The sequence below is a fragment of the bacterium genome, from assembly GCA_035505375.1.
In the GTDB taxonomy this organism is placed as follows: Bacteria; Hydrothermota; Tepidihabitantia; order Tepidihabitantales; family Tepidihabitantaceae; genus UBA2258.
Window position 1 is genome coordinate 1 of the sequence record DATJQV010000033.1, and the last position, 48,133, is coordinate 48,133.

Consider the following 48,133-nt stretch of genomic DNA (forward strand, 5'->3'; position numbering starts at 1 on the left):
GAGCGATGAGCATGCTGTTTTCCACCCGTAGCTGAAGGACTCGCGGCGAACTCAGACTTCCCCGCATCCGAGCCCGGCTGACGCAAGGCGCGTGCTGGCCCGCAAGTTCGCCGACTTGGCCCTCTACGGCCCCGACCGCCAGCTCGGACACCCTTGGCCGGTTTCGGTTCGGCAATTCTGCATTCTGGTTTCTGGACTCTGAATTCTGAATTCTCCGAAGTCCCCCACCCGCCCTCGACGGACTGGCCGCCAACCCCGGCGCAAGTATCCCGCTTGACGCGCGGTCGCCTGGGCTTGAGCTTGCAGCTTGATGCTCGCGGCTGTGACGAAGTCACGCGGGGGGTGATTTCAGGGACCAGACGGGCAGTCTGCTAGACCAACCGCCGTCGCGAGTCGGGACCCTGCTTCTACTCGTCGAGAATGCGCTGGACCTGCTCGGTGAGAACCGGCAGCTTGTTCTGGACAACATCCCAGACGATGTCCATGTCGATGCCGAAGTAGTCGTGGACCAGGATGTCCCGCAGTCCGGCTATCTTCTTCCACTCGACCTCGGGGTGGTCGCTCTTTGTCTCCGGCGGCAGCTTCTTCACTGCCTCCCCGATTATCTCGAGGTTCCGGACGACGGCGTCGCGTGTGCGCCTGTCTTTACCCAAGTCGTCCTTGCTCATGCCCGCGACGAACTCGCGTGCCGCTCCTGCGGCCTCGAGAGTATCATCGAGATAGACCCTAGAGTCCCGGCGCATGGACAGCCTCGGCCAGAATCGGCTCGCGGAGCCGCGGCTTCACGGCATCCCTGGGCACAAGGTCAACCGGCCGGCCGAGCAAGCCCTCGAGAAAGAACTTCAGGTCCATGTAGTTGTCAAACGTCTTGCGGTCGAACTCGACAAGGAAGTCCAAATCGCTCCCCGGCGTGGCCTCATTGCGCACGGCCGACCCGAACAGCGCCAGACTCCGCACACCAAACGACCGAATCCGGTCCCGGTTTCTGGCCAGAAGTTCCAACACTTCGCTGCTCATTCGTGTCACGAAGTCATTATAGCGCCATCCAGCCGGTTGTCACCCCGTTCAGGCCGACGGAATCGACCCGTACCTCACGTCCGACGCGGTTCATGATGCTCTGCCGCAGGCAGGTGCCATCCGATGGCTCAACCGCGGATGGTGTCATCGGTCACGAGGCAGGCGAAAGCATCGGAAGTGAACCACAAGACTTGGTAAGAAACCCGCAGCGGCTATGCGCCGAGGTCGGCGAGTGGACTAGCCGGACGCTGGCTCACATCGCTGGTCAGCGCGGCCTGCGACACGCTGTCCGGGACGCCGGAGCGCGAGAAGGTTCTCGAATAGGCGCTCAAAGAACGCGGAGACAAAGACCTCGCCCGCAGGTTCGCCACACCGGCCCTGGACGGCTTGGACCGACAGCTCAGACACCCTTAGGCGGTTTCGGTTTGGCAATTCTGCATTCTGGTTTCTGGACTCTGACTTCTGAATTCTCCGAAGTCCGCCACCCGCCCTCGACGGCTTGGACCGACAGCTCCGCCGCGAGCAGCTCATTTGCGGATTGCGCTGGCGCGTGCTGCCGCTTTTCGGGATCTGGGGAGGAGAAGAGCGGGAGCTTCGCTTACGCACTCCAAGGCTGTCGCCTGAACATTGACAAGGCGCGGGGGAGGCAGATAATCAGACGTCCCGGAGGTGTCATGAAGTACTGTTTCGCGCTGCTCACCGCGAGCTGTCTGCTGTCCGCCGTCCATGCCCAGTGGCTGGAGAAGACTGTCTATCTGCCGGATTCGTTCGGCGGCTTGGGAATGCCGAACTGCCTGGCCTATGATGTCACCGACAACCGGGTCTTCGTGGCCGGGGCGCTCACGCGGACGATTCTCGTCCTCGACGGGACGGATAGTCGTCGCTTAGGTCGGGTTCCGTTCCAGGCCGATATCCGCGCTCTCTGCTATAACCCTCTCAGCGACAAGATATACGCGGCCGCTGCGGACCGGAACGTGGTTGCGGTGGTTGACGCGGCCACAATGCACGTGGCCGAGACCATACCGACCGGGACCGAACCCTGTGCGTTCGCGTACAGCCCGACGTCGAACAGAGTCTTTTGCGTGAACACACTCAGTCATGACGTGACTGTGATTGACGGCGCGGGAGACAGCGTGGTCGCGACCGTGCCGGTCGGCGAGAACCCGTCCGCGATATGCTGGAACCCGGCCCGCAATGTGGTCTACGTCGCCAACTCGAACAGCAACGACGTGAGCGTGATTGACGCGGCAGTCGATAGCGTGATCACGACAATTGCCACCGGCTACGTGCCGTCCGGCCTGGTGTACAACCCGGACCTGAACCGGCTGTACGAGGCTGATTTCGCCTCCGGTGCGGTGACCGTGATCGACGGCCTGGCGGATAGGGTACTTACGACCATCCCCGGCGGGACGTCGCCGAAGCGGCTATGCTACAACTCAACGAACCGCAAGGTGTACGTGACGGACCAGGACAATGACATGATGGTCATCGACTGCACGGCCGACACGCTGCTGAGAGATGTCAACTGCTACGCGGGCGACGTCACCTACAACGCATCCGACAACCGCATCTACGCGGCCGACGGACACGGGATAGCAATGATTGATGGGGCGACGGATGCAGTGCTGGCCGAGACAGGCATCGGCTACAACACGGTGGCTCTGTGTCTGGCCGATTCGGGCAGGCGGGCATTTGCAACCGCAGACGGGGACGGCGTCGTCGGCATCCTTGACTGCGCGACCGACTCCCTGATAGCCGCGATCAGCACCGAGGTGCGACTCTCGGCGTTCTGTCTCAATCTGGTCGGGAACAAGGTCTACTGCGCCGACTCCAGCGGCAAGGCGGTCACGGTGATTGACGGCGGGACCGACACTATCAGCGCGGTTATTCCGGTCGGGCCTCGCCCGGTTGCGCTCCTTCACGACCCGGTCGGGAACAAGGTTTATTGCTCTAACTCCGGGGACGACCACACGCCGGCAACCGTCACCGTTATTGACGGAGCGGGTGACAGCGTGCTGCGGACGATAGAGATCGGGTCGGGCTACGTCATAGGAGGGCAGGCGCTCTGCCTGGGTCCTGCCGACAATCGGGTGTACGCCGGCGTCTATTCGGACAATGCCGTAGCCGTCGTGGACCCGGCCGCCGATACGGTCATCGCGAAGATGCAGGCGGGCGGCAACCCGGTAGCGCTCTGTTATGGCCCGGCCCACAACTACGTGTATGCCGGCATCCGCGGTTCAGCGGTTGGCGTCTTCGACTGCGGCCAGAACGTCATGATTGCCAAGCTGACGACCACCGGGACCCCGGTCGCCCTGGTTTACGATTCGGCGGGCGCCAAGGTCTACACCGCGAACGGCAGCTCCGGTGTGGTCAGCGTCATTGCCGGCGAAAGGCCGGCAGTCATTACCGAGATAAAGGCCTGTAGTTGGGCATCCGCCATCTGTCTGAGCACCAAAGAGAACCGGGTCTACTGCGCAGACCAGGAGGCCAGCGAGGTAGCAGTGATTGACGCCTCCGCCAACTCGGTCATAGCACACGTGCCGGTCGGCAACCAGCCGAGCGCCCTCTCCTACGACTCCTCCAACGATTACGTCTACTGCGCGTGCCGGGGCAGCAACGATGTGTACGTGATTGACTCTCATCGGGACACCGTGGTTAAGCATATCGGCGTCGGCGCTGAGCCTTTCGCGCTCGTCTGGAATCCGACTGCGCTGCGGACGTACGTCTTGAACTACGCCGGTGCAAGCGTGTCGGTTCTCCGGGATAGCCTGCATCCGGGAGTGGAGGAAATGGCGAATGCCGAACGCCGAATGTCGAATGGCGGCGCGACGGTCATACGGGGAGTGCTGAAATTGGCGAATGGCGACTGGCGAATGGCGACTGGCGAACTGCTGGACATCAGCGGGCGGAAGGTTCTGCAACTGCATGACGGTGCCAACGACGTCAGCCGCCTCAGTCCGGGGGTCTATTTCGTGCATTCGACAATCGACAATCGGCAATTGAAAATGACCAAGGTCGTAGTTGCGAGGTAGGGAAGAACGATGAGAACAACTGAGAGCAGAGGACGGATTCAAGGACTCCAGGGTTCAAGGGGGCCAGCGCCGGATTCCAATCGGTGTTCATCAGTGTTCATCTGTGGTTTCCCGTTTCGTGTCCTTCGTGTTTTCGTGGCTTCGATGCATGTTCTGGGAGTTGTCTGCGCGGCGGTGGTCGTGTGCATCGGGACCGCTTCGGCGGATTGGGTCACGGCCACGGTGCCCGCAGGACATCAGCCCGGGGCCGTGGCGGTAAACCCGGTCACCAACAAGGTCTACATCGTGAACTCCACATACGATAGCAGCACGGTTACGGTAATCGACGGCGCGACCAATGACACAGCCACGGTGGCCGTCGGCTACTATCCGTTTGCCGCAGCCGTGAACCCGGTTACGAACAAGGTCTACGTCACAAACTCCGCCGACGCCACCGTGACGGTGATTGACGGCGCGACCAACAGCGCTACCTCAGTGGCAGCCGGCTACTACGCCGGGGCCGTGGCGGTGAACCCGGTCACCGACAAGATATACGTCGCCAATGCCGCCGGCAGCGATGTGACGGTAATCGACGGCGCAACCAACGACACGGCCACTGTAGCCGTCGGCTCATATCCCCGTGCCGTGGCGGTGAACCCGGTTACTAACAAGATATACGTCGTGAATCTGGACAGCAACAGCGTTACCGTAATCGACGGTGCGACCAACGCCACGACCACGGTGTCGGTGGACTCGAGCCCAATTGCCGTGGCGGTAAACTCGGTCACCAACAAGATCTATGTCGTGAACTACGACGGCGGCAGTGTCACGGTAATAGATGGTGCGACCAACGCCACCGCCACGGTCCCCGTTGGCTCGCTGCCCAATGCCGTGGCGGTGAACCCGGTCACCAACAGAATCTACGTCGCGAACAGCAACAGCCACAATGTGACGGTCATCAACGGTGCGACGAATGATACGACAACAGTGCCCGTCGGTTCACACCCTGGTGCCGTGTCAGTGAACCCGGTTACCAACAAGGTCTACGTCGCGAACGGCGATGGCAGCGATGTTACAGTGATCGACGGCGCGACCGATGATACGTCCACAGTGCCGGCAGGCTCGAATCCCTGTGCGGTGGCGGTGAACCCGGTTACCAACAAGGTCTACGTCGCGAACAACGGCAGGAATAATGTGACGGTCATTGACGGTGCGACCAATGCCACTGCCGCGATATACGTCGGCTCATACCCGAGGGCAACGGCCGTGAACCCGGTCACCAACAATCTCTACGTCGTGAACTACGATAGCAGCAGGGTCACAGTGGTCAACGGCACGACCAGTGACACCGCCACGATAGCCGTGGGCTTGCATCCGGCGGCCGTGGCGGTGAACCCCGTTACCAACAAGATCTATGTGGCGAACAGTGGCAGCAACAACGTGACGGTGATAGACGGCGCGACGAACGGCACAGCCGTCTTCCCCACTGGCGCGAACCCCGACGCCGTGGCGGTGAACCCGGTCACCAATGAGGTCTACGTCGCGAACAGCAGCAGCGACAATGTTACGGTAATCGATGGTGCGACCAACGCCACAGACACCGTGTCAGTCGGCTTACATCCCGGCGCCGTGGCGGTGAACCCGGTGACTAACAAGGTCTACGTCGTCAACAACAACAGCAGCAACGTGACGGTCATCGACGGCGCGACCAACGACACAGCCACCGTGTCGGTCGGAGCGCATCCCAGTGCCGTGGCAGTGAACTCGGTTACCAACAAGGTCTACGTCGCGAACAACAACAGCAACAACGTGACGGTCATCGACGGCATGACCAACGCCACGGCTACGGTGACCGCTGGCACGATTCCATATGAAGTGGCGGTGAATCCTGCTACCAACAACATCTACGTCGTCAACCGCTACAGCAACAACGTGACGGTGATCCACGGAGCCACCAACGCCAAGACCACAGTGGCCGCGGGCGCAGAGCCGCTTGCCGTGACGGTGAATCCGGTCACCAACAAGATTTATGTCGCGAACTCCGGCAGCAACAACGTAACGGTCATCGACGGCGCGACGAACGCCACAACCAGCATTGCTGCGGGGACGACACCCTCGGGGATCGCAGTGAACCCGGTTACCGACAAGATATATGTCACGAACAGCGGCAGCGATAGCGTGACGGAGGTGACGGAGGTGCCGACCAACGATACCAAGGTGCGTGCCCTCTGGAACCCGCTGCCTGGGGATACGACCTCGCACGGGCGTGTGGTTCTGGATGGCCGAAGCGTGAACCGCTTGTCGCCGGGCCGTGCCGCTATGATGGGTGTGCTGAACTGCATCGGGACAGCGCAACTGCCCTGGAACTGGGCGTATGTGACCGGCGGGGGCGGCACTGATTCGCTTTCCTGGTCGTACAACTGGGGAACCGATTCGCTGATTGCGGGCGAGAACTTCGTCTGCTGTGTGCCGCTCGATGCTCAGGCCGCGACCACGAACAACCTTGGGCTCGGCTCACCATTCACGGGCAACCTTGAGGTGCACCCGGTGTATCGGGTTGGATTTGCCAGCGGGGTCGAGGAGAGCCGCGGGCCACAAGCCGTAAGCTGCAAGCCACAAGCCACGATCGTGCGCGGCGTCCTGTTCCTGCCGCGGGACATGACCGAAATCCGCCCGGGGATTTCGGATCGTGTCCCAAGGCCAGTGCTGCTCGACGCCAGCGGGCGCAAGGCGCTCGGCTTGCACGCCGGCGCGAACGACGTGCGGTCGCTGGCTCCCGGCGTATACTTTGTGCGGAAGGCACAAGTGCAAGCCCAAGCACAAGCTGTCCGGAAGGTGGTGGTCACAAGGTAGAGAGGAACCATGAACGCAATGAAGGGACATCCACTCGGAATGTTGATGGTCTGCGCGGCGGTGGTCGTTTGCGTCGGAACCGCTTCAGCGGATTGGGTCACGACCACAGTGGCCTTAGGAAACTCCCCCAATACCGTGGCGGTGAACCCGGTCACCAACAAGATCTATGTCGCGAGCTACGACTTCACCTACGCTAGAAGCAGTCTCATGGTCATCGACGGCACGACTAACGATACGACCACGGTGCTCGTGGGCTCATATCCTGTTGGCGTGTCAGTGAACCCAGTCACCGACAAGATCTATGTCGCGGACCTCTTCGGTAACGATGTCACGGTGATCGACGGCGCGACTAATGACACAACCGCCGTGGCCACCGACTCATATCCCACTGCTGTCGCAGTGAACCCTGTCACCAACAAGGTTTACGTCGCGAACCAGCGCAGCAATAGTGTCACGGTGATCGACGGCGCGACCAATGCCACAACCACCGTGGCTGCCGACTCATATCCCGGTCATGTGTCAGTGAACCCGGCCACCGACAGAATCTACGTCGCGAACTACGGCAGCAGGAGCGTCACGGTGATCGACGGCGCGACCAACGATACGGCCACCGTGGCGGTGGGCTCACATCCCGCGGCCATGGCGGTGAACCCGGTGACCAACAAGGTCTACGTCGCGAACTCCGGAAGCAAGAGCGTCACGGTCATCGACGGTGCGACCAACGCCACAACCACGGTAACCGTGGATTCGAGTCCGTTTGACGTGGCGGTGAACCCGGTCACCAACAAGATCTACGTCGCGAACGTCTACGGCAACAATGTGACGGTCATCGATGGCGCGACCGGCAGCACGACCACCGTGGCCGTCGGCAAGTGGCCTACCGCGGTCGCGGTGAACCCGTTGACCAACAAGATTTACGTCACGAACGAAGGCAGCAGCAACATGACCGTTATCGACGGCGCGACAAACGAAACAACGACGGTGCCTGCAGATTCAATCCCCACTGCAGTGGTGGTGAACCCCGTTACCAATAAGGTGTACGTGGCGAACTACAGCGGCGACGATGTGACCGTGATTGATGGTGCATCGAATACCACGACCGCAGTGCCGGCAGACTCAAGTCCTTCTGCCGTGGCAGCGAACCTGATAACCAACAGGATCTACGTCGCGAACAGCAGCAGTAACACTGTCACAGTCATCGATGGAGCGTCCAATGACACGGTCACCGTGGCAGTCGGCTTGCATCCCAATGCCGTGGCAGTGAACCCGGTCATGAACAAGGTCTACGTCGCGAACAGCAACAGCAGTAACGTGACGGTCATAGACGGAGTGACCAACATGACGACGACGGTGTCGGCAGACTCAAGTCCCTCAGCCGTCGCGGTGAACCCGGTTACCAGCAAGGTTTACGTCGCGAACCTCAACAGCAATAATGTGACGGTCATAGACGGGGCGACCAATGATACTACCATGGTGACCGCGGGTTCGCATCCCAGCGCCGTGGCGGTGAACCCAGTTACCAACAAGGTCTACGTCGCGAACCTCAGCAGTAACAATGTGACGGTCATAGACGGGGCGACCAATGATACTACCACGGTGACCGCGGGCTCACATCCCAGCGCCGTGGCGGTTAACCCGGTCACCAACAGAGTCTACGTCGCGAACAACAACAGCAACAACGTGACGGTCATCGACGGCGTGACCAACGCCACGGCAACGGTACCCGCTGGCTCGATTCCGTATGCGGTGGCGGTGAACCCGGCCACCAACAGGATTTATGTCGCCAACCGCTACAGTAACAACGTGACGGTGATCCACGGAGCCACCAACGCCAAGACCACGGTGGCCGCGGGCGCAGAGCCGTTTGCCGTGACGGTGAATCCGGTCACCAACAAGATTTACGTCGCGAATTCCGGCAGCAACAACGTGACGGTCATCGACGGCGCGACGAACGCCACAACCAGCATTGCTGCGGGGACGACACCCTCGGGGATCGCAGTGAACCCGATCACCGACAGGATCTATGTCGCGAACAGCGGCAGCGATAGCGTGACGGAGGTGACGGAGGTGCCGACCAACGATACCAAAGTGCGTGCCGTCTGGAACCCGCTGCCTGGGGACACGACCTCGCACGGGCGTGTGGTCCTGGATGGCCGAGGCGTGAACCGCTGGGCGCCGGGCCGCACGACGATGATGGCTGTACTGAACCGAGTCGGGACGGTGCAGTTGCCCTGGAACTGGGCGTATGTGATTGGCGGGGGCGGCACTGACTCGATGTCATGGTCGTACAACTGGCGTAGCGACTCGCTGATTGCTGGCGAGAACTTCGTCTGCTGCGTGCCGCTTGAAGCTCAGGCCGCGACCGCCAACAACCTCGGTCGGGGGACGCCGTTAGCGGGCAACCTTGAAGTGTACCCGGTGTATCGGATTGGATTTGCCAGCGGAGTCGAGGAAACGATGAACGAGGAACGAGGAACGATGAACGTGGCGGCGACCATCGTGCGCGGCGTCCTGTTCCTGCCGCGGGACATGACCGAAATCCGCCCGGGGATTTCGGATCGTGTCCCAAGGCCAGTGCTGCTCGACGCCAGCGGGCGCAAGGCGCTCGACCTCCGGCCCGGCTCGAACGACGTGCGGTCGCTGGTCCCCGGCGTCTACTTCGTGCATTCGGCAGTCGACAATCGGCAATCGAAAATGACCAAGGTCGTGGTAACGAGGTAAGGGGGAGATGTGAGACTCATCGCTTCTCTGCTGTTCCTGAGCTGCATCGTGTCGCTCGCGCTCGGCCAGTGGATTGAGACAACCATACGATTGCCGGACTCCACGTCCAAGCTGGATAGTATCCGTATCATGCAGTATCACTCTCCGAACCGGACCGTCTACGTCGGCGGCAAGCACAAGCTGGTCGCCGTCGATGCCTTGACGCATAGGTTCCTGGCATGGATTACGCTGCCCGATTCGCCCCCGCCCATGGACATAGTGTGCAGCAGCACGGCCAGCAACCGGCTGTACTGCGCGCCACTCTCCAGGGAGTCGGTCTGGGTGGTGGACTGCGCTACCAACGGTCCTCTCAAACCCGTCCCGTTGCGCGCCCGCGTGCAGGCGATGTGCTACGCCGCTGGGCCGAACAAGGTCTACGCGGCCTGCCCGCCGGACAGCGTGGTCGATGTGATTGACTGCGCGACCGACAGCGTGGTGGCAATAAAGGTCCTATCCTGGCCCTCGGCGCTCTGCTACAACCCGGAGCTGAACCGCATCTACGTTACCAAGTCAACCTCCGACGAGGTTGCCGTCATCGACTGTGGCGCAGACACGGTAATCAGCACCATCTGGGTACGTGGTGTCGAGCCTACCGCCATCGGCTATGACTCGGCGACCAATTGCGTGTACACGCTTAACTACACGAGCGCCACTTCGTCGATCATTGACTGCGCGAGTGACACCGTGATTCGCGTCGTCCCGGTAGACGCCAAGCCCGACAGGGTGGTGGTCGGGCCTGATGGCAAGGTCTACTGCGGCGGGTATGACGACTCGGTCGTGACCGTGGTCGAGCCACATGGGACAAGGACAGTCCCGGTTGGGCTGCATCTGTCGAGCATGAGCTTTGACCCCATCAGCCGGAAGGTCTCTTGCGCCTTGTCGGATTCGGACGTCGTGGTCATCGACGCCGTCGGCGACACCGTCGTGGCCCGTGTCCGGGCGGGTGAAGACCTGCGGCTGGTCTGCTACGACCCGGTGGATACGAGCACGTGGGCGACCAGCGCGGACGGAGCCATGGTCGGCATCATTGACGATGGGACAGACTTGCTCATCGACGCGCTCCTGTTCGGTTCCTTTGCTCCCAGGAATCTGTGCTACAATCCTGCCAACGACCGTCTCTACTGCCTGGGTCGGGGTCTGGCGGTTATTGCCTGTGATTCCAACCAGGTAGTGGGGATATTGCCGGTCGGCGGAACGGCGGACTCGATGATCCGGAACCCGGTCAACAACAGGCTCTACTTCAGCAGCCCGGCGGAGAACACAGTGTCCATTCTCGACTGCGCGAGCGATACCATCATGGCGACTGTGGAAGCCGGCCAGTCGCCAGACGCAATGTGCTGTAGCGCTGATGGGAAGGTTTACGTGACAATCGGCGGGGGCGTCGCGGTCATCGACCCCGACGGTGACTCAGTCCGGAAGGTCGTGCCGACGCCTTACGACCCAAAGACGCTCTGCTACGACCGCACCGACAACCGGGTCTACGCCGGCCTGGATAGCGGCAGGCTGGTGAGCGTTATTGATGTGGTCCGTGATTCAGTTCTGAAGAACGTGCCGGTCTCGGTGTCCTGCGACAAGGTCTGCTGGAACCAGAACCACGATAAAGTCTACGTGTCCGGGTCCTCAGACACGTCCGTGGTGGTCATCGATTGCGCCGGTGACACCGTTCGCAGTAGCCTGAGCGTGCAGACCTTCGCACCGCTGACCACGTACAGCGATTCGGCCAGTGACAGGGTGTTCGTTTCCGACGGTGACCTGCTATATGCCATCAACCCGGCGGCCGATACTCTGAACGGGGGGGTAGGCGTGGGGCACGTGGCGGGCATTGTCGACAACGGACAATCGGGCGGTGCCAACCGGCTTTACTGCGCCGAAACTGGGAACCGGGAGTTGTGCGTGACTAACGGTACAGGCGATGCCATAATACGCAGGGTCCCAATGGGGGTGAACTCAACTGTCTTGGCTTGGAACCCGGCTCACTGGTGGGTCTACGCGCTGGACCCTTATAGTCCCAGCATTGTCGTGGTGAGTGATACGATGCTCGGCATAGAGGAGACTGAGCCGCGAGTCCAAAGCCACAAACTTGAGGCGACAATAGTGCGGGGAGTGCTGGTGCTTGACGCAGTGTACAGTAGACAGAAGACAGGATACAGCGCCGAGCTGCTGAATATCACGGGGCGGAAGGTGATGGACCTGAGCACGGGGGCCAATGTTGTTCGGGCGCTGGCACCGGGCGTGTACTTTGTGAGGGAAGCCCAAGCGCAAGCTCAAGCCCAAGCGGTTCGCAAGGTCGTGGTCATGAGGTAAGGAGGCAACATGAGATTCTCGCCAATGCTCTTCATCCTCGGCTGCCTGCTGCTGGCGGGAGGAGTCCAGTTTTGTGTAGCCGCCGGCCAGGCGCAAGCTACCCCGAGTCCGGCGCGAGCGGCGCTCGGACAAATGAGCCGGGCAGAGCGGAAGAACTCGAGCATATCCGTGGAGTTTGAGACGTCTGACAGCGAGGTTGTTCTACTCGGTCGCGAGGTCGAACATCTGTGGAATGCTGGCCAGTATGACGAGGCGTTGGCGCGGCTCGACAGCCTTGAGGCCACGGTCGGCCATGTGGCCATCGGCAACTCCTGGCGCAAGCCCGTGCCTACGCTTGAGACAACCCTCTGGGGAAGGGACGTCCGCATCGGTAACCGCGATTCGCTGGTGCAACTGGCCTTCGACGGCCAAGCTGCAAGCGGCAACCTCTTTGTGGCCCTTCGCCCCGGCAGCGGCTATCCACACTTCTCGGTGTGCGTGTCAACCGACAGCGGTGCTACTTGGGAGGAGACATTCACGTGGAACGGGAGCCCTCCGACGTCGATTGCCGGCCACGTCGTCACGGACCATTTCTATGTTGCTTACAACTCGCCGGGAGAAGACCCGCAGCACATCCGGTTGCGACGGTTCCGGTGCAGCGACGGCTCGGCCGACACTTTCCACAACGGCGACGTCTGGGTAATCCCCTGCACACTGGCGGTAGCCGATACGATGAAAGAGGTGTCGCTGAGCTCAAGCGGGTGGCTCAATATGGGCTGGCTGTACATGGCCGCAATCGCATCTGACGGCAGCGTTTGGTACGGCTATTGCAATGTCGGCAACGGGACGTGGTCCCGGTACCCGACGGGGATCACCTCGGGGGCATCGCAGGGCATCGATCTTGACTTTATCTGGTACTCTGACTCATCCCACCTTTTTCTTTCTTACTATGATACGAGTGATACGCTGCGGATATGCACCTGGATAGGCGGGGGCTTCACTCAGCGTTTCTCGCTGCTCACGGGCACGGGCAACTCGACCAGTCTCTCAGGTTGCCACGATACTGTCGTCTGCGTCTACGAGGACGGTATTTCCTCACCGCACCAGATCCGATACGCCATCAGTTACGACAATGGGTACACGTGGACGACCGGCACGTTGAGCAGCGTCGACACCGCCGCGGAAGCGCCTGCGGTCGCGCCCTGCACGCTCGGCGTGCTCGCGGCCGTGTACCGGCACGAGGGTACGACACGCGAGTTGCGGTTCCGCCGGCGTATCGGCAGCGGGCCTTGGAGCGACCCGGTTTCGATCGCGGACAACGAACCGTACTGGAGCCGGCCGGGGATCGAGTGCCTGGACGCGAGCGGCGTGTGCGGGGTCGCGTACCTCTCCAATACCATCCCGGTTGTGCGAGGAGCCTACTACAATCGTAGCGATTGGGTGTATGGCATTGCCGAGCAGCGCCGGCTCGCTGTCGACGAGAACATCCTGAGCGTCTTCCCGAATCCGCTCTCGGGCCTTGGTCAACTGACCTACACGCTGAACCGAGCCTCTGACCTGCGGATGCGAGTTTATGACCGCGCCGGGCGCGCTGTGCTGACGCTCTTCGACGGCCGGAGCCCGGGCGGCAGGCAGTCGCTCGGGCTCAACGCTGCGGGCGTCGCGCCCGGGGTCTACTTCATCCGGGCAGAGGCCGATGGCAGGGCATTGACAGTACCGGTGACGGTCGTAAAATAGCGAGGTAACAGAAGTGTCGCTGCTCAATCCGATGTGTTCGGTGCAGGAGGCAGCATGAGCAGGATAGCGGTAGTCACAGTCCTAGCGATGGTGGCATGTGCGTTCGCCTCGGAGGCACAAACGGCCCCGACCCCGGCGAGGGCCTTCTTTGTGCAGATGACCCAGGCTGAACGGAAGAACTCGTGCATCTCCGTGGAGTTTGAGAGTCCTGACAGCGAGGCGATCCTGCTGGGCCACGAGGTCGAACGTCTGTGGAACGGCGGTCAGTATGACGAGGCATTGCTGCAACTCGGCAACCTGGAGGCTCGCGTCGGGCACGTGGCCATCGGCAATTCTTGGCGCAAGCCGGTGCCGACGCACCAGACTATTCTCTGGGGAAGGGACGTCCGTGTCGGCAACCGAGATTCACTTCTGGAGCTTTCCTTCCCCGCCAGTGACATTAGCGGAAGCCTATTTGTGGCCCTCCGCCACGGTCACGGGCCCGCCTACTACTCGGTCTGCATGTCGGCCGATAGTGGCGCTACGTGGGAGGAGACGTTCACTTGGGTCGGGAGCCCAGTTACATGCTTTGATGCGGGGCTACTCCAAACCCACTTCTATGTTGCGTACTACTCCCCCGGGGAGAACGCCCAGCAGGTTCGGCTGCGGCGGTTCCTGTGCAGTGACGGTTCGCTCGACGAACTCAGCAACGGTGACATGTGGGTTGCCGCCTGCACGCTTGATATTGGGGATACGGCAAGGGAAGTGTCGCTCATCTCCAGCGGGAGCGGCTTCCTGTTCATCACCACCCTCGTTTCTGACGGCAGCGTGTTGTTGAGCATGTCCACTGCGGACGCGGTGTCGTGGGTCAAGTGGTCGACGGGAATCACCTCGGGCGCTAGCAACGGTCTCGATGGTACCTACAATCTGGGAGACGTCCGCACTTCGGTCTTGTTATCCTATGTGGACGCGACCGACACCCTGCGCATCTATGGCGGGACAAACACAAGCTTCACTCAGCGCCTTGCGCTCTTCTGCGGGACGGGCGAACTAACCAGCATCTCAGGAAACTACAAAGACGTCATCTGCGCGTACGAAGATGCGTCGACCTCACCCCAGAGGGTCCGCTACGCGGTCAGCACCGACGGCGGTGATACATGGACGACGGGCACACTTAGTGACACAAGCATCGCTGCGGACGCGCCCGCAGTCACGGCGCCCTATCTTACCGGCGGGTTCACGGCTGTGTACCGTTGTCGCACTCCGACCTGCGAGCTGCTATGCCGTTCGGGTCAATACAACGGGACATGGTACTCGCCACATTCGGTTGCTGATTACGAGCCAAACTGGAGCCGCCCGGGAGTCAGGGAGGTAGTGAGGAACGTACTCGGGGTCGTATGCCTGTCAGACACAATCCCAGTCGTCCGCGGGGCCTACTTCGACCGGAGCGACTGGGTGTATGGCATTGCCGAGCAGCGGCTGCCCCAGACCTCAAGCCGCCCGTCGCTGGCCACCATCGTCCGCGGAGTGCTGGTGCTCGGCGCAGTAGACGGTAGACAGCAGACAGCAGGCAGGGGAGCACCGTCCGACGGGGGCCGTTGCGGCCAACTTCTGAATGCAGCAGGTCGGAGCGTGATGGAACTGCATGCTGGCGCGAATGACGTGCGAGGACTAGCGCCCGGGGTGTACTTTGTGAGAGAAGCACAAGCTCAAGCGCAAGCGGTCCGGAAGATAGTCCTCACTAGATAGGGAGGCATGATGATTTTCCCGGCCGTGCTCTTGGTCTATTGCTGCCTGGTATCGATGGCAGGTGCGCGCGCAAGCGTAGAAGCCAGCCGGCAGCAGACAGCCCCGAGTCCGGTGCGGGCCTTCTTTGTGCAGATGAGCCAGGCAGAGCGGAAGAACTCAAGCATATCCGTAGAGTTCGAGAGTTCTGACAGTGAGGCGATCCTGATGGGCCGCGAGGTCGAGCGACTCTGGAACGGCGGCCAGTATGACGAGGCCCTGGTGCAACTCGGCAACCTGGAGACGCGTGTCGGGCACGTGGCCATCGGCAATTCCTGGCGCAAGCCGGTGCCGACCATCGAGAATGCGCTATGGGGGAGCGATGTCCGTATCGGGAACAGAGATTCGCTCTTGGATCTCGCCTTCGATCATGGTGGTAATGGTGATCCTATCCCCGTCCTCTTCGTGGCCCTCCGCCACGGCCACGGGCCCGAGTACTACTCGGTCTGCATGTCGACCGATGGTGGCGCCACTTGGGTAGAGACGTTCACGTGGGCCGGGAGTCAGGTTACGTCACTTGACGCGGGGTCACTCTACACGCACTTCTATGTCGCTTACTACGCTCCCGGGGAGAACGCCCAGCAGGTCCGGCTGCGGCAGTTCCTGTGCAGTGATGGTCTGGCCGACGAATTCAGCAACGGTTCCATGTGGGTTGCGCCCTGCACGTTGGATGTGGGGGATACGGCAAAGGAAGTGGCGTACGCCTCCGGCATCGCCGGCTGGCAGTTCATCGCAACCACCGTATCTGACGGTAGCGTGTTGCTCCGTCGGGGTGGCACGGACGGGGTGTCGTGGTACAAGTCGTCGACGGGAATCACCTCGGGCGCCAGCAGGGGCCTCAGTTGCACCTACGATCTGGGAGGATCATACGGCGTGTGGATGTCCTATCTCGACGCGACCGACACCCTGCGTATTACCCGCGCCGGCTACGGTCCACTTGCGTTTGCACCTTTCTGCGGGCCGAGCGGACGGACCTGCATCTCAGGACTCTTCGGCCACATCATCTGCGCGTACGAGGATGCGTCGACCTCTCCCCAAAGGGTCCGCTACGCGGTCAGCAACGACCGCGGTGATACATGGACGACGGGCACCCTCAGTGACACTGGAATCGCCGCGGAGGCGCCCGCAGTCACGGCAATTAGCTCCGCGTTCGCGGTCGTGTTCCGGCAGGAGAGTTCAACTCCCGATCTGTGGTACTGCTGGCGCGCGGACACCGGGTCCTGGTATCTCTCAGATTCATTTGTCGACCACGAGCCATATTGGAGTCGCCCGGGGATCAAGTACGTGGGCCCGGGCTACGGGATCGTCTACCTGTCCGATACCAGCCCGGTCGTGCGCGGGGCCTACTTTGAGCGTACTTATTGGCCGGCGATTGCCGAACAGCGGCGGACCCAGGCGAACAGCCGGACGTCGCTGGCCACGGTCGTTCGGGGCAGGCTGGTTCTACCGCAAGCTGCAAGCCACAAGCCACAAGCCGCAAGCCTCCTGGATATCTCGGGCAGAAGCGTGCTCTGCTTGAAGCCGGGCGCGAATGATGTGGCCAGGCTTGCTCCCGGCGTGTACTTTGTGAGAGAGGTCCAAGCACAAGCCCATGCAGTCCGGAAGGTCATTGTTGCGAGGTAAGGAGCAGACGTGAGATTAGCATCAACACTCTTGGCTCTTGGTTTCCTATTCTCGATAGCAACCGCTCAGTCGCACGACAAGACCATCCAGGCACAGGCGGCTCCGACATCGGCTCGGGTTGCACTGGAGCAGATGAGCCTGGCAGAGCGGAAGAATTCGAGCATATCCGTGGAGTTCGAGACGTCTGACAGCGCGGCGATCCTGCTGGGCCACGAGGTCGAGCGACTTTGGAACGGCGGCCACTGTGACCTGGCTCTGTCGCAACTCGACAGCCTAGAGGCTCGCGTTGGGCACGTTGCCATCGGCAACTCCTGGCGCAAGCCTGTGCCGACCATCGACAAGGCGCTATGGGGTGGCGACGTCCGCATAGGCAACCGGGATTCTCTTCTGGGTCTTGCCATCGACTACGACTTTCGAGGCTGCCTCCTTGCGGCCCTTCGCCACGGACACGGGCCCGAGGGGTTCTCGGTGTGCAGGTCGTCCGATCAGGGCGCCACCTGGGCAGAGACGTTCGCCTGGTTCGGGAGCCAAGTCACGTCTCTTGATGCCGTCGTCCTCTTTCCCTCTTTCTTCTATGTCGCGTACCACTCACCGGGAGAGGATGCTCAGCAGGTGCGACTGCGGCGGTTCCTCGTTAGTGATGGTTCGGCCAATGAGTTCGACGTGGGATCCTGGTGGGTTGCGGCCTGTACGCTGGATTTGGGGGACACGGCAAGGGAAGTGTCGCTCGTCACCGGCGTCGTGAACCTGTACATCACCACCATCCTGTCTGACGGTAGCCTGGGGCTCAGTTGGGACAGCGGAGGTGACGCATCGTGGCACAAGCTGCCGACAGGTGTCGACTCGGGCGCGAGCAGGGGCCTCGACTGCAACTGGAGATGGGGAGGGCCCATCGGAGGATACCTGCTGCTCTCATATCTGGACGCAACCGACACCCTGCGCATCCTTCGCTGGGTTTCGAGTGGCTTCGCTCAGCGTTTCGCGCACTACTGCGGGCCGAGTGAGTTGACCAGCTTGGACGGATACGGGGACAGAGTCGTTTGTGCCTACGAAGACGGGACTTTCTCACCTCGGCGGGTCTGCTGCGCGCTCAGCTATGACAGTGCAGCTACGTGGACCACTGCTACACTTAGCGACACTGAGGTCGCCGCTGAGGCACCCGCGATTGCCATGTACGGGCCTGGGTTCGGGGCCGTGTTTCGCCATGACTCGCCAACTCCTGAGTTGCGGTTCCGCCTGTGCCCCGACAGTTGGCCTTGGAGCGACCCAGTTTCGATCTCGGATAATACGTCGTTCTCGGGCCGTCCGGTCATCAAGCATCTGTCCTATAGCCAACTCTATCACTCCGATTTATTCGCTGTCGCGCACATGTCAGATACCAGCCCGGTCGTGCGCGGGGCCTACTTTGTTCGCGACTGGGTGTATGGAATTGCGGAGCAGCGCCGGGCTCAGGCCGCAAGCCGCGCATCCCTGGCCACCCTCGTCCGCGGCGTGCTGTTCCTGCCGAAAATGGGGACTGTACCTTCAGGGACTGTCCCCACTTTCGGCCCCTCGCTGGTGGATATGAGCGGCCGCAAGGTGCTCGACCTTCACCCCGGCGCGAATGACGTGCGAAGACTAGCGCCCGGAGTGTACTTCGTGAGAGAAGCACAAGCTCAAGCACAAGCAATCCGGAAGGTCATTGTTACGAGGTAAGGAGCAGACGTGAAACTGGCATCAACACTCTTGGCTCTTGGTTTCCTATTCTCGATAGCAGCCGCTCAGTCGCACGACAAGACCATCCAGGCACAGGCGGCTCCGACATCGGCTCGGGTCGCACTGGAGCAGATGAGCCAGGCGGAGCGGAAGAACTCGTGCATATCCGTGGAGTTTGAGACGGCTGACCGGGATGCCATCCTGCTTGGCCATGAGGTCGAACGTCTGTGGAACGGCGGCCAATTCGACGAGGCCCTGACGCAACTCGGCAACCTTGAGGCGCGGGTCGGGCACGTGGCCATCGGCAACTCCTGGCGCAAGCCGGTGCCGACCATCGACAAGGCGCTATGGGGTGGCGACGTCCGCATCGGCAACCGCGACTCGCTCCTGTCCCTTGCTTTCGACATCGACCGTTTGACCGGCCACGTCTTTGCAGTTCTCCGCCACGGCAGCGGATATCCGCACTTCACGGTCTGCATGTCAACCGACAGCGGCGCTACCTGGGCCGAGACATTCAGCTGGAGTGGGAGTCCGCCCACGTCGCTCGACGCGGCGGTGCTGGCCAACCGCCTCTATGTTGTGTATAACTCGCCGGGAGAAGACCCTGAGCACATCCGGTTACGGCGGTTCCTGTGCAGCAATGGTCAGGCCGACAGCTTCCAGGGCGGTGGAACCAACGTCGTTCCCTGCACGCTGAGTGTCGGCGACACGATGAAGGAAGTTGCGCTTGCCACCAACCCGAACGACAACCGTCTGCATATCATCGCCATTGTGTCGGACGGCAGCGTGCTGGCGAGCGTCGCTGATGCGAATGCGGTCTCGTGGACTACGCAGTTGACTGGAATCACCTCGGGCGCTCGCAGCGGCCTGGATGCAACTGATGACCAGTGGTCGGACGATGAACACGTGGTCTTCTCCTACTGCGATGCGAGCGACACCATGCGGGTCTACGACGGAAACGGGCCACTGCTGGCACAACCGGCCGGTTCCGGCGCTCTGACCAGTATCTCGGCCTATTTGGACACTATCATCTGCGTGTACGAAGATGAAACGTCTTCACCTTACAGAGTTGGCTGCGCCACTAGCGTCGATGGCGGGGACACCTGGACGGTGAGCACACTCAGCGACACAGGCATGGCTGCGAACGCGCCCGCAGTCACGGTACGCGGCGGCGTCGCGGCGTTGTTCCGGCAGGACTCGACGACTGCGGGTATCTCCCCGACTCCCGGCCTGCGATTCCGCCAGCACACGGACAGCGGGCCTTGGAGCGACCCGGTTTCGGTTGCGGACCACGAACCGTACTCAAACCGTCCCGGAATCGCGTACTTGGGCGCGGGCATGTTCGGTGTCGCGTACCTGTCCGATACCAGTCCGGTCGTGCGCGGGGCCTACTTTGACCGGAGCGATTGGGTCTACGGAATCGAGGAATTGCCGAGTGTCGATTGGCGAATGACGAATAGCGCAGCGACTATCTTCCGCGGCGTGCTCGTGCTCGGAGCAGTAGGTAGTAGACAGCAGACAGTAGACAGGGCGGAGTTACTGGACGCGGCGGGGCGGAGAGTGATGAACCTGAGAGCCGGCGCGAATGACGTAAGTCGGCTGGCTCCGGGCGTCTACTTCGTGCGGGCTGCAAGCCGTGAGCCGTCAGCCGTAAGCTGTTACAAGGTCGTGGTGACGAGGTGAGCGGCAGAGGGCAGTAGACAGTAGGCAGTAGACAGCAGACAGGGCGCGGGCGGGCGGTTGACTTCAGGTGAAGCGCAACCTATACTGGCAGCGTGAGTATGGACAGCAGGCAGCCCGAGACCGCATTCAGCGCCCTGACGCCGCTGGACTTCTCGGTCAGCGTCTCACGCGACCGCTGGAATCTCATCACCTCACTTAAGCATCCGGCAATGAGCGGTCGAGAGGCGGAAGTCCAGGCGGTCCTGCAAGGCCCGGACGAAGTGAGGCGCAGCCGACGGGATGAGAGTGTGCTGCTTTTCTACAAGCTTGAACGGCCGGGACGCTGGCTCTGCGCCGTGGTCAGGCGCGCCGTGCAGAACGGTTTCCTGATTACGGCCTACCCCACTGATGCAGTGAAGGAAGGTGAACGCATATGGGTCAAGTGAAGGTATTCTACGATCGTGCCGGGAACACCCTTACGGTCTGGTTCGGTGACAGGCAGGACGAGTTCGTCAGCGAGGAAACGGGTGAAGAGGTCGTGCTGATGAAGGACCGGGCCGGCCGGGTCATTGGCTTCGAGAAGCTGAATTTCGTCGTGCCGGCGCCCGAACGGCTCCAGGTTGCCTTTGAGGCTGTCGGCGCCTAGTCCCTGGATAAGTCATTCATCCAGCAACAAGCCTGAACGACCCTTCGGGAACGTCTGACATCTCCTGCCTCCGACGCGCCCGCCGGGATTCCGGGACGTGAAGAAGGCGGTTGTAACGAGGTGAGCCGCAAGTAGGCAGTAGACAGTAGGTAGTAGACAGTAGACGATAGACAGCTGACAGGGCAGGGGCGGGCGAAAGCCCGCCCTTGGTTCTGCGGAGTGGAGGATCGGGGGCAGATGCGGCGAATCCCATAACTCTGAGGGGTAGCGCAGGAAGCGGGTCTCCGGGCTATGTGCCTGTGGCTTGTGGCTCACGGCAGACAGCCCTCGGCGGGCGGGAAGTAGTCACGGCGGGAATGAGACGAGTTTGTCTCATTCGTCCAAGTCGGCGTCTCGGTGTATCTGCTTGTGGCTTGTGGCGTTAGGCTTCAGGGCGCGAAACTGACATCCCCACCCGGGGGATTACCCCGCGGATAGTAGACAGGATTCAGTATACAGTTGACAGGGAGGTTACCTCCACCGCAATTCCCGGATGAACCTCCACCGGAATTCGCCGGGTTGCTCTACCGGTTCCTCTCCGGGTTGGTCGGAGCGTTACGGCCCGAGTAAGTCCGCGGGTTCCTGTCCGGGTTGCTCCCGAGTAAGCTCCGACCGTTGTCCTCTAGATTGCTCGGAGAATTGCTTCCCGGAGAACTGGTTCCATGGAGTGCCGGGAAATGAGGGACACTCCCAGGAGGGACACGTCCACGGAGCGACGCGGAGCACCGCGTCGCGGATGTGTCCCCGGCGCTTGCCAGCGCGGTACAGTCCCATTTTCGCAGAGAGCCGCGTGCCGTTCCGGAAAAGCGGCAACTCTGCTGCCGTACTCCAAAGGCCTGACTGTCATCTATACGTAGCGGTGCGCCGGTTGGAAGCCACAATTCTGCCGCCCAGTGGGCGGCCCAGGGACCGCTCCCCCGGTTGCGTCTGCCGATACAGCACGAGGTACAACTAACCTTACAACTACAGGTACTTCAAGACGAACAACTTGCCGAACAACAACACGAACAACTTCTGGTACTTCTTGTGGAACAACTTCTCGAACTTCTCGCTATTCAACTCCGCGAGCAACTTCTTGCACAAGTCGAGACACAGCTTGCTACACGGCTGAAGACACATGTGCTTATGCAAGCGACTACGCAACTGAGGATACTTCTGCCGGTACTTCCTGAGGAACAACTAGAGGTACATCTTGAGACACAAGTGCGGCTTCGGTGCCAGGTTGAGGTCAAGACCAGGGAACAGGTTGAGGTTAAGGTTGAGGGGGCGGGGTCCGATTCACGTGCGCCCGTCTTCCGCTGCAAGGCAAGCCGTTCGGCTTGACTCGCGGCGGGATTTCGAGAATCATCTCTGGAGAAAATGACCAAGTCCCAATTCCCAATGCCCAATCAAGCCCGAATGCCCAATGGATCGGCCCTTTGGTTTGCTTGCCCCAGGAGGAGTAACGATGTGGAACGAAGCTGATTTCAAGAGAATCCGAGAGCAGATTGGGCGGCTTGAGCCGGAGATGGTCGAGATGCAGCGCCGGCTGGTCGCGCTGCCGGCTATCAGTCCGGTATCAGGCGGTGAGGGCGAGAAAGCCAAGGTCGAGTACCTGGCCGAGCTGCTGCGGTCGTGGAAGCTTGAGGTTACCGAGTACCGAGCGCCGGACGAACGTGTGCCGTGCGGCTATCGTCCAAGCTTGACCGCCCGGCTGAGAGGCCGAAAGCAACGGCCCGTGCTCTGGCTGATGACACACGTCGATGTCGTGCCGGCCGGACCGAGGGACCTGTGGCAGAGCGAACCGTTCGAGGCACGGGTCGAAGGCGGCCGCGTCTACGGCCGCGGCACGGAGGACAACCAGCAGGAAATGGTGGCATCATGTTTCGCGGTCAAGGCGCTGCTCGACCTCGGTCTGGTTCCCCAGACGGATGTTGTCCTGATGCTGGTCGCGGATGAGGAGAACGGCTCGGACTACGGCGTGGGCTGGCTGCTGGAGCATCACGACCTCTGCAAGCCCGACGACATCGTAGTCGTGCCGGACGCCGGGAATGAGGCGGGCACGCTGCTCGAGGTCGCGGAGAAGTCGATTGCGTGGGTGAAGTTCACAACCCTCGGCCGGCAGGCGCACGGCTCGACGCCGCATCACGGCAACAACGCACATCGGGCCGGCGCGCGTCTGCTGCTGCGGCTCGACGAGCAACTGCATGAACGCTACAACGGGAAGGACGGCCTGTTCTCGCCTCCGATTTCAACCATGGAGCCAACCAAGAAGGAGGCGAACGTCCCGAACGTCAACACGATTCCCGCCGAAGACGTCTTCTACTTCGACTGCCGGATGTTGCCGCAGTATAAGTTGACCGATTTGCTGGAAGACATGAAGCGCATCGCCGCCGGGGTTGCGGCCGAGTTCAAGGTTGATATCAAGGTTGAGCCGGTCCAGATGGCGCAGGCGGCGCCGCCGACGTCACCTGACGCTCCGGTCGTCCGGATGCTGGCTGATGCGGTCCGCAACGTCTACGGTGGCGAGCCCTTCACGCAGGGAATCGGCGGCGGCACGGTGGCAGCGCTGTTCCGCCGGCGCGGTATACCGGCAGTCGTGTGGGGCCGCAACGAGGGACAGGCTCACAAGCCCAACGAGTACTCGGTCATTGCCGACATGGTAGGCAACGCCGCGGTCTATGCTCACCTGATGGGGCAGTAGCCGGACGAATTTCGAATGGCGAATGGCGAATGACGAATCAAGACCGAACCCCGAATGGCCAAACGCCGGGTCGGAGTGCGGTTGGACATCAGAGCCTTCGAGCTTCGGACTTCTGCACCGCGCCGCCGTCCTTTCTTGACTCAGCGGCGGGCAGTCAGTAGATTTTTCCCAGATGGACTCATCTTCACTCGGCCTGCTGCGCCAGTTCGTGGACCTCGACCGCGCCGAAGTTGTGGACGCGCGCGCGACCGGAGGCGAGGTCATCAAGATTCCCCTGATGCAGCAAGTCCTGCCCATGCACGCCTTGGGCGTTGTGGCGGACAACCTCGCTTGGTTTCTTGAACAGGTGACGGGCCGTGGCTACCAGAAGGCTGAGGAAGTGTATGACATCGGGTACACGGTGCGCGAACCCGGCCACCAGGCCTATGGCATGAAAGTCACCGCCGAGGCCAACACCGTGATTGTTGCCCGAGTGGCATTGCTGGAAGACGATACCATCTTCCACCGGTACGTAGACTACCTACACACCGGCGTCCTGCTCTAGTCTTTAACCCAACTAGAAAGCCAGCAGCAGCAGTTCCGCGGCGAAGGCGAATGCTGCGAGCCAGAGCAACACCGGAGACAGGTCGGATGATTGGCGATTGGCGATCGGCGATTGGCGATCGGCGGAAACAGGCAGGACCTGATAGCCAAGCGTCTTGAGTGAATCTGCCGGGAAAGGCGACAGGTCGCCCTCGGCGGCAAGGACATTGACAGCATACGGCCGGTCGTCGACCAGATAGATGCCGGGTTGCTGGGTCCGGGTCAGCGCGATCTCGGCACGTCCGGCTCCCGGTTCGGGTGTCTGGCTCAAGCGACCAGCCGGCGTCGAAACCGTGACCGGACCCGAACCGCTGACCGGCGCGTGGATTGTATCTCCGACAAGATACTCGGCGCGCAGCGGTCCGCTGGTAAGGTAGAGCAGAGTCCGGTGGAGCAGCGGCACGAACGGAGCTTTGAACACGAGGTCGGTGAAGTCTGGCACGGCAGTGAACGCCCACAGGACGAGGCGGCCGTTCTCCGCATCCAACATCAGCGGCTCGCCATCCGATAGCCGCGCAAGAACCCGGGCCCCGGCCGGGTCCAACCGGGCATGAGTGAAGAAACGCGCTGACGACAGGCCGGCAGCACCGATGATATCCATCACAGGATGGGTCGTGTCCACCGAGACAACCGAGACGAATCCGGCGGGTTGCGACAATCCGTGAAACCGGATGCGTCCGGCCAGCAGCGACGAATCCGCGGGAGCATTACCGAACATCACCAGGGCCGAGCCGCCGGACTGAAGGAAGAAGTCGAGCCGAGTCCAGTCGGGTCGGCTGAGCGCGGCAGCATCGGTGACGACGACTGCCCCGAACCGGCGCGGGTCGTAGCGGCCGAAATCGGTCGCGGCAACTGTGGTCAGACTGAAGACCGACGAAGAGTCCGCACCAAGCGCGTCGACCAGATACCGCGCCGGGGCGGCGGGCGATTCCACCACTAGCACCGAGATGCGCTGCGGCTGGTATGCCGCGAGCCAGCGCGTGTTGTCCGCTTCGAGCGAATCGCCGCGCAGTTCCACCTTCGCGACGTGATACCCGGAATCGGTGAGCGCGGTCTCAAAGGTCACGGTCGCGGACGAGTGCGGCTTGATGGCGACGGCCTGCTCCTCGTGGTGGTCACCGAGGGTCAGAACCGCGGTACGCGTTGCCGGGTGCGGGCCGTAGTTGGCGAAGTCAGCCTTGATGCGCGTCGCCCGGCCCGCGACCGGGAAACGTTCCTCGGTGTAGAGCCGGGTAACGCCCGCGTTGTCCGCATCCGGCGGAGCGACCGCGGCGAGCAGGACCGGTACGTCAGCCGGCGGTCGCCAGTTGGAGGGCATCGCGCGGGCCTGCAGGTCGGTAACGACCGCGACATCAGCGTGTGCGGGCCGGGCGAACTCGACCGCACGCCTCAAAGCGGGCTCCAGTATCGCCGCGGAATAAGACGGCTTCAGCGAGTCAAGCACGGGCAGCAGCGTACCCGGCGTCTGCCACTGCAAACCGGAAACCGGCAACTGGTCACTCGCCCTGGCAAGCGCAGCCCGTCGCCCCGGCCCCAGCGAACCGATGAGTTCCCGCGCTGCTGCAATCGCCCGCTGCCATTGCGGCCCCATGCTGTACGAGTCATCGAGCACGACAATCAGGTCGTTCGACCGGCCGAGTCCGGGCAGGCGGTGCCGGACATAGGGCCGGGCCAGCGCGAGCAGCAGCGCGAGCAGTGCGAGTGTGCGGAAGATAAGCAGCAGCAACTCCTTCAGCCGGAGCCACGAGAACCGTTCGCGCCGGACGGTCGTGAGCAAGAGCAGCGACGGAAACTCAGCACGCCTGAGCCGCAGGCGACTGAGGATGTGAATGACGACAGGAATCGCGGCCAGCGCGGCGAGCGGCAAGAGAGAGGGCGCTGAGAAACCCATCAGCTAAGAAAGGACAAAGGACGAAGTGGTAGGGACAAAGCAACCCGGAAAGAGGAAAGGACAAAGGCGACCCGTCCGACTTTCACCGCTTTGTCCTTTCCTGCTTGCTTTGTCCTTTGTCCTTGATACTTCGTACTCTTCTCCCTACCGCATTCGGCTGCGTCTCTCCAGGTATGAGAACAGCGCTCGGTCGAACGGCGTGTCGGTCGTTACCCGGTGATAGTCAATCGCGGCCTCGCGGCAGCCGCGCTCGAACGTGGCGAAGAACCGGTCGAAGTCCTTCTGATACTGCTCGCGCAGCACGCGTGGGTCAACGGTCAGTTCGCGGCCGGTCTCCATGTCCCTGAGCACGACCGGGTTGCGGAACGCGAACTCGCGCTCGTTCGGGTCCTGGATGTGGAAGACCAGCACCTCGTGCTTCTTGTGCCGGAAGTGGCGCAGCGCGGTCAGCACGGCCTGCGGCTCATCCCACAAATCCGACATGATAATGACGAGGCCGCGGCGCTTCACCCGTTCGGCCAGTTGATGGAAGGTGCCGGCGATGTTCGTATCGCCGCCGGGCTTCACGGCCGCGAGTTGGCGCAGGAGCGCATTCAGATGAGCAGGCGTGCTGCGCGGCGGCACGTAGGTGTTTATCTTGTCCGAGAAGGTGATGAGACCGGCCGAGTCTTTCTGGTGCAATAGCAGGTAGGCGAGGCTCGCGGCAAGGCAGTTTGCGTACTCGAGCTTGGTGACCTTCCCGGTCGTGTAGGCCATCGAGCCCGACGCATCGAGGACGAGGTAGGCACGCAGGTTGGTCTCTTCCTCGTACTCGCGGATGACGAACCGGTCGGTCTTGGCGTAGACCTTCCAGTCAATCCGCTTCGGCTCGTCGCCGGGCATGTACGGCCGGTGCTCGGTGAACTCGACCGAGAAGCCCTTGTATGGAGAACGGTGCAGGCCGGCGAGGAAACCCTCGACCACCAGCCGCGCCTTCAGGTCGATGCCCTTCAGCTTGGCGACGACTTCGGGTTTCAGAAAGCGCGTGGTATCAGGCACGGGCCACTAGTCTACCGCAGAACGCAGCATCCGCAAACGCGGCACGAGTCCTGACTTGTTTGGCACGGTGAGTCTCGCTGGTTGACACTGCCAAGGTGGCAGTTAAACTGACTTAGATAACCGGAGGAGTTTCTGAGACGCGTTGTGCTGTTCGCGGTCTGCGTCATCGCGGCGACAGCGGCCGCCGCGCAATGGCATTACCTGTCCGGCGGCAAGCTGTCGGGCATATCAAGCGTCGGCAGCTTTGTCTGGGCAGTCGGGCAGGATGGCCTGTTTTTCTATTCGGAGGACAACGGTCAGCACTGGCGTCGAGTTCCCCGATTCACCACCCGCAATCTCGTTGATGTCGAGTTCTGGGACCAGAGCCTTGGGCTTGTCACTGCCGAGGGTGGTATCGTATATCGTACTACCGACGATGGCGCCAGGTGGGATTCGATGAACGTCCCACATAGCGGAAACCGAATTCGCTGGTTGTCAGCTTCCAGTGTCTACATCGCCGCCCGCGACAGTTCGTTCCTTCTGCGATCCAACGATGCAGGGCTGACCTGGTACCAATGGTATCCCCCGGGACATCCTTGGTTCTTGGATACGCTACACGGCTGGGCAGGCCAGTGCGACTCCGTGATGAGTACGCGAAATGGGGGCGTGAGTTGGGTGGGTCGCGGTAATCTACCCAACCCCGACTGGGTGATTGCGTGCGACGAATTCGGATTTGCCGATACACTTACTGGCATCTGTGGCTTTGAGCAGGACTATGGTGAACCGCACAACCCGGACCCACACTACTACTGCTGGGCCGCGACTGCGGATGGTGGCGGGAGTTGGGCATCTCTCTCGTCTGTCAACCAATCGCCTATCCGTGGCTGCGATGTGGCTTCCAATGGCCGTGTGTTTGCGCTTGAGGAGAAGCGTTGCGGCTGGTATCAATATGGTGGGCTGAATTGGGTCAGTTTTAGCCGAACACAGTCGCTCTACGACGTACACGCAGTCCGTGGTGACTGCGCGTGGATCTGCGGTTGCGGAGGTGCCGTATGGAAGTCACCTGACGGCGGCCAGACTTGGCAATTGTGCCGGGCTTCGAATGGCACTATCTTGAGCAACGTGCAGTTCTCAGATAGCACGCACGGCTGGGCATCTGGCTACGGCGGCCTTGTTCTGAAGACCACTGATGCCGGCCGGTCATGGAGCGATGTCTCGGTGTCCGTGAGCTGGGGTTATCCATACACAAGCATCGCCGCGATCAACAGCACGACCGCTGTCTGTTGCCTTGGATACAGCCGATATACCGAGATGGGCTACTATTGGTATGGCTACTTCGCCGCATTGCGCACGTCCGACGCCGGCGTGTCGTGGGACACTACGCGTTTCGTAGACATGCAGAACGACTGGGACGGCCCGATCGGCTCCTCCAGGATAGCTCGCCAAGGTGGTCACCTGTGGCATGCAGGGCTGCGTACGCCCAATGGCAACTCTCTGCGCAGCACCGACGGTGGCGTGACGTGGCTGGACATGGACACCTTGGGCGTCGTCTCGGACAGGCAAGAGCCGTATGACATCAGCTTCGTCGACACGCTTCATGGCTGGGCCATTGACTCGCGCAAGGACATCCGTCTCACGGCCAACGGCGGCGACTCGTGGACCATCATCGCGACGGGTCTCAACGTGAAGCGCCTGAAGATGACGACTCTGACCACCGGCTGGGCGATCTCCGATTCAGAGTTGTTCAAGACCACTGACGGCGGGGTTACCTGGGAGGGCGCAGTTGCTGATAGCGGGCTGCAGGCAATCGCCTTCTGCGACTCGAGTCACGGTGTGATAGTCGGCCTGCACGGCCTGATTCTCCGTACCAGTGACGCGGGGCAGACATGGGTGAGGGACTCAAGCGAATTCACGTCCGACTTCTATGACGTGTGTATGCTCGACAGCACCCATGCTTGGGCAGTAGGGCAGTATGGCCTCGTGCTGGGTTTCGGCGACTGGGCGATAGGCGTGAACGAGGCAGGCGAGCATGTCAGTCCGCGCGGGCGGCCCTTCGCCGTTTCAGTGCGGCCGAATCCGTGCCGGGTTCGAGCGACTGTCGAGTTCTCAAGTCCGCTGTCCAAGCCGACGCAGGTGAAGCTGGTCGATGCTGCCGGACGCGTGAGGCAGGCAGTCTCGGTGCGAGCCGGGGCGCGATATTTGGACCTCGACATGCGTGACACTCCGAGCGGAGTCTACTTCGTCCACACGGGCGCAGTCCCTGCTGTCCGTCTCGTGGTCCAGCACTAGCCAGCTAGCCTGCCCTCCACCAGCGTCTACGGCCTTGGCGCGATGGCGTCGAACACTTCTGTGCGGATTCTCGACAGCACGGCAGGGTCCGAGCCGCGGCAGAACACGGAGGAAGGAAGACGGAGGCGAGAGAAGGAGAGAGGACTGAGGAATGAGGAGAGAGGAATCCGGGAAGAGGACCGAGGTCGGAGGATGGAGGATTCGCGTCCGGACCTGAGGACGATGTTCCGAGCAGGGAAGGAGAAGTCGGGTTTGGCCCGATTTGGCCTTGCATCAGTCTGGATGTTGTTCGCGCGCGGGTCGGAGTCAAGGCCAGCGCGCAAGTGGATTTCGAGATCAGCGAGAGGGCAAAAAGAACTGAGGACTTAGTGACTCCAGCCAATCGAGCGTAACTCAATTGCTCTCGGTCGGTTAAGCACTGTCGAGTCGCGGAGAATCCGCATATAGGGGTCGCCCGGGGGCTAGCCTTCGAAGGAGCATTCGAAGAAGCCATGAAACAAGCCTTGAAATGAGCTTTGAGCTGAGCTTTCAGAAGAACTTTGACGCGAGCTTTCGTCGGAGCTTTGAGGCAAGCGATGCGAGAAGCGATGCGCTGAGCCTTGAAACGAGCGATGCGCGAAGCGATGTGGCGAGCGCTGAAACGAGCGATGTGATAAGCGATGAAGTAAGCTCTCGAGTTAGATTTCTTGGGAGCTTTGAAGGGAGCTCTCTGCCGAGCTTTCAGAGGAGCTTCTAACGGCGCATTCAGCGGCATTTTCGATTGCCGATTGTCGAGTGTCGATTGGCGGGAGTCGCAGGGCGGTTGTCCGCTTGTCGACTGGCAAGTGCTGCCCGCGACGACGCCAGAACCGGATTCGATTCGGGACTCAATCTGCGTCCATCTGCGGGATCTGTGGATAGTCTGGTCCGAGCCTTGGCGAACTTGGCGTCTTGGCGGTTCTCACATCTGTGCCATCTGCGTCATCTGCGGTTTATCCTCTCCGGCCCGGCTTGATTGAGGAGCGGTTTCCGCTAGATTGAGGCGTGGCGCTAGCGAGCATCAGTTTGCGAGGTTTCAGGAATCTCGAACCTACATCCGTCGACTTCGCCGAGGGCTCGAACTACCTGTTCGGGCCGAACGGCGCGGGGAAGACGAACCTGCTTGAGGCAATCCACTACTTGGCCATCGGCCGGTCGTTCCGCCGATGCCCGGATGCGGAGCTGCTCGGATTCGGCAGGGACGTGCTCGTCGTCTCCGGAAAGGATGAGAGTGGCGAGCGGGCCGAGATAAGGTTTGACGGCCGCGAGAAGCGGATACTGAGAAACGACATCCCGGTGGACAAGTTGTCGGAGTACTTTGGGTGGCTGCCCGTGGTCGTGCTGCTGCTGGAGGATATCGAGCTGGTGAAGGGCGCGCCGGGAATCAGGAGAAGCTTCCTCGACATGGCCATATCGAAGGCGGAAGGAGGAGACAAGTCAAAAGCCAAAAGCCCAGAGCCAAGAGCCAACGGCAAGGGCAGGACGAAGTTAGAAGCTAGAAGCGAGAGTCTGGAAGCTAGAATGGCTGAGACGGAAGGCGAAGGGCGAACGGCGAGAGGCGGAATGCGCGACGAGGAAAAGAGTTACATCGCGCTGATCGCCGGGTACCGAAGGGCTGTCAGCCAATACAATCGCCTTCTGGAGCGGTCAGCCGTTAGCCGTGAGCCGTTAGCCGACTTGGCAGCTTGGGAGGAGGAGTTGGTGCTGTCGGGCGTGCCAGTGTATGAGTCGCGGCTGGCGAAGGTAGGTGAACTGCTTGAGAACGCGGTGAAACATTATGAGCGGTTGGCAGGACATGGGGCGATGTTCAGCTACAGGTCGAGTGTCGAGAACATCGGGACACGATCCGAATCCTCGAAGGATTCGGTCATGTCCCTCGCTGACGCATTCCGGCAGAGGTTGGCGGCAACGCGCGAGCGGGCGCGGGCCCTCGGACACGCGTTGGTCGGGCCGCATCGGGATGACATCAGAATCGCGCGGGGCGACCGCGAGTTACGGAAGTTCGGCTCCGTCGGCGAGCAGCGGCTGGCCGGCATCGCCTTGCGGTTGGCCGAGGCGGACATGATTCTCTCCGCAGGCAGGCAACGGCCGGTGTTTCTGCTGGACGAGGTCGCGTCAGAGCTGGATGAGCAGCGGAGCCGGATGGTGCTCGCGATGGTGGCGGAGAGAGGGCAGATGGTGTACGCAGCAGCGAGAAGAATGCAGGATTCAAGGATTCGAGGATTCAAGGATTCTAGTGACGCGGACTCGTGCCGGGATAGCTCTGTTTCACTTGACCCCTCGAATCCTGGACCCCTTGATTCCTTTGGCGGAAAGGAATTCCATGTCGAGGCAGGGAAGGTCTCGGAGCTTTCGTAGCGTAGGTAGCGTGCTGCCACGCGTCCTGAAGGGGTTGAAGCTCGACAAGGTGCTGGCCTCGCAGCGGGCCGTGACGCTTTGGCCGGAGATAGCCGGGCCGAAAACCGCCGCACACACGCGCGCGCTTGAGGTGGATGGCAGCACCCTCGTGGTTATCGCCGACAGCCAGGCGTGGATGACGCAGCTCCGGTTCCTGAAGCCGCAACTGCTGAGGAAGATCGAGACGCGCATGGGAGCGGGGTTGGTCAGCGACGTACGATTCGTGCTCGGACGCGCACGCACCGCGCATTGATTCCTCACGCCCATGCCTCTCCTCAGTGAGTAGAGGGAGAGCGAAGCGAGGGTGAAGATGATAAGCAAGGACAGACCAGCATTCAGAAACCAGAGACGAGAATGCAGAGTCGCAGAAACGAGCCGGGATGCCGGCCTACAGAGGCGAAATTGAGCTTGATTATTAGGCGTCAGAGAGTATCATAAGGCCCCATGGCAGAAGCCTACAATGCAGCACAAATCCATGTCTTAAAAGGTCTCGAAGCTGTCCGGCACCGGCCCGCGATGTACATCGGCGACATCGGGGTCCGGGGTATGCATCACCTGATTTACGAGGTGGTGGACAACGCGATTGATGAGGCGCTGGCCGGCTTCTGCGACGAGATAACCGTGACAATCCACTCGGATGACGAGGTGTCGGTTCTGGACAACGGCCGCGGCATTCCGGTGGACATGCATCCGACCGAGAAGCGGTCGGCGCTCGACGTGGTGTTGACCGTGCTGCATTCCGGGGCGAAGTTCGAGCACAAGGTTTACCAGATTTCGGGCGGGCTGCACGGCGTGGGTGTGTCGGTGGTGAACGCGCTGTCCGAGCACCTGGCCGCGGAGGTCTACCGGGACGGCAAGGCTTACCGGATGGACTTCGAGCGCGGCAAGGCGCAGGGCGACCTGCAGGTCATCGGCAAGACGAAGCTGCAGGGAACCCTCATCCGGTTCAAGCCCGACGCGCAGATTTTCAAGAAGGTCGAGTTCAAGGGCGAGGTCATCCAGGCGCGGATGCGCGAACTTGCCTACCTGAACAAGGACATCAAGATAAACCTGAAAGATGAGCGGACGGGCACGTCGGAGACGTTCCACTACCCGAATGGCCTGGCTGACTTCGTGAAGTTCCTCGACACCGGCCGGACTGCGCTGCACAAGCCGGTGATGATTGAGGAGGACCGGAACGGAATGCACGTCGACGTGGCGTTCGAGTACAACGACGGCTACGTCGAGTCGATCTTCTCGTTCGCCAATACCATAAACACCCACGAGGGCGGCACCCACCTTTCCGGTTTCAAGTCGGCGCTCACGCGTACGCTCGGCGAGTACGCGCGCAAGTCCAACGCCCTGAAGGAAGGGGACGAGCTGACCGGCGAGGATACCCGTGAGGGGCTGACCGCGGTGGTGTCCGTCAAGATCGGCGACCCGCAGTTCGAGGGCCAGACCAAGACCAAGCTCGGCAACGGTGAGGCCAAGAGCGTGGTCGAGACGGTGGTGAACGAGAAGCTGGCCCAGTACTTCGAAGAGAACCCGCGCTTTGCGAACCGGATTGTCGAGAAGGTGCTGACCGCGGCCAAGGCGCGGATGGCGGCGCGGAAGGCGCGCGACCTGACCCGGCGGCGCTCGCTGCTCGAGTCCGACAGCCTGCCCGGGAAGCTCGCCGACTGCTCCTGCGAGGACCCGGCCTCAAGCGAACTCTACATCGTCGAGGGCGACTCGGCCGGCGGTTCGGCCAAGCAGGGACGGAACCGGGAATTCCAGGCAATACTGCCGTTGCGCGGCAAGATCCTGAACGTCGAGAAGTCGAACCTGAACAAGATACTCTCGAACAACGAAATCCGCACGCTCATTTCCGCGGTCGGCGCGGGCATCGGCGAGGAGGACTTCGACGCGCAGAAGGCACGTTACCACAAGATTGTCATCATGACCGACGCGGACGTCGACGGTTCCCACATCCGGGTCCTGCTGCTGACGTTCTTCTACCGGTTCATGCAGCCGCTGATCGAGGCGGGCTACGTCTACATCGCCCAGCCGCCGCTGTACAAAGTGAAGCAGGGCAAGACCGAGAACTACCTGTACAGCGACGAGGCCCTCGCGAGCCTTTCCAGCAAGAACAAGGGTACCGCGTTCGACATCCAGCGGTACAAGGGCCTCGGCGAGATGAACCCGGAGCAGCTCTGGGAGACGACCATGAATCCGGACAAGCGGACGCTCAAGCGCGTCGCGATGGAAGACGCGACCGAGGCCGATGCCGTGTTCCGGATGCTGATGGGCGACGAGGTCGAGCCGCGCCGTGACTTCATCGAGAAGAACGCGGCGCATGTCGAGAACCTTGACGTGTAGCGACCAACGGTCGCTATACGTAATTTCTAATTCCCAATTCCTAATTCCCAACGAACCAGGAAATGACCGAGGATGAATTCCTGATTGCCAGTCCCTAATCAATGAGGAAATGACGAAGCACCAATCCGGCTCGCCTTTCGGTCATTGGTCATTGAGAATTGATTGGTCATTAGGAATTGAGACTTGGTCATTGAAGCCGAGGACCGTAAGAACAGCCTATTGAGGGACAGCATAACTTCATAACCGGGAGGCAAATGTGGCTGACAGAAAACTTCTGCGTGAACTGACCGAGGCGTTTGGACCGTCGGGTTTTGAGACCGAATCGGCGAACATCATGGCGCGGGAACTTGCCGGCGCGGGCAAGGTCGCCCGCGACGGCCTGGGTAGCGTTGTCTGCAAGGTCGCCGGCTCGTCCGAGCGGCCGCGCATCATGGTGTCGGCGCACATGGACGAAGTCGGGTTTATGGTGAAGTCCATCACCACCGATGGCTATGTCAGATTCCTGCCGATCGGTGGCTGGTGGCCGCAGGTGCTGCTCGGCCAGCGCGTGCTGGTGCGGACCCGCAAGGGCGATTTCCCCGGGGTCATCGGTTCGAAAGCGCCGCATGAATTGTCCGATGAGGAGAAGAAACAACTGCCGGATATCGACCGGATGTTCATCGACCTGGGCTGCGCCGAGGGGTTCGACGTCAAGATGAAACTCGGCGTGCGTCCCGGCGACCCGATCGTGCCGGTATCACCTTACGTCGAGCTCGGTAAGAACCTGATGATGGCCAAGGCGTGGGACGACCGCGGCGGCTGCGGGATCGTGATTGAGACCGCCCGGGCGCTGGAGGGGAAGAAGCACCCGAACACCGTCTTCCTGGTGGGCAGCGTGCAAGAGGAAGTCGGCCTGCGCGGGGCGCGGACCGCGGCCGAGGTGGTGCAGCCGGACGTGGCGCTGGCGCTCGACGTTTCGCTCTGCTACGAGCACCCGGACAAGGCTCGTAAGGGCGTGACCGAGCGGCTGGGCAACGGCGCCGCCATCCTCGTCCACGACAGCACGATGATTCCCAATACGCGGCTGCGCGACTGGGTGATTGACCTCGCTGAGAAGAAGCGCATCAAGTACCACCTGACGACCGTGCGCGGCGGGTATGACACAGGCGTTATTCACATCCATCGTTCGGGTGTGCCGTCGCTCGCCATCGGCTGGCCGACCCGTTACATCCACGCCCACACCGGCATCATCTCCGCAACGGACTACGACGCGACCGTAAAACTCCTGACCGCCATCATCGAGAACCTCGATGAGGCGGTCAGTAAGAGTCTGCGGTCTTTCTAGCTAATGCGTTCCGTAGCCGCCACCTGACCCGAAGCTGGTCAGGATCGACAGGTACGGCATGATGATGGCGATGATCAGGAAGATGACGCCGATACCCATGAAGAGAATCATTATCGGCTCGATCATCGCGGTCAGGTTCTTGACCGCGTACTCGACTTCCGAGTCGTAGTAGTCCGATACCTGTTTGAGCATCTCGTCCAGAGCACCTGATTCCTCGCCGGTCGCAACCATCTGAACTACCATGACCGGGAACACGCCGAGCTCCCGCATCGGCGCGGCCAGGCCGCGACCGCGGCGGACCGACTCCGACAGCTTGTCGACCGCTGCGCCCATGTAGGAATTGCCGACGGTCTTGGCAACCAGGCCCAGGCTGCGCAGGATGGGCAGTCCCGTGCGGTCCAGGGTTTCGAACATCCGCGCGAACCGCGAGAGCGCCATCTTGTAAAAGATGGGCCCGAATACCGGTATCCGCAGCTTAAGCCGGTCCCACCAGAGGCGTCCGGCCGCCGTCCGGATGAACAGGTAGAACAGGATCGCGGTACCGGCGACGAGCAGCAGGAGGATGTACCAGAAGTGGGACATGAAGTTCGTGAAGGCGATGAGGATCTTCGTCGGCAGCGGCATCTTGCCGCCCACCTGAGTGAGCAGCATGGTGAACTTCGGCAGCACGAACGTCGCGAGTACGACGATGGCGCCGACGAAACCCACCATCAGGATGATAGGATAGCGCATCGCCGCGCCGACGTCCGACCCCAGCTTGCGATCGTGCTCCAGCAGCAGCGAGAGACGGTCGAGGATGTCGTCCAACACACCGCCCGTCTCGCCGGCCCAGATGGAGTTGACGTAGATCTCGTTGAAAACCCGGGGGTGTTTGGACATCGCCGCCGAGAGCGCGGTACCGCCCATCAGGTCTTTGCGGATCGCGTCGAGCGCGCGGGCGAGCGGCTTGGCCTTGGTCTGGGCCTGCAGCGCGCCGATGGCCGAGAGCATCGGCAGGCCGGCGCGGTGCAGGGTCACGAACTGCCGGGTGAAGTTGATGAGGTCAACCGGCTTGGTTCGCTCGAAGAAGCGGCCGATGTCGATGCTGATGTTGGCCGACTTCTTTTCCTCGCGGATCGTAATGGGCACGTACTGAAACGAGTCGAGGCGTTCGACGATCGTGTTGATGTCGCCGCCCTCGAGTGTGCCGGATATGATCTTACCTTCTTTGTCGCGGACTTTGTAGCGGAATACTGGCATATCCTTCGCTCCTCTAGTTACTCAGTCCGTTCGGCTTCATCCATCAGTTCTTCGATGGTGGTGACGCCGGAGACGACCTTGGAGATGCCGTCTTCCCAGAGCGTCTTCATGCCGAACTCACGGGCCAGCGCGCGAATGGCGGCGGTCGGCGGCCGCGTGACTATCATCTCGCGGAGGCGGTCGTTGATCTTCATCACTTCGAAAATACCGATTCGGCCCCGGTAGCCGGTGTTACGGCACCGTTCGCAACCTTTGCCCCGGTAGAACTTGGTACCGGGCGGCAACTCCAGTTCCTCAAGCAGCTTGGCCGGCGGGTCGTAGTCTTCCTTGCACTTCGGGCAGATCTGCCGCACCAGCCGCTGCGCGACCGTGCCTTCCATGGCGGACGCGACCAGGAATGGCTCGATACCCATGTCGATGAGACGGGTGACGGTGCCCGGTGCGTCGTTGGTGTGGATGGTCGAGAACACGAGCTGGCCGGTCAGCGCGGCGCGGATGGCGACGCCGGCCGTCTCGCCGTCACGGATTTCGCCGATAAAGATGCAATCCGGGTCCTGACGGAGAATGTGCCTCAGGCCCACCATGTAAGTATACCCGGCCCGCTCGTTGACCATGGACTGACAGACCTTGTCCATGTCATACTCGATCGGGTCCTCGATGGTAATGATGTTCTTGTCGCCGGAACGGATCTCGCCCAGGATGGCGTACACGGTCGTGGATTTGCCCGCGCCGGTCGGGCCGGTCACGAGGATGACGCCGTGCGGCTTGGCGATCATCTCTCGCATGAGGACCGCCGTTTCGCCCTGCAGGCCGAGCTCGTCGAGGGAGAGCAGGCGTAGCCGGTCAAGGATACGCATGACCACTGTCTCGCCGTAGGTTGTCGGGAATGTCGATACGCGGAAGTCGATCTCGCGGCCGTCGACCAGGGCGCCGTAGCGGCCGTCCTGAGGAAGACGCTTCTCGGCGATGTTCATGCGCGACATGATCTTGATACGAGAGACGACGGCAAGCTGCAGCGCCTTCTTCGGAGAGACAATGGGGTGGAGGATACCGTCGATGCGGTACCGGACCGTGAGGCCTTCCCGTGTGGGTTCGATGTGAATGTCGGACGCGCGCTCGCGGACCGCGCGGATGATCATCTGGTTCACCCACCGGACGACGGGGGCCTCGGAGGCCATTTCCTCGAGCTTGCTAGGCGCCGCCGCCTGTTCGAGCTCGGCGGCCGTGCCCTCTTCTTCCTCGGGCAGGTCGTCGAGGCTCATCGATTCCGGTTCATCAGGCAGGTCGGCTGTCTGGGCCGTCGAAATGTACTGGTTGAGCGCTTCCTGCAGGTCGGAGTCTCGGCAGACCATCGGTTCGACCTCCATGCCGGTCATGCGGCGCACTTCGTCGACGTTGAAGATGTCGCCCGGGTCGACGAATGCCGCCGCCAGCGTGTTGCCGGCACGGAAAAGCGGGATGACCTGTCTCGTGCGCATGAACTGCTCCGGGAACATCTGCAGTACCTCGGAGTCGATCTTGAAGTTCGTCAGGTCAACAAAGGGCACACCGTAGCGCTGCGCGAGTGCCGCGCCGGACTCTCCGCCACCGGGGCCTTGCTTCTGCTTGTCTTCAGGCATAGACGCCTCCTTCACGGTCGGGCGTACTGCCGGCTATTCGCCGGCAGGATTCGGAAATTACGGACGAATAAGGATGGACCCACATCGCTGTTCATTATACATACCATGCCGGTCACGCGTCAAGCTATTTCAAGCAGCGTGTTGCCGTCGAAAGTCCTGCCTCCGGCCGGGATCGTTTGACTAGGACCGCATCTGGTCTATACTCAAAGGCTTATGGAAGGACTTGTTGAGCTGCTGCAGTCCCTGAGCCGTCAGTCGCAGAAGCTGGCCCGACAGCTTGTCACGTACCGGAGTCTCCTCGCCCAGCCGATGGAGAAAGTCCACGCTCGGGCCAGCGCTATCGCCGAGCTGGGTGCCGCTGTCCAGGCCTTCCCCGATGCCGAGGTCCGGCAGCGAATGCTCGACTGGCTCCGGGCGGAGTCGGAGGCGATTGAGCAGAGCCGGGCCGAATTCCGGTTCCAGTTCGGACGCCAACTGGTGTCCGGGCTTGAAGGATCCGGGATGGCGGTGAGCGGGCAACTGCCCCTGCTGCGGGTCGGGCTGTTCACTTTGCGGACCGACTTCGACGCGGGCACGGCGACCATCTACTGGGGACCGGAGATCGAGAAGTTGAAGTCCGGCATCGCGCTCGCCCCGACGGAACTGGCGGCGACGCTCCGGAAGTGGAACGACCGCCTGCGGCAGAAGTCGGTACCGCCCGACCGGCTGCTTTCACTGTCGCATCGCGCGTATCAGCGGGTCTGCACTTTCAAGGGTCTGGGCGAGGGAACCCGGGTTTTCCTGCTCGACCTGCTGTCGGAGCTGGTCGTCCTGATGCAGCCGGAGAGCTTCCGGCTGAACCCGGCGCGGGAGAAGTTCGTCGAGTATCCGCGTGTCCGGTTCAGCTACGACCTGTTCCGGTTGAAGCAGGCCGGCGCGTATGCGGTTGGTGAGGTGCAGTTGAAGCTGCACGTTGCCAACTTCGACGCCACGACCGAGAAGGCGAAGGCGCTCTGGGTTCCGGACAGCGAAGAGGGTGGCGGCACGCACTACTCCTACATTTCGTTCGGCAGGTAGAATGAGCGAAGAACGCGTCGCGACGCCGATGGAGAGACAACTGGCCCTGGCCATAGTGAACAAGCTCGGCTCGACCGGCACGCCGCCGGAGTTCGGCATCGAGCACTTCACGGTCGGGCTGGAGCCGTACCTGCGGGTGCTCGAAGATGAGTATCTCAACGGTATCCTGAAGTTCAATCTGTCCAGTTTCAAGCTGATAACCGGCAACTACGGCGGCGGCAAGACTCACTTTCTGTACACGGTCCGGAATCTCGCGTTCCGGCACAACTACTGCGTCGCCTACGTCGGCCTCAATCCGACCGAGTGCCCGTTCGACAAGCTGGAGCTGGTCTACAAGAGCATCGCCGCCAACCTGATTGCGCCGCGGCCCGCCGACGCGCCGACCGCGGTCTGGGACAAAGGCATCGAATCCGTGGTCAGGAAGTGGCATGACGATCAGCGCAAGCTGCACGACCGGACCGACAACCTGCGCAAGTACCTCGAGACCCTGCCGACTACCGAGAGCACGAGCTTCAGCAACGCCGCGCGGGGTGCATTCGCCAGCCTGCTGGCTGAGGACGGCGAGGGGTTCAACGACGTCGTCCAGTGGCTCAAGGGGGAGGACGTATCCCGAGAAGTGCGGGCAATGCACCGGATCTCCGAACGGATCGACAAGGCGACGGCGTTCCGCGTGCTCCGCTCGCTCATCCAGTGGGTGCATGCCATCGGCTACACCGGGCTGGTGCTGCTGTTCGACGAAGCCGAGCGCGGCATGTCCATTTCCTCGTCGCGCGACAAGCGCCGGGCCCTGGACAACCTGCGGCAATTGGTGGACGAATGCGGCAACTCGCGACTGCCCGGGGCGATGGTTTTCTACGCCGTGCCGGACGAAAACCTGCTGCTTGAAGGTTCGGGCGGAGTCTACGAAGCACTGAAGCAGAGGCTGCGCACGACCCTCAACGAAACGAACCCGGTCGGCGTGCGCATCAACCTCGAGGATCTGGGAATCGAGCCGGCCGAGTTCCTCGGGCGCCTCGGCGAGCGGCTGGCCGTCCTGTTTGGCGACGCCTACGAGGTGCAGCTGCCCGAGGAGAAACGCGGCGCCATCGTGCGGACGCTGGCGGAGTTGGCCGCCTCAGCCTTCGCGTTCGACGTCGGGTACCGCCGGCTCTTTGTCGTCAGCGTGCTGGAGGCGTTCCATCAGCTTCGCGCCAAGCCGACGCTCGAGTTCGGCCGGAAGGAAGCGGAGAAGCTGCTGCGCGTGACCACCCAGCGCCTTGAGGTGGCCGACAAAGAGCAGGTCGAAAAGGAAGAGTTCTAGGCGCGGCCGCAGTCGGAATCCAGAAAACGGAAGCTGAAGCCGCAGGCATGACCGAACCGGTACGGGATCGCCGGCGCCGTCTGGTGTCGCACCCGGTGTTCGGCGAAGGGGAGATTCTAGACAGCCGCTGGCACGGGACCGAACTGCTGGTCCACTTCCAGAGCGGGTTGCGGCTGTGGCTCCCGACTCAGCGGGTGAGGCTGCTATCCAACATCGGCGATTTCGTCCCGGGCGAGGCGCAACCCGCGCTGGTCGAGATCGACACCATCCAGGCGCGCCGGATGATCGAGGCTTTCCGGCTCGGGATCGTACCCCACCAGGACGTCGAATCATTCACCTTCGGTCGCGAGAAGCCCATCGCCGTGCTGGACGCAGCCCTTGAGAGTCTCGCGCGCGGACAGGGCGACGTGTTCATGGTTGAGGGGGAGTACGGTTCGGGCAAGACCCACCTGCTGGAATACGTGCATCACCGGGCGTTGGCTTCGGGGATGGCCACGAGCCTTGTCCAGTTCGACCCGGCCGAAGTGAGCCCCCACCGGCCGAAACGCGTTTACCGCGAAGTCGTGCACAACCTGCGTTACATCAAGGACGCGACCGAGCACGGGTTCCGCGACCTGTTGCGCAGCGGGACCGCGCTGGACATGGCGGACCATGTATTCCTCGGGCCGGTGCTGGCGAAGCTCGGCAGGATTGACGCCGGCCACCAACAGAGCGAGGTCTTCTGGCAGTGGATAGAGGGAGAGAGCACCAAGGAGTACGCGACTGAACAGAAGAGCCCGTTCCGAGTCAAGGGCGGCCAGCGGATACCGGCGCTGTACGACTTCTCGACCGCCGCCGACCTGTACTGCAACATCCTCTCCGGCATGAGCTGGATGGCCCGGGAACTGGGGATGAAAGGGCTTGTGCTGCTGGTGGATGAGGCCGAAACGGTGACCCATCTCTGGGACATCATGTATCTTGCCAAGAGCGTGAACTTCATGGACGGACTGGTGCGGACCGCGCAGAACGACCCGGACTTGAAGCGCATCAACGACCGGATGGTCCATAACCAGGTGCGACCGGTGCCGTACATCTACCGGGATCCGTCGCTGCTCCTCGTCTTCGCGACCACGCCCAGTCCCTATGACTACGCCTACATCAAGCTGGCGAACCGCATCAAGCACCGGGTCGAGCTCGAGCCCTTGGAGGACAAGGCGCTGCTCGACGCCTTCTCTACGATGGTGATGATCTACCGGCGGGCGTACCCGGATTTCACCATCTCAGACCTGGACCAGAAGAGGCTGCTGCGCGAAGCCTCCCGCCGGAACATCGAAGGGGTACGCGCCTTCATCAAGTTCTCGGTCGAGGCGCTCGACGTGACGCGGCTCCGGGCGCAGGGCGTGCTGCCCCAGAACAAAGACTGACACGGACGAACACGGACCGACAGTGACTGAGCGCGAGATTCGCGCAGCCCTGAAGCGGACGTGGACGCCGTTCTTCTCACGCTTCGGCCGGCTGACCGAGGTCCAGGTCAAATCCATCCCGGTGATACTCGAAGGTCGGAACCTCGTGGTCATATCGCCGGCCGCATCGGGCAAGACCGAAGCCGTGGTCGCGCCGGCGGTCGAGCGGCTGTTGCCGGACCGGCGTGACCGGTTCTCGATACTCTACGTGTCGCCAACCCGCGCCTTGGTCAACGATCTGTTTCGCCGGCTGTCCGAGCCGCTTCAATACCTTGAACTGGCGCTTGCCCGCAAGACCGGGGACCACCCGGCGATCGACGAGTCAAAGCTCCCTTTCATGCTGATTACTACTCCGGAGTCGTTCGATTCACTCCTTTGTCGCCATACCCGGATATTCAAAGAGCTATCGGCTGTGATACTCGACGAACTGCATCTACTGGATAACACGCCGCGCGGAGACCAGTTGCGCGTGCTGCTCGAACGGCTGCGGCTGGTAAACGCCGGTATCCGGTACTACGCCTTGTCGGCCACGATTGACGACCTCGACATCGGCTCGCGCTACTTTCCCGATCCGGTTGTGGTCCAGGTGCCGGGTCGTCGCGAGATAGATGAAGATCTGATACCGATGGGCGATGGCTGGCCCGAGCGCGTGGTGGACGAACTGCGGAAGCGCGACTGCCGAAAGGTGCTCTGTTTCTTCAATGCCCGCTCGTACGCGGAGGAATACGCGAAGCTGCTCAACCGCCCGCCATTCACGAATCGGGTCTGGGTGCACCACGCCAGCCTTACCCGGGAGGCGCGGGAAGGCGTCGAGGCGACGATGAACCGGGAGAAGACCGGGCTGCTCTGCTGCACGTCCACACTCGAACTGGGAATCGACATCGGTGACATTGACGGCGTGGTGCTCGTGCGGCCGCCGTTCAATGTCTCGTCGCTGCTGCAGCGGATAGGGCGGGGCAATCGCCGGCGCCAGTCCAACCTGCAGGCGTTCGGGCTGTACCTGAATCCATGGGAGAAGTTCCTGTTTGAGACGATGTTTGAATGCGCCCGCGAGGGACGGCTGTACGAGAAGAGCTACACGCCGGCGCTGTCGGTGATACCGCAGCAGGTCTGCTCGTACCTGTTCCAGCGCCGGCGCATCGGTACAACCTGGGAATCGGTGCGGAAAGTCCTGCGGCCGCTTGCGGGCGGCGATGCGCCGATTGACCGGGCGTTCCGGCAGATGATCGACTCGGGTGAGGTCGTGGCGCAGCGGCCGGGAATCTACTTCAACGGCCCGACTACCGAGCAGCGGGTCGAAACCGGCAAGGTCCACTCAAACATTCAGGACAAGACTTTCGGCACCTACGACGTGCACGACATCACGACCGGCCGGCAAATCGGCGCGGTCTTCTTCGTATTCCATCACTTCGTACTGGCCGGACGCTCGTGGGAGCTGGTCGAGCATCGCGAGAAAGAGAAGAAGATAATGGTGCGGCCGCTGGCCGCGGTTTCGTCCAACACGAAGGTCTTCGAAGGGACGGGAACCGGCGGCTATTCGTACCGACTCGCGCCGGTGCTGAAGGCGCGGCTCTTCCCGGCCCTCGCGCCGAACCAGTTTCCCTACTTCCGGGACGGCAACCAACTGCTGTTCGTACACCTTCTGGGCTCGACCTACGGCTACATCCTGTCCGAGGCGCTGAGCGCGCAGGGCCGGGACACGAGCGACATGGACGGCAAGCTCTTCGTTCTTTCCGGCAGCAAGCCCGAAGCGAAACCGAAGACATTCCCGGCCCCCAGCCTGTCAGCGGTCCGGGACGTGGTCAGCGGGAGCCTGTTTCGGCTGGAGGACAGCCTTGGCTCCGGGGCGTTCTTCCGTTCTCTGCCCGAGGAGTTGCAGATTGAGGACCACCTCCTGACGCTCGATGTCCGCGGCCTGCTCGAGTTCCTCAAAGGACTGGAGCCGGTGGAGTTGCCGGCGGAGGAAGTGACCGCGCAGATGAGGCGGCACCTGGGCGGCAATGCCCAATTGCCAATTCCCAGTTCCTAACGAATCACCAGTGAGGAGAAATGGCCGGGGACGGCTTGATTCACGGCGGCATGGCGCTAGAATCCGCAACTGTGAATGGGCCGAAACCGAAGACCGCACGGTTTGACCTCGAAGAGCGAACCGCGAAGTTCGGCTCCGACATCATACGTTTTGCGAAAACCATCCCCGACACACCGGTAGCGCGGCCGCTGGTCTCGCAACTGGTACGGGCCGCGACCAGCGTCGGTGCCAACTACTGTGAAGCGGACGATGCGGAATCTCGAAAGGACTTCCTGCACAAGTTGGGAATCTGCAGGAAGGAGGCGCACGAGACCAAGCACTGGCTGAGGATGGTCGTGGTTGCTGCTCCTGAGCTTCGGGCAGAGGGCCGCGCGCTCTGGCGGGAAGCACGCGAACTGAACCTCATCTTCAACGCCATCATTCGGAACACTCGCGCGAAATCAGCCGATGACGCCGAGTAGGACACGTCCATTGCTCGTTGCGTCATTGGTGCATTCGTTAGGAATTAGGAATTGGGCATTGGTTATTCCCTTCACCATCTGATGCGTCGTCTCCTGGTCGTTGCCTACTACATGCCTCCGTTGGGGCTGAGTGGCGTGATGCGGGTGACCAAGCTCTGCAAGTTCCTGCCCGAGGCAGGCTGGAAGCCGTTGATACTCACCGTCAAGCCCGTTGCCTATTACCACTACGACCCGCGCCTGCTCGACGACCTGAAGTCTTCTCGCATCTACCGGACCGAGAGCGTCGACCCGAACCGGCTGCTCAATCTTATCCGGACCAAGGCGAAGAAGCTGGCGCCGGCGATGTCCCACCGGCTCGGCGCCGGGCCACGGCGGCTCAACTACCTGCTGTTTCCCGACTCCAAGGTCGGATGGCTGCCGTTCGGTTCGGTCGCGGGCCGGCACATTGTCGACCGCGAGAAGCCCGCGGCCATATTTGCCTCCGCGCCGCCCTACACTGCTCTGCTGCTCGGAGTGCGGCTCAAGGCCCATGCCCACGTGCCGCTGGCGCTGGACTTCCGCGACCCCTGGCCGGCCGGATTTGCGCTGCCGCCGCGGCACCAGCGGACTGCTTTGCGACGGCTCCGCCGCTACCTCGTCGGCCACTCGGACCTCGTTCTGGCCGTTAATCACGGCACGGCACGAGCGGTCGGGCCACGCTGCGAGCTGCTGGAGAATGGTTTTGACCCGACCGACTTCGAAGTTGAGCCGGCCAAGCTCGATGGGTTCAGCGTCGTCCACGTCGGCAACCTCTGGCAAAATCAGGCCGAGGTCGCGTCCCTGGTCGCGGCCCTGCGGGCGCGGCCCGAGGCGAAGCTCTACCTGGCGGGCAGGGTGGACCGCGAGACCCAGCGCCGGTTCGAGCACGACCCGCAGGTGCGTCTGCTCGGCGTCCTGCCGCACAAAGAGGCCTGCGCGCTCATGAAAGGCGCGGGCGCACTGCTCTACATCGGCAAGCCCGCTCAGCCGGTCGGCATCAAGCTGTACGAGTACCTGGGTGCGACGCGGCCGATTGTCGTGTGGGGAGAAGGTTCGGAGGAGGCGGCACGGCTCGTGACCGAAGCCGGCGCGGGAGTTGCCTGCGGGATTGACGACGGGAAGCTGGCCGCAGCGCTGGACGACATGCAGAAGGACCCGGCGCGGTTCGCCCAGACGAGCCGGGACCGGTTCAACCGGCGCTCTCAGGCGCGCTGGCTCGCGGACCGACTCGAATCTCTGATCTAGCCGTCCACGGTCGATGACCATCAGAAGTGAGGCTGGAGCGTTCCGGTCCGGACGTACACAATTGCACTGGGAGATTCGTGGGAAGCGGGGATGTCCGTCGCCAGGCTCGGCGGAAAGTCGCGACGCAAGGGGCCTGGGTCCTGTATTCGCCGGTGTGGACGCATGTGTCCCGGACCGCGTCGCGAACTGCGCAGCAACGAGTGCGAGTAGCTGTTCGCGACGCTGGGCCGCGAGTTCCTCGCTAGGCCGTTCCGGTCGTTGTCCCTGAAATTCTTCACCGCATCGTTCCCGGTGACGTTCGACGCGAAGCTCGAGTGATTGCGTCCTCCGGAGTGTCTCGCGAGATTCAGTCACAGACCAGGGGGGAGGCATAGGAGGGGCCGGGACGGTGAGTGCGAGTAGAGCATTGAGAATATGGAAGTTAGGACCGATTTCGGCCATCGGCCGGATGTGTGCTATACTACACATGTGCCTTCTTGAATTGTCCCCCCGGGGATTGGAGGCGCACAAGCGCCATTGACCATTCAAGTCCCAAGGCCGGATGCCCGGGTCCTGGTCCGGAGCAAAGGGCGAAGTGGCAAGGGCGAAGTACCAACAATCCGGACAAGGCACATGCACGCAGTCCTTCCCGGGCATTCGCACTTTCTCGGTTGCTTTGTCTTTGGGAACCGTCCCCACGTCGACTGCTCATGGGACCGGGCGTTTGGGCGTCCTGGCTTCTGATCTTCGACCTGACTCCACGCGCCGGGAATTCTGTGGCTGACGCTGTCTCGGGTTTGGGGCGGCAACCCTATCGTTGACAGGCAGGGGTGAGGGGTTATACTCATAAGTTGCCTACTGCTCCGCTATTGTGGCCGGCGCAAGAAAGGGCTCTCCAGACGGGGCGCTCGCGCCAGCATCGGGCTGGAACCGACAGGGGCCGCCGGCAACAGAAAGTTACCCACAAAAGAAAGGGCAGTTAAAGGAGGAAGAATGAGCGTTGTAAATCGGCGCAACGCAGCAGTGATCGGCAGCTTGGTGCTGCTCTGCTCACTGAGTTTCGCGGGCTGGACACCACTTGTCTCGGGCACTACGAACGCCCTGTATTCGGTCTGTTTTCCCGCGGGCACACAGGTCGGATACGCGGTCGGTGTCGGCGGCACCGTCTTGAAGACCACTGACGGAGGCACCACCTGGACGGCGGAGTCCTCGGGTGCCATCGGCCAGTTGAACTCGGTTTTTTTCAACGACAACAATAACGGTGTTGCCGTCGGCAACCGAGGGACGATAATCAAGACTACTGACGGCGGAGCAACATGGACGAAGCCCACGTCCGGTGTCACCTACCCGCTGACCTATGTGGGGTTTCCCGGGAAAGGTCAGACCGGATACATCGGGGTGAACCACGTGGACAGCCTCGCTTCGGCTCTAAAGAGCACGGACGGCGGCTCTACCTGGTCGTCGTTGCCAGCCGGCGGAGTCATGGACAAGGGATACGGCGCCTATTTCGCGACCGTCAACAACGGCATCATTTTTGGTTACTCCGGTCTCTGCCTCGGGACCACTAACGGCAGCACTTTTGCGCACGACCAGAGCTGGTTCCACAACGGGCCCATCGTGGCCGCAGCGGCTTCGCCGACCACGCCCACGAAGGCTTACCTCATCGGCAACGACGAGACCCTGGGCATGGGCGTCATCCGGAACACGATGTCCTTTCCGCCCTCACTGTGGGACACGGCGATGACGGGGCCGTATCCGGCCGCCCCGGTTGCCTACTACGGCATAACATTCGCGACCGACAGCTTCGCGTACGTCTGCGGTGCCGGTGGGTTCATCGGCGTGACGAATACCCCCACCAATGTCACTGCCACCAGCACGCCCGGAGTCACCGGCGCGGTTAACGGCCTCTCCTTCCCCAGTGCCGATACCGGCTATGCAGTCGGCGAGGGCGGCATGATTCTCAAGACCACTGACGGCGGCAGGCCGTGGGCGCCGGGCGTGGCCGAAGGCAAAGCTCCGGTGGTACCGCGGGCAGGGCTCAGGGTCCTGTCCAATCCCGGACGTTACGGCATATCGGTTCACTCGGACGCGAACGTTCCGCTGACCGTGTTCGACGC

The 48,133-nt window shown here is 61.9% G+C and carries 32 protein-coding genes; 25 read left to right on the top strand and 7 right to left on the bottom strand.

What is annotated here, in order from left to right; all coding sequences use genetic code 11:
- Nucleotides 1-407: 407 nt before the first annotated feature.
- The 3 genes from VMH22_05145 to VMH22_05155 are packed head-to-tail and all read right to left on the bottom strand — an operon-like array spanning nt 408 to nt 1,165.
- The gene (locus VMH22_05145) at nt 408-743 is read right to left on the bottom strand and encodes a DUF86 domain-containing protein (protein ID HTW91075.1); all 336 of its coding nucleotides are present in this window, start codon (nt 741-743) and stop codon (nt 408-410) included.
- A complete protein-coding gene (locus VMH22_05150) occupies nt 727-1,017 on the bottom strand; it encodes a nucleotidyltransferase family protein (GenBank protein HTW91076.1) in 291 nt (96 codons plus the stop codon). The genes VMH22_05145 and VMH22_05150 overlap by 17 nt, the downstream gene beginning before the upstream one ends.
- 16 nt (nt 1,018-1,033) lie before the next feature.
- On the bottom strand, nt 1,034-1,165 hold the full coding sequence (locus VMH22_05155) for a hypothetical protein (protein ID HTW91077.1): 132 nt from the start codon (nt 1,163-1,165) through the stop codon (nt 1,034-1,036).
- 526 nt (nt 1,166-1,691) lie between these two features.
- Here VMH22_05155 and VMH22_05160 point away from each other — a divergent pair.
- The 13 genes from VMH22_05160 to VMH22_05220 all read left to right on the top strand — a co-directional run bounded on the left by VMH22_05160 (nt 1,692) and on the right by VMH22_05220 (nt 24,317).
- Entirely contained in the window at nt 1,692-4,049 is a 2,358-nt protein-coding gene (locus VMH22_05160; GenBank protein HTW91078.1) for a hypothetical protein, read from the top strand.
- A gap of 93 nt (nt 4,050-4,142) precedes the next feature.
- Nucleotides 4,143-6,881, top strand: coding sequence for a hypothetical protein (locus tag VMH22_05165; GenBank protein HTW91079.1), 2,739 nt, complete (start codon nt 4,143-4,145; stop codon nt 6,879-6,881).
- A gap of 9 nt (nt 6,882-6,890) precedes the next feature.
- Entirely contained in the window at nt 6,891-9,602 is a 2,712-nt protein-coding gene (locus tag VMH22_05170; GenBank protein HTW91080.1) for a YncE family protein, read from the top strand.
- Nucleotides 9,603-9,611: 9 nt separating this feature from the next.
- On the top strand, nt 9,612-11,945 hold the full coding sequence (locus tag VMH22_05175) for a YncE family protein (GenBank protein ID HTW91081.1): 2,334 nt from the start codon (nt 9,612-9,614) through the stop codon (nt 11,943-11,945).
- A 9-nt stretch (nt 11,946-11,954) separates the two neighbouring features.
- Nucleotides 11,955-13,661 (top strand): T9SS type A sorting domain-containing protein, encoded by a 1,707-nt coding sequence (locus VMH22_05180; protein HTW91082.1) that lies wholly within the window; start codon nt 11,955-11,957, stop codon nt 13,659-13,661.
- Nucleotides 13,662-13,715: 54 nt separating this feature from the next.
- On the top strand, nt 13,716-15,389 hold the full coding sequence (locus VMH22_05185; protein HTW91083.1) for a hypothetical protein: 1,674 nt from the start codon (nt 13,716-13,718) through the stop codon (nt 15,387-15,389).
- A 6-nt stretch (nt 15,390-15,395) separates the two neighbouring features.
- Nucleotides 15,396-17,048 (top strand): hypothetical protein, encoded by a 1,653-nt coding sequence (locus VMH22_05190; GenBank protein ID HTW91084.1) that lies wholly within the window; start codon nt 15,396-15,398, stop codon nt 17,046-17,048.
- A gap of 9 nt (nt 17,049-17,057) precedes the next feature.
- Nucleotides 17,058-18,743, top strand: coding sequence for a hypothetical protein (locus VMH22_05195; GenBank protein ID HTW91085.1), 1,686 nt, complete (start codon nt 17,058-17,060; stop codon nt 18,741-18,743).
- A 9-nt stretch (nt 18,744-18,752) separates the two neighbouring features.
- Nucleotides 18,753-20,426, top strand: a complete 1,674-nt coding sequence (locus tag VMH22_05200; GenBank protein ID HTW91086.1) for a hypothetical protein — start codon at nt 18,753-18,755, stop codon at nt 20,424-20,426.
- Nucleotides 20,427-20,524: 98 nt separating this feature from the next.
- Nucleotides 20,525-20,851: a DUF4258 domain-containing protein gene (locus tag VMH22_05205; GenBank protein HTW91087.1), complete on the top strand. Its 327-nt coding sequence runs from the start codon at nt 20,525-20,527 to the stop codon at nt 20,849-20,851.
- Nucleotides 20,839-21,051 (top strand): DUF2283 domain-containing protein, encoded by a 213-nt coding sequence (locus VMH22_05210; GenBank protein ID HTW91088.1) that lies wholly within the window; start codon nt 20,839-20,841, stop codon nt 21,049-21,051. The genes VMH22_05205 and VMH22_05210 overlap by 13 nt, the downstream gene beginning before the upstream one ends.
- Nucleotides 21,052-22,537: 1,486 nt before the next feature.
- Nucleotides 22,538-23,773, top strand: a complete 1,236-nt coding sequence (locus tag VMH22_05215) for a M20 family metallo-hydrolase (protein ID HTW91089.1) — start codon at nt 22,538-22,540, stop codon at nt 23,771-23,773.
- A gap of 172 nt (nt 23,774-23,945) precedes the next feature.
- Nucleotides 23,946-24,317: a hypothetical protein gene (locus VMH22_05220; protein HTW91090.1), complete on the top strand. Its 372-nt coding sequence runs from the start codon at nt 23,946-23,948 to the stop codon at nt 24,315-24,317.
- Between the two features lie 12 nt (nt 24,318-24,329).
- Here VMH22_05220 and VMH22_05225 read toward each other — a convergent pair whose 3' ends face one another.
- Nucleotides 24,330-26,246, bottom strand: a complete 1,917-nt coding sequence (locus VMH22_05225; protein HTW91091.1) for a VWA domain-containing protein — start codon at nt 26,244-26,246, stop codon at nt 24,330-24,332.
- A gap of 144 nt (nt 26,247-26,390) precedes the next feature.
- The gene (locus VMH22_05230) at nt 26,391-27,284 is read right to left on the bottom strand and encodes a DUF58 domain-containing protein (GenBank protein ID HTW91092.1); all 894 of its coding nucleotides are present in this window, start codon (nt 27,282-27,284) and stop codon (nt 26,391-26,393) included.
- Between the two features lie 144 nt (nt 27,285-27,428).
- Between VMH22_05230 and VMH22_05235 the strand changes: the two genes are divergently transcribed.
- The 5 genes from VMH22_05235 (at nt 27,429) to VMH22_05255 (ending at nt 35,628) form a co-directional block, all read left to right on the top strand.
- Nucleotides 27,429-29,552 (top strand): YCF48-related protein, encoded by a 2,124-nt coding sequence (locus VMH22_05235; GenBank protein HTW91093.1) that lies wholly within the window; start codon nt 27,429-27,431, stop codon nt 29,550-29,552.
- Between the two features lie 1,023 nt (nt 29,553-30,575).
- Complete coding sequence (locus VMH22_05240) at nt 30,576-31,928, top strand: AAA family ATPase (GenBank protein ID HTW91094.1); 1,353 nt, start codon at nt 30,576-30,578, stop codon at nt 31,926-31,928.
- Nucleotides 31,929-31,938: 10 nt separating this feature from the next.
- The gene (locus tag VMH22_05245) at nt 31,939-32,220 is read left to right on the top strand and encodes a DUF721 domain-containing protein (protein HTW91095.1); all 282 of its coding nucleotides are present in this window, start codon (nt 31,939-31,941) and stop codon (nt 32,218-32,220) included.
- A 191-nt stretch (nt 32,221-32,411) separates the two neighbouring features.
- Nucleotides 32,412-34,304, top strand: a complete 1,893-nt coding sequence (gene gyrB, locus VMH22_05250; protein HTW91096.1) for a DNA topoisomerase (ATP-hydrolyzing) subunit B — start codon at nt 32,412-32,414, stop codon at nt 34,302-34,304.
- A 256-nt stretch (nt 34,305-34,560) separates the two neighbouring features.
- Nucleotides 34,561-35,628 carry a M42 family metallopeptidase gene (locus VMH22_05255; GenBank protein HTW91097.1) on the top strand — a complete coding sequence of 356 codons (1,068 nt, stop codon included), beginning with the start codon at nt 34,561-34,563 and terminating at the stop codon, nt 35,626-35,628.
- On the opposite strand, the gene VMH22_05260 is transcribed toward VMH22_05255, so the two are convergent.
- Together VMH22_05260 and VMH22_05265 are read right to left on the bottom strand one after the other, a co-directional pair.
- A complete protein-coding gene (locus tag VMH22_05260; GenBank protein ID HTW91098.1) occupies nt 35,629-36,867 on the bottom strand; it encodes a type II secretion system F family protein in 1,239 nt (412 codons plus the stop codon).
- Nucleotides 36,868-36,884: 17 nt separating this feature from the next.
- Nucleotides 36,885-38,486, bottom strand: a complete 1,602-nt coding sequence (locus tag VMH22_05265) for a GspE/PulE family protein (protein ID HTW91099.1) — start codon at nt 38,484-38,486, stop codon at nt 36,885-36,887.
- Between the two features lie 213 nt (nt 38,487-38,699).
- On the opposite strand from VMH22_05265, the gene VMH22_05270 reads away from it, so the two are divergent.
- The 7 genes from VMH22_05270 to VMH22_05300 form a co-directional block, all read left to right on the top strand.
- Complete coding sequence (locus tag VMH22_05270; protein ID HTW91100.1) at nt 38,700-39,542, top strand: hypothetical protein; 843 nt, start codon at nt 38,700-38,702, stop codon at nt 39,540-39,542.
- A 1-nt stretch (nt 39,543) separates the two neighbouring features.
- A complete protein-coding gene (locus VMH22_05275; GenBank protein HTW91101.1) occupies nt 39,544-40,842 on the top strand; it encodes a BREX system ATP-binding domain-containing protein in 1,299 nt (432 codons plus the stop codon).
- 47 nt (nt 40,843-40,889) lie between these two features.
- Nucleotides 40,890-42,245, top strand: a complete 1,356-nt coding sequence (locus tag VMH22_05280) for a BREX system ATP-binding domain-containing protein (GenBank protein ID HTW91102.1) — start codon at nt 40,890-40,892, stop codon at nt 42,243-42,245.
- A gap of 22 nt (nt 42,246-42,267) precedes the next feature.
- A complete protein-coding gene (locus VMH22_05285; protein HTW91103.1) occupies nt 42,268-44,313 on the top strand; it encodes a DEAD/DEAH box helicase in 2,046 nt (681 codons plus the stop codon).
- Nucleotides 44,314-44,384: 71 nt separating this feature from the next.
- Nucleotides 44,385-44,774 carry a four helix bundle protein gene (locus VMH22_05290; GenBank protein HTW91104.1) on the top strand — a complete coding sequence of 130 codons (390 nt, stop codon included), beginning with the start codon at nt 44,385-44,387 and terminating at the stop codon, nt 44,772-44,774.
- An 81-nt stretch (nt 44,775-44,855) separates the two neighbouring features.
- Nucleotides 44,856-46,037 carry a glycosyltransferase gene (locus tag VMH22_05295; GenBank protein ID HTW91105.1) on the top strand — a complete coding sequence of 394 codons (1,182 nt, stop codon included), beginning with the start codon at nt 44,856-44,858 and terminating at the stop codon, nt 46,035-46,037.
- 972 nt (nt 46,038-47,009) lie between these two features.
- A partial coding sequence (locus VMH22_05300) for a YCF48-related protein (protein HTW91106.1) occupies nt 47,010-48,133 on the top strand: 1,124 nt, incomplete at its 3' end.

Bases quoted from the DNA above. Each gene is read 5' to 3' on its own strand.
- VMH22_05145 (HTW91075.1), bottom strand. From the start codon at position 743: ATGCGCCGGGACTCTAGGGTCTATCTCGATGATACTCTCGAGGCCGCA.
- VMH22_05150 (HTW91076.1), bottom strand. From the start codon at position 1,017: ATGAGCAGCGAAGTGTTGGAACTTCTGGCCAGAAACCGGGACCGGATT.
- VMH22_05155 (HTW91077.1), bottom strand. From the start codon at position 1,165: ATGACACCATCCGCGGTTGAGCCATCGGATGGCACCTGCCTGCGGCAG.
- VMH22_05160 (HTW91078.1), top strand. From the start codon at position 1,692: ATGAAGTACTGTTTCGCGCTGCTCACCGCGAGCTGTCTGCTGTCCGCC.
- VMH22_05170 (HTW91080.1), top strand. From the start codon at position 6,891: ATGAACGCAATGAAGGGACATCCACTCGGAATGTTGATGGTCTGCGCG.
- VMH22_05180 (HTW91082.1), top strand. From the start codon at position 11,955: ATGAGATTCTCGCCAATGCTCTTCATCCTCGGCTGCCTGCTGCTGGCG.
- VMH22_05185 (HTW91083.1), top strand. From the start codon at position 13,716: ATGAGCAGGATAGCGGTAGTCACAGTCCTAGCGATGGTGGCATGTGCG.
- VMH22_05190 (HTW91084.1), top strand. From the start codon at position 15,396: ATGATGATTTTCCCGGCCGTGCTCTTGGTCTATTGCTGCCTGGTATCG.
- VMH22_05205 (HTW91087.1), top strand. From the start codon at position 20,525: ATGGACAGCAGGCAGCCCGAGACCGCATTCAGCGCCCTGACGCCGCTG.
- VMH22_05210 (HTW91088.1), top strand. From the start codon at position 20,839: ATGGGTCAAGTGAAGGTATTCTACGATCGTGCCGGGAACACCCTTACG.
- VMH22_05215 (HTW91089.1), top strand. From the start codon at position 22,538: ATGTGGAACGAAGCTGATTTCAAGAGAATCCGAGAGCAGATTGGGCGG.
- VMH22_05220 (HTW91090.1), top strand. From the start codon at position 23,946: ATGGACTCATCTTCACTCGGCCTGCTGCGCCAGTTCGTGGACCTCGAC.
- VMH22_05225 (HTW91091.1), bottom strand. From the start codon at position 26,246: ATGGGTTTCTCAGCGCCCTCTCTCTTGCCGCTCGCCGCGCTGGCCGCG.
- gyrB (HTW91096.1), top strand. From the start codon at position 32,412: ATGGCAGAAGCCTACAATGCAGCACAAATCCATGTCTTAAAAGGTCTC.
- VMH22_05260 (HTW91098.1), bottom strand. From the start codon at position 36,867: ATGCCAGTATTCCGCTACAAAGTCCGCGACAAAGAAGGTAAGATCATA.
- VMH22_05265 (HTW91099.1), bottom strand. From the start codon at position 38,486: ATGCCTGAAGACAAGCAGAAGCAAGGCCCCGGTGGCGGAGAGTCCGGC.
- VMH22_05270 (HTW91100.1), top strand. From the start codon at position 38,700: ATGGAAGGACTTGTTGAGCTGCTGCAGTCCCTGAGCCGTCAGTCGCAG.
- VMH22_05275 (HTW91101.1), top strand. From the start codon at position 39,544: ATGAGCGAAGAACGCGTCGCGACGCCGATGGAGAGACAACTGGCCCTG.
- VMH22_05280 (HTW91102.1), top strand. From the start codon at position 40,890: ATGACCGAACCGGTACGGGATCGCCGGCGCCGTCTGGTGTCGCACCCG.
- VMH22_05295 (HTW91105.1), top strand. From the start codon at position 44,856: ATGCGTCGTCTCCTGGTCGTTGCCTACTACATGCCTCCGTTGGGGCTG.